Raw genomic sequence first — 56425 nt, 5'->3', positions numbered from 1 at the left:
CGCCGTGACCGTCCATGCGGTGCCAGTCGCCGCCGTGGCGCGAGACCCCGACGGGGTGGTGGTCCGAGGTCGTGTCGCCGGTGATGTATCCGGCGCCGAAGCCGAGTGCGCCGGCGATGATCGCCACACCCAGACCGCCGGCGACGAGGATCGGTGTCTTCGACTTGGCCGCGGTGATCATCGGGGAATCAGCGGTTGCGGGGGCTGCCGGAGTAGATGGGGCAGGGGCGTCTCGGACATCCGCTCGGTCGGCTGGTCGTCGGCGGGCGTGACCGGGGTCGTCGCCGCGTCTTCATGGGCATCGGGAGCGCGACCCGGTTCGGGCGCCTCGGGCGTCGGGTTGTTCGGCGTTGTGTTCATGGCTCTCTCCTTCAAGGAAAAACCGGGTTCTTCCCGGGAAGTGAACGCCATGATGCGCACGCTGTCTGGAGCGACGCTGTTGCTTACCTGTACATCTGCTGGGAACGGTCCTCAGGCCGCGGCCGCGTCGGCCAGGGCGTTCTCGCGGTGACGACGGCGCTTGCTGATGACGCCGTGGGTCGGGCTGAACAGGAAGACGACCAGGAACAGGATCCCCTGCACCAGAACGACCATCCCGCCGGGCGAGGTGTCCTGGTAGTAGGACACGTACAGGCCGATCACACCGCACAGAGCCGAGGTGGTCGGCGCGATGACGAGCATCCGGGTGAAGCGGTTGGTGAGCAACTGCGCGGTGGCGCCGGGGATGATCAGCATCGCCACGACGAGCACGATGCCGACGACCTGCAGCGCGGTCACGGCCGTGAGAGCCAGCAGGGCGAGAAGTGCCGCGCCCAACAGCCTCGGGCTGAGGCCGATCGCGAAGGCATGTGTCGGGTCGAACGCGTAAAGGGTGAAGTCGCGACGCTTGAGCAGCAGGATCACCGCGACAATGGCACCGAGGATGGCGATCTGGATCAGGTCGGACGTCGAGACGCCGAGCAGGTTGCCGAAAATGATGTGGTTCAGGTCTGTCTGGCTCGGCGTCACCGAGATCAGAACCAGGCCAAGTGCGAACAGCGTCGTGAAGACGATGCCGATCGCGGCGTCCTCCTTCACCCGGCCGCCGTCGCGGACCGCGCCGATCATCGCCACCGAGAGGAACCCGAAGACGACCGCCCCGATGGCGAAGGGGATTCCGACGATGTAGGCGAGCACGACACCCGGCAGCACCGCGTGCGAGACGGCGTCACCCATGAGTGACCAGCCGATGAGCACCAGCCAGCACGACAACAGCGCGCACACCACCGATGCGATCAACGTGGCCCACAGCGCCCGGGTCATGAAGGCGTAGGCGAACGGGTCGAGGAGGTGGTCGACGATGCTCATGACGCCTCCTCCTGCCGGTCGCGGGGAGTCTGTTCGGTTCGGTCCAGTGGGTCGAGTCCGAACGCGCGGATCAGATTGTCGGTGGTGATGACCTCGGTCGGATCGCCCTGTGCGACGACCCGGCGCATCAGCAGGATCGCCTCGTCGGCGAGGGTCGGCAGGACCGCGAGGTCGTGCGTGGAGACCAGGATCGTCACGCCGGAGTCGGCGAGCTCGCGCAGCAACGCGGTGATCGTGGCCTCGGTGCGTTTGTCGACGCCGGCGAACGGCTCGTCGAGAAGCAGGATCGAGGCCTCCTGTGCGATGCCGCGGGCCACGAAGGCGCGCTTGCGCTGGCCGCCGGAGAGCTGGCCGATCTGGCGGTCGGCGTACTCGGTGAGCTCGACGCGGGCGAGAGCCTCGTCGACGGCGTCGTGGTCGGCACGCTTGGGTCGTCGGGTGAAGCCGAGATGGCCGTAGCGACCGGTCATCACGACGTCGCGCACCGACAGCGGGAACGACCAGTCGATGACCTCGGACTGCGGAACGTATCCGACGAGGCCGGACTTACGGGCAGCTGTCGGGTTCTTGCCGGCGAGCGTGACCGAGCCGGTGGTCGGGGTGACCGATCCGACGATGGTCTTGAACAGCGTCGACTTTCCCGATCCGTTCATGCCGACGAGCGCGCAGACGCGGCCGGTCGGAACGCGTACGGAGGCGTGATCGAGTGCGAGGATTCGGCCGTAGCGCACGGTGACGTCGTCGACCTCGATGGCGTGCGAGGTGATCATCGGTTGTCTCCCGTCAGTCCCGACACGATGGTCCGGGCGTCGTGTCGGATCAGATCGAGGTAGGTGGGCACCGGGCCGTCGGCCTCGGAGAGGGAGTCGACGTACAGCGTTCCGCCGAAGCGGGCGTCGGTCGCTCCGACGACCTGCTGCATCGCGGCGTCGGACACCGTCGACTCGCAGAACACCGCCGGCACCCGGTTCTTGCGGACGAAGTCGATGGCCGCGGCGACCTGCTGCGGGGTGGCCTGCTGCTCGGCGTTGACCGGCCAGATGTAGCGCTCGGTGAGTCCGGCATCGCGCGCGAGATAGGAGAAGGCGCCCTCGCAGGTGACCAGCGCGCGTTCGTTGGGCGGCAGATCGTCCAGCGCGGAGACGAGGTCGGTCTGCACCTGCTGCAGCTGCTTCTTGTACGACGCGCCGTTGGCCGCGAAGATCTCGGCACCTTCGGGGTCGAGGTCGGTGAACGCCTCGACCAGGTTGTCGACGTAGATGCCGACGTTCACCGGAGACATCCACGCATGCGGATTCGGTTTGCCCGCATAGGCATCCGAGGCGATGTCGATCGGGTCGACGCCTTTGCTCGCGACGATGTGCTCGACGTCGAGCCCATCGACGAACTGTCCGAACCAGGCCTCGAGGTTGAGTCCGTTGTCGACGACGAGCGATGCGGTCGCGGTGCGTCGCACATCGCCCGGAGTCGGTTCGTAACCGTGGATCTCGGCACCGGGTTTGGTGATCGACTCGACGCGCAGGCGGTCGCCCGCGACGTTCGACGCGATGTCGGCGAGCACGGTGAAGGTCGTCAGAACCACCTTCTCGTCGGGGAGTCGGCTGGACAGTGTGCAGCCCGAGATGACCGTGCACAGGACAGCGACCAGCGCCTCGGCGGACAGTAGTCGACGCGCGCACACCTTGGGCATGCCGACACTATAGTTTCGGGCGGCCGAACTTTCCAGCCGAGGGTGGCCGAAAGTCTGCGAGAAGGCACTGTCCCCGCGACCACGGGTGCTACCCGGCCGGCGGAATAGTCTTGGCGCTCAGGCGATCCGGACCCCGCGTGCCAGTTTCCCCGCGGGGACTCGTAGTCGTCGTGCGGCCACCCAGAATCCGATGCCTCCGAGGGCGAAGTAGAACGTGAGTCCGAAGTACCACGAGTCACCGACCTTCGACGTCTCGTGTGCCGTCTCGCGGACGCTGTAATCGGCCGGGTCGACAGCTGGGTAGGTGTACGTCGTGTCCGAGCAATACCTCGAGCCGATGTAGGGGCCCGCGCGCACCGCGGAGAAGACCTGCGAGATCTCCGACGCGACGCTGGATGCTGCCTCGCGGTCGAGAGGGTCGCGCTGAGGGGCGGCGGCATCGGCGACGATGAAGAACGGGTTGGGTGCCAACAGCCACCAGATGTGTTCGTGATGGTGGAACTCGCGGTCCTCGCGGACCTCACGACACGTCGACGTCGGGGGCTGCGGAGGGTTGTCGACGAACGTCGTGTTCGGCCGGATGACCGTATGCGTCTGTGTCGTTGCCGGGAAAAGCAGACCGAAGACGATGGGTAGACCCAGGATGAGGAACAGCACGCTCGCCTGGGTGAGGACCGCCGACCCTGCGGGCCGCGTCGTCATCGCGGAGAAACCGAGTCCGATGCCCGCATAGCAGGCGAAGAGGACGATCAGCACCGTCACGCCCGCGAGACCGTGTGCGACTCCATTGGGCGACTCGACGATGCCCCAGATGACATATGGGGCCGCGACTCCCACGAAAGCCAGGCTCGCCAGCCAGCTTCCGATCAATTTTCCCAGTGCCAGCTGCGAATTCGTGATGGACGTGGCTTGGACGACGGCCAGCGTGGCGTCCTTGCGATCGCCGTTGATCGTCGTCGCGGCCAACGTCGGAGCGACGATGATGCCGAGAAACAGCAGAAACCCGACGAGGATCTCGTACAGAGCCGATGACCACCCCCGGTACGTGCCGCCGAATGCGACCACCGACAAGTACAGGGATCCCAGCACGACCAGGGATACCACCGCGAATGCGGTCGCGAGAATGGCCTTCCACCGGGTCGTGCGCAGTCGTTGGCGTAGTTCGAGTTCGACGATGACCCAGACCATCCGCCACCAGGTGGTGAATGCGGTCGTGCGGGTCTCGGGTCGAGTCGGCTGTTCGAGAAGGGGGGTCGTCATCGGCGCTCCGGGTCCAGGGCCAGATAGGCATCTTCGATACCGCTCGAGGTGGGTGCGAACTCCGCGACCGCGGCCCCGGAGCGGATCAACTCGCGCAGATATCCCGCGGCCGCGGGCTCGTCATCGAAATGCCGTTGCTCGGCGTCGGACATCGACTGGCCGGCGAGCCTGATGCGCCACACGTGGCCCGCGGCCGGTGGCGGTCGGTGAGTACGTCCGCCGGTCATGAGGACCACGTCGTCGACCATCTCGTCGAGTTCGGAAAGGATGTGGGACGACACCAGAACCGCGCACCCGTCATCGGCGAGTCGGCGGAGTTGGCTGCGTAGGTCCATCCGCGACCGCGGGTCCATGCCGGAGGCCGGTTCATCGAGGAGAAGGATTTGCGGGCTGTGGACCAGTGCCCGGGCAAAGCCGAGTCGCTGCTTCTGACCACGGGACAACTCGTGCGCCGGCCGGGCAGCGAACTCGCTCAGGTGGACCAGTTCGAGCAGTTCGTCGGCCCGCTGACGTGCCGAAGCCGTGCGCAAGCCGTACAGCCGGCCGAAAGTCGTCAGGATCTCGTGTGCGGTGAGGCTCTCCCACGTGCCGAAGACATCGGGCATCCAGCCGATGAGTCGCCGGGCGTCCTCGGGCGACGCCGGAGACCCGTCGATGACGATGGTGCCGTCGTCGGGTGCGAGGAGTCCGGCCAGTAGCAGGAGCAGCGTGGTCTTCCCGGCCCCGTTGGGGCCGACCAGTCCGCAGATCCGACCGGGGGTGAGTTCCAGGCCCGCGTCGGCGACAGCGAGGTGCCGGCCGAAGGTGCGTGAGAGCCCGGTCGCGACCAATGACATCCCCCGACCATAGTCGAGTCAGATGACCCCGCCCTCACGCAATTCGGTCAGGTCGGCCGACGACAGCCCCAGCATCTCGCCGTAGACGGCCTCGTTGTCGTACCCCGGCGTGGGCGGTCCGGCGTTGCGGATGCCGCCGGGCGTATCGCTGAACTGCGGGACGACCCCGGGTCCGAGGACGGTGCGCTGCGCACCTTCGTCATAGTGCTCGGCGATCATGCCGCGCGCCCGCAGGTGCGGGTCGGCGACCACCTCGGCGACCGTGTTGACCGGTCCCACAACGACTCCCGCGGCGCTCAGGACCTCGGTGAGTTTCTCGGCGGAGTACTGCTCCGACCATTCGCCGATCATCACATCGAGTTCGTCCTGGTTGCGACCGCGGGCGGTGTGGTCGGCGAACCGCTCGTCGGTGGCGAGTTCGGGCCGGCCCATCGCCTGGCAGAGGCGGGCGAACACCGAGTCCTGGTTGGCCGCGATGATGACGTGCGTGCCGTCGCTGGTGGGGTAGAGGTTCGACGGGGCAATGCCTTCGAGACGCGTACCCGATGGTCCGCGCACCACGCCGCCCGCGTCGTAATCGGCGATCGCCGACTCCTGCACGGCAACACAGGATTCGATGAGTGACGCGTCGACGACCTGTCCCTTGCCGGTGACCGTGCGGCGGTACAGGGCGGCCAGTGCGCCCTGCGCGGCGAACATGCCGGCGAGGGTGTCGCCTATCGAAAGTGCCAGTCGCGGAGGCAATTGCCCGGGGTAACCGTTGAGATGTCGCAGACCGCTTGCGGCTTCGGCGACAGACGCATAGCCGGCGCGCGTCGAGTCCGGTCCGGTCTGGCCGTAACCCGACACCCGCACGATGACGAGGCCGGGGTTGCGCTCCGACAACACGTCCGGGCCGATGCCGAGCCGTTCGAGGGTGCCGGGGCGGAAGTTCTCGATGACGATGTCGGCGCGATCGGCGAGCCGGAGGAAGATCTCGCGACCGCGGTCGGAGCGCAGGTCGAGGGTGATCGCTTTTTTGTTGCGGGCGTGGACTGTCCAGTAGAAGCGGTGGCCGTCGACCTCGGCCTGGCCCCAGGTGCGGATCGGGTCGGGCTTGCCCGGCGGCTCGATCTTGATGATGTCGGCGCCCATGTCGCCGAGGAGTCGGGCGGCATGTGGACCCGCGATCAGGGTGCCCAGCTCGAGCACGGTGACGCCCTCGAGCGGGCCCGCCGGGGCTCCTGCCCGGTTCGGCGCGGCAACGGTGTTGTCGGTCATGGGAGACAGTGTGGCCGGTCACAACTGCATCGCCAAGACGAAGGGTCGGGTTTTTTGGTTGGAACGAATCGATCCTTGCGTTCCATTGTGGCGGATCTCCGGCTATGGTGTGTGTCGTCGAACACATACTGGGGAGGCTTTGAATGGTTGATCACGCTTCGGGGACCGGGCTCCTGCCCGACATCCGTCTCGCCGACATGGCGGCGGGCGTCGCATCGCTGCGCAAGGACATCGGGACCGTTCTGCGTGTGCTGCCGGAGATGCTGCCCAAGCCGCCGACGACAAAGATGTCGATCGGCAAGCGTTTCCAGCAGTCCGTCGACAAGTACCCCGACCGCGACTTCTTACGCTTCGAGGGCTCGTCGATCAGCTACCGCGAGGCCAACGCCCGGGCCAACCGTCTCGCCGATTTCCTGACGCGAGAGGGCGTCGGCAAGGGCGACGTGGTGGCGGTGCTCTCGAAGAACCACCCCGACGTCGTGATCGCCATGCTCGGCATCGTCAAGATCGGCGCCATCTGCGGCATGATCAACTTCCACCAGCGCGGCGCGGTGCTCGAGCACAGCTGGGGCTCCTCGACGCCAAGGTTGTTCTGTACCAGGAAGATCTGGTCGAGGCTCTCGACTCGGTACCGCAGAGCGCCCGTCCGGCAAAGGAATTCACCTTCGAGAAGCTGCCGTCGCTGGTCGCGCCGTGCTCGCCGGTCAATCCGAAGGCCACCGAATCCGTCGAGGTCGGATCGACCGCGATCCTGATCTTCACCTCCGGCACCACCGGATATCCCAAGGCCAGCAAGCTGAGTCACTACCGCTGGCTGGTCGCCATGAACGGCATCGGCGGCCTCGGGATCCGTCTGCGCAGCGACGACGTGATGTACACGGCGCTGCCCTTCTATCACAACAACGCGCTCACGATCTCGCTGTCGTCGGTGCTCAACTCCGGTGCCTGCCTCGCGATCGGCAAGCAGTTCTCGGCGTCACGATTCTTCGACGAGCTCATCGAGAACGACGCCACCGCGTTCAGCTACATCGGCGAGCTGTGCCGGTATCTCCTTGCGCAGCCGCCGAAGCCGACCGACCGCGCGCACCGCGTCCGGCTCGCCGTCGGCAACGGCTTGCGCCCCGACATCTGGGACGACTTCACCGGACGGTTCGGCATCGACCGCATCGTCGAGCTGTATGCGGCCAGCGAGGCCAACATCGGTTTCGTCAACGTTTTCGGGCTGTCGAAGACAGCGGGCTTCTCGCCGCTGCCCTACATCGTCGTCGAGTACGACGAGGAGACCGGTGAACCGTTGCGCGGACCCGATGGCCGGGTGCAGAAGGTCGGCAAGGGTGGCACGGGACTGCTTCTCGCACAGATCAACTCGCGCGTCCCCTTCGATGGTTACACCGACCCGAAGGCCACCGAGAAGAAGATCGTCCGCGACGCCCGCAAGAAGGGCGACCAGTGGTTCAACAGTGGCGACGTCGTCCGCGACCAGGGCTTCCACCACATCGGCTTCGTCGACCGCATCGGTGACACCTTCCGCTGGAAGGGTGAGAACGTCGCCACCACCGAGGTCGAGGCCGTGATCGACGCACACGACTCCGTCGAGGAGGCCGTCGTCTTCGGTGTGCCGGTGCCCGGCGTCGACGGCAAGGCCGGGATGGCGGCGGTGAGCCTCCACGACGGTCAGGAGTTCGACGCCGCGGGCTTCGCCGCGCACGTCCGGAAGGGGCTACCGAGCTATGCGGTCCCGCTGTTCGTGCGGATCGTCGACCAGCTCGAGCACACGTCGACCTTCAAGAACATGCGCACCGAACTGCGCAAGCAGGCCTACTCCGAGACCGGTGACGACCCGATGTACGTACTCTCCGGCGACACCTACGTCGAGTTCTACCCGGAGTTCGTCGAAGAACTGTCCGGAGCTCGGCGATAGGAGTGAACGGGGACCGACGTGGTGGCGGTGTCAGCCGTCCACCACGTCGTAGACCGCCTCGGCCGGCGCGGCCAGGAGCCGATCCGCCATCTCCTGCTTGAGGTAGGTCAGGCGCGCCTCCTCCTCGGCGGTGCGCTGACCATCTCGAAGGTGTCCCGTACACCGGGCCCGGTGTGTGCCGTGGCCACGACGATGTCACGGCGCTCGACCGAGCCGGGTTCACCGAGTTGGGGCAGAGCTCGCTCGAGGACCTTGAACGCGTGCGCGACGCCGCCCGGGAAGCCGGGACCGTGGTATCGGGTCACGTCGTCGATGGTGAAGGAGATCTGGGTGCCCTGATCGATGACGGTGATCGCGCTCATGCGATGGACTCCTTCGTGGTGCGGGCCGCCGGGGACCGGAGACTTCAGCCTGCGAAGTCTACTTACGGTGCACAGCGGACAGGCGCTCGCCCACGAACTCGAGTGCGCTCCGCTGCCACAGGCCGACATGATCGAGCATCGCGTGGCCGCCGTCGGGGACGTCGACGAACTCGGCGTCGACGCCCTGCGCCGACAACTCGTCGATGCCCTTGCGGGTGCGCTTGGCGAAGGTGCGTTCGTCCGCGGCGCCGTGGACTGCCACCACGCGGGCGCCCGGTTGGATGTGTCGCCAGTCGGCGTGCTGCCACCAGGGGGCGAGGGCGAGGACGCCGATGACACGGCGGTCGGCGGCGAGTTGCGCGGCGACCCGGCCGCCCATCGAATGGCCGATCGCGACGACGGGGGTGCCGGGGTGGCGTCGGCACAACTCGTCGAGCGCGGCGCGCGCCGGGAGCATCGGGCTGCTCTCGTCGCCGTTCCAGCCGTAGACGCGGTACCGCACCTGATGCACCCGTACGGCGCGTCCGTAGCGCAACCGCAACGACCACGTGAACGGGTACATGCGCAACGCCGATCCCTGCCACGGACTGAACGGCTTGCGGCTGTCGTCGGTGCCGCCGGGCAGCACCAGGACGAGAAGTCCGGCCGGGGCTCGCCGGGTCGGGAACAGGCCGGGGGAGAGCAGGCGCAGGGGACCGGGGTTCAACATGGTCTGGCAGGCCTCCAACGGCACGTCGTCGATCGCTCCACCCTAGCGATTCGATTCCGGGCGGAATATGGACCGGTCTGGTGAGCTTGACGAATTGGTGTCGTCGGACGGGCGAATTCCGATCTTGATGGCAGAATCGCGGATATGGCACATTCCCGCGCTGGAACATTGGCCCTGCCCGAAGACCTCGTCGACGTGGAGGCACTCGAGCGTGCCTATTACGACAACGTCCCCGATCCGTCGGACCCGTTGCAGCAGGTCGTGTTCGGGACCTCCGGCCATCGGGGCTCGAGTTTCGACACCGCATTCAACGAAGCGCATATTCTCGCGACGACCCAGGCCATCGTCGAATACCGGCGCAGTGCGGGAATCACAGGTCCGCTGTTCATCGGTTTCGATACGCACGCTTTGTCGATTCCGGCGTGGCGGACCGCGCTGGAGGTTCTCGCCGCCAACGAGGTGGCGGTGTTGACCGCCGAGGACGACTCGTATACCCCCACCCCCGCGGTCAGTCGGGCGATCCTGACGTTCAACAAGGAGAACCCCGGCGTACTCTCCGACGGCATCGTGGTGACGCCGTCGCACAACCCGCCTCGCGACGGCGGGTTCAAGTACAACCCGCCGACCGGTGGTCCGGCCGACACCACGGTCACCTCGGTCATCGCCGCCCGCGCCAACGACCTGCTCGCGGCGAAGCTCGACGGCGTGAAGCGGATCCCGTTCGAGCGGGCCCGATCCAGTGAGTTCGTCCAGGATTACTCGTTCCTACAGGGTTACATCGAGGGCCTCGGCGGCGTCATCGACATGAAGGCCATCCATGACGCCGACATCCACATCGGTGCCGATCCGCTCGGTGGTGCGTCGGTCGGGTACTGGGCCCACCTCGGGCTGCGCTACAACCTCGAACACCTCACCGTCGTCAATCCGACCGTCGACCCGACGTTCTCTTTCATGACGCTCGACACCGACGGCAAGATCCGGATGGACTGCTCGTCGGCGAACGCGATGGCGTCGCTGATCTCCGCGCGCGACTCCTTCGACATCGCGACCGGCAACGACGCCGACTCCGACCGCCACGGGATCGTCACGCCCGACGCCGGCCTGATGAATCCGAACCACTACCTCGCGGTGGCCATCGACTACCTGTTCACGCATCGTCCGCAGTGGTCGGAGCAGGCGGCGGTCGGCAAGACGCTGGTGTCGTCGTCGCTGATCGACCGGGTGGTCACCGGGATCGGGCGGCCGCTGCTGGAGGTGCCCGTCGGTTTCAAGTGGTTCGTCGACGGACTGCTCTCCGGACGCGTCGCCTTCGGTGGCGAGGAGAGCGCCGGGGCGTCGTTCCTCATGTTCGACGGCACGCCGTGGTCGACCGACAAGGACGGCATCATCATGGCGCTGCTCGCCTCGGAGATCCTGGCCGTCACCGGAAAGACGCCGTCGCAGCGGTACGCCGAACTCGCCGAGCAGTACGGGGAGACCTCGTATGCCCGTATCGACGCGCCCGCCTCGCGCGAGCAGAAGGCTGTGCTGTCGAAGCTGTCGCCGGAGCAGGTCAAGGCCACCGAACTCGCCGGTGAACCGATCTCCGCGATCATGACGACCGCGCTCGGCAACGGGGCGGCGATCGGCGGTCTGAAGGTCACCACCGAGAATGCGTGGTTCGCCGCCCGGCCGTCTGGAACCGAGGATGTCTACAAGATCTACGCCGAATCCTTCAAGGGCCCTGAGCATCTCGCGCAGGTGCAGAAGGAGGCGCAGCAGGTCGTCGACACCGCGCTCGGGAGCTGATCAGCCGCCAGCGGGAACGCCGATCGCCAGGCCCACCAGATAGGTGGCGCCGGCGGCGATCACGCCGAAGCAGAGCTGTCGCAGCGCGCCGCGGACGATCGGATGGCGGGTGACGTAGGCGGCGACGCCTCCGGCGATGAGCAGGCCGACGGCTCCGACCGACAGGCCGAGGATCAATGAGGAGAACCCGAGCAGGTAGGGGATCAGCGGGACGACGCCGCCGATGCCGAACATCACGAACGACGAGATCGCTGCCACCCACGGCGACGGCTTGTCCGACGGGGCGACGCCGAGTTCCTGGGTGATGTGGACGTCGACCGCACCCTCGGGGTCCCGATGGATCTCGTGCGCCGCGGTGGTCGCGGTCTCCTCGGTCATACCCATCTCGGTGAACATCTCGACGAGTTCGTTGAGTTCCCCACGGGGATTCTTCGCGATCTCGGAGCGCTCGACATCCACCTCGGCGTCGAGTTGCTCGTTCTGCGTCGACACCGAGGTGAACTCGCCGAGGGCCATCGAGAACGCGCCCGCGATCAGCCCGGCGACACCCGACAGGACGATCGTGTGCGCACTGGCCCCCGCCCCTCCGACGCCGGCGACGAGGCTGATGTTGGTGACCAACCCGTCCATCGCGCCGAATGTCGCCGCGCGCACCCGGCCGCCCGAGACGTCCGGATGCTCATGGCTGATCGGGTTCATTTCCTCGTCGACCTCGCTGTTGGTCACCCGGCGAGCGTAACGACGCATGTACCGGTGCGCTGGGCGAGCCTCATCCTGCTGATCGAGCAGGTGGCGGGCTTAGCGAGTAGTCGCATGAAAAAGTCCCCATCGACACGGCACGCAATCGGTGCCGGTTCGGTGCAGCTACTCAGCCGTTTATCAGCGCTGCGCGGATATTGTCGTTACGTGAGCGAAAAGCGTAAGTCGGGAGCCTCCGTGCCCCGTGCCACCACGTCGAAGTATCAGCCGAGCGCGCCGTCGAGCACGATGACCTACGTCCTCGGGGGGATCGCCATCCTGGTGATCGCGGGTCTGGTCATCGGTGGCATCTGGTGGAGCGGCCGCGACAAGGGCACGGCAGACCAGTCCGCGCTCGCCTCGAGTTCGACGATGATCGTCGGACCGGAGAATGCGCCGCTGATCGATGTCTTCGAGGATCCGCTGTGCCCGGTGTGCAAGCTCTTCGAGCAGCAGTCGGGACCCGCGATCACCGCTGCCGTCAACGAGGGCAAGCTCCGGGTTCGCTACCACACGCTCAACTTCCTGGACTCGAAGTCGGCGACCGGTGACTACAGCTCCCGCGCCGCGGGCGCGCTGACGTGTGTGGCGCAGGAGCAGAACACCGACTTGTTCCTCCGGTTCCACAGCGCGCTGTTTGCGGCTCAGCCGGCCGAGGACGGCACCGGCAGCATCACCAGCCCTGAACTCGCCCGCCTCGCGACCGAGCAGGGCGCGACGCCGGCGACCGCCAAATGCATCACCGACAACGAGAAGGTGGCGCAGGCGCAGCAGAACGCCGCCACGTCGAGCGATGAACTCAAGAAGGCTGCCGGCCAGGTGGGCACCCCGAGCGTGCTCCACGACGGCAAGCCCGTCGAAGGACTGCTCGACGGCTCCGGTTGGCTCGACGGGATCCTCGCCGGCAAGTCCTGATCCGGGAGGGACCGGGTCCTTGATAGGACCCGGTTCCTGCGGATTTGGTTGCTGTCGTGGCAGTGGTGTAACTTTCCTAGTGCCCTTGAACAGGGCGGAACAACAAAATGCGGGGCTATGGCGCAGCTGGTAGCGCACCACACTGGCAGTGTGGGGGTCAGGGGTTCGAGTCCCCTTAGCTCCACCGTTGAGAAACCCGCTCTGACCTCGGTCGGAGCGGGTTTCTTTATGTCCTGGCCGATCTCGGAGCGAGGCGATGTGTCCTCACTATGTCCTACCACTGCCGAGATCGCTGCCCACGGCATGAAAGCCCAGCATGGCTGGGTTCATGCCTCCCCGTTCCGTGCACCGACCCGAGTTCAAAGTCGGCGACCGCGTGCGGATCGCGCGGCTGGGCGATGCTGGCCGGGTGGCATCCACGTACTACATGTCACAGACTGCGACTCCAGCGGCGATCGGTTTCGATGTGCTCTCTCTCGACGGTCGAGAGCAGACCGATGTCATGCTCGAGCTCCGCTGAGAGCTGAAGGTGGACAGGAGGCCACGGAAGTGGCGTTCCGCCGACCGTGCCGACGTGAAGAGACTCCTGTTCGACGATGACCAGTAGCGAGGTCTACACGGGGGCGCAGGAGCCATAGATTCCCGCCCTGCCAGTGGAGGTGCCAACCGGTTCTCATGAAGCAGAGAGTAGGCAACCCCTCGCTCGCGTGCCGGGCGTCACGATCGGTCACCCGGTCATGGAACCATCGACGCCGCGGCTACGTCCAAATCAATCTCCATGACCTCGCGCATCCGCGTCTACCGACCGCTCCTACGACACGGTCGGACGCTCCGTGAGGGTGCTACGTTTCCGAAATGTTCAAGAGTCCGATCGAGAAACTGTCACTGGCTGCCGCCAAAGCCCGGCAGAACGGAGACACGTGCTTCGTGCCCGAGATACCTAACGCCTCGAATTTCGCCCCGGCCATCTCCGCCATCGAGGCGCAGGGGTGGAGGCTCGAGCACTGGGACGTGGGGTCGGCGGTATCTGGATTCATCAGCGCATATCCCGTGTTTCGCCGAGCTTAGCTCCACTCCCGTAAGGCGGGTCAGACTTTCGAGTCTGGCCCGCCTTTCGTCGTATCCGGGCCTGTTGTCGTTCCTCGGGTCGGGTCGATCCGCACCCCGATGGGTCCGACGACCACCAGATGTCCTCGTGCTCACCAGGTCTGCGCGGGGTCAGCCATTTCCGTGCCGCAGAACATCGGCACAGAATTGGCTGCCAACCCAAGGCTAACCTTGCTTAGTATAAGCTTCCCTAATTGTCGAAGATGTCCGTTCCGATGACGCCTGAGCGCTGAGCAGCGCATCGCGTCGCCGCCTGCTTGTCCTGGAGTCCAGATGGCTGCCCGCCCCCGTCCGTCCATCCCTGCCGCGAACTTGTCGCGCCGCGACCTCATGCGTTCGATGGGGGTTGCCGCGCTTGCCCTGGGCGCCCTGGGTGTCACCGCGTGCTCGAGCCGCGAAGCCGTCTCCGAGACCGCCGGCACCGGCGCCGCGGGCGGTCCGATCACCGTCGTCGACCAGTATCAGAACACGGTCACCTTCGACACCCCGGTCGGCCGTATCGCGTCGACGATCATCCCGGTTCCGTCGATGATCATCGGTTCGGACCAGTCCACCGCCCGCAACGTCGGCGTCAACGAGGTCGCGATCTCGATGGCCTCCAAGGGCATGCTGGGCACGATGTTCCCGGCGTTCCTCGACACCCCGGTGGTCGCCGGCAACGACTTCGTGCCGAACGTCGAGCACATCCTGAGCCTCAACCCCGACGTCGTGATCCAGTGGGGCGACAAAGGCGACGACATCGTCGCGCCGCTGCGTAACGCCGGACTGAAGGTGCTGCTGCTCAAGTACGGCACCCAGGAGGATCTCGAGGCGTGGATCTCGATCTTTGGGGAATTACTCGGCAAGAAATCGGAGGCCGACGCGGTCCTCGCGACGATGGCCGCCGACCGCAAGACCGTCGAGAAGGCAGCCGCAGCCCATGCCTCGGCGGCTCCGCGCGTCATGTACATGTACAACGCGCCTGACCTCAAGGTCGGCGCCGACAACAGCTACATGGACTTCTGGATCAAGCTGGCCGGCGGCAAGAACGTTGCCTCGGGTGCGGGTAAGGGTTCGAGCTTCGGTGTCACCCGTGAGCAGATCCTGGGTTGGGATCCCGAGATCGTGATCCTCGGCAACTTCGAACCGACGACACCCGCCGACATCTACGCTGATCCCCGCTGGTCGTCGTTGTCGGCGGTGAAGAACAAGCGGGTCTACAAGGCCCCGCTCGGCGGTTTCTCCTGGGACCCGCCGTGCTACGAGTCCAACCTGATGTGGATGTGGACCAACTCGGTCTTCTTCCCGGACGTCGACCACCAACTGCGCGGGCGCATCCGCGAGACCTACCGGACGCTGTACGCATACGACGTGACCGACGCCGACATCGATCGAATCCTGCACATGCCGGTCAACGCGGGCAGCGCGGACTATGACGACTTCCGCGCCTGAGCTCGTCGTCGAGCCCGAGAAGACACGTGCGTCGACGCGCATCGTGGTGCCGCTGGTCCTGACCATCGGCATCGTTGCGGTGGGCCTGATCTCGCTGTCGGTGGGTCGCTACACCGTTCCGGTCAACGAGGTCGCCCGCATCCTCGTCAACGAGGTGATCGCGTTGCCCCGCACCTGGACCGAGGCGGAGACCAACGTGGTTCTGGGCGTGCGACTTCGCGCGTCCTGCTCGCCATGCTCGTCGGTGGTGGGCTGGCCCTGGGCGGCGCGGCACTACAGGCGGCGTTCCGCAATCCTCTGGTGAGCCCGCAGATCCTCGGGGTGTCCTCCGGGGCGTCGTTCGGCGGTGTCCTCGCGCTCATCTTCGGGCTCGGATCGGCTTTCCTCGTCGGTGGGGCGTTCCTGTTCGGTCTGGTTGCGCTCGGCATGGTCCTGCTGATCGGGCGCACGCGGGCGGGCGGGCCGATCCTCACCATCGTGCTCGGCGGTGTGGTCACGAGCGCCTTCTTCTCGGCGCTGGTCTCGTTCATCACCTACGTCGCCGACCCGTACACGACGCTGCCGTCGATCGTGTTCTGGCTCATGGGTTCTCTGGCCACGGCCGACATGGGGAAGGTGCTGATCGCCGCCATCCCCATCCTCATCGGCACAACGGTGCTGATCGGGCTGCGCTGGCGGATCAACATCCTCTCGCTCGGCGACGACGACGCGACCGCGCTCGGACTGAACCCGGGACGGCTGCGCGCGGTGTTGCTGACGATGGTGGCGTTCATGACCGCCGGTGCCGTGGCGGTATCGGGGGTGATCGGCTGGGTCGGCCTGGTCGTCCCGCACATGGCCCGGCTGTGGGTCGGACCCGACCACCGGATCTCGATGCCCACGACGTTCGTCCTCGGTGCCGCATACCTGACGATCATCGATACCTTGTCGCGCACCATCAGTGCCGGGGAGATCCCGCTCGGTATCCTCACCGCGATCATCGGTGCCCCGGTCTTCGTTCTGCTCCTGAGCAACTCGCGCAGACAGGCGTTCATCGATGGCTGACCACAGCGCCCTGGAATTACGGAACGCCGGCTTCCATTACCCGCGCTGCGACTGGGTGTTCCGGAACGCCAACCTGCGCATCGACGGAGGCATCACCTCCATCCTCGGCCCCAACGGGCAGGGCAAGACCACGCTGCTGCGCTGTATCGCCGGCTTGACGCGGTTGTCCGAGGGCACGGTCACCCACGACGCCGCGATCGGTTATGTCCCGCAAGCGAGTGCGTCGAACTTCGCCTACTCGGTGTTCGACATGGTCCTGATGGGGCGGGCCAAGAAGGTGTCGGCGTTCGCCACCCCCAGCCGTGCCGACGCCGCACGCACCCGCGAGATCCTCGAGCGGGTCGGGATCGCCGAACTGGCGACGCGCAGCTTCGCGGAACTGTCCGGCGGCCAGCGCCAGCTCGTGCTGATCGCACGAGCGCTGGTGTCCGACTGCAACTTCCTGATCCTCGACGAACCGGTCTCGGCCCTGGACCTACGGAACCAGGCCCGCGTGCTCGAGCTACTGCGGAATCTGGCGACCGAGGGGATGGGCATCCTGCTCACCACCCATCACCCCGATCACGTCCTACACCTCGGCGGGCGCGCCGTGGTGATGCGTTCGGTCGACGACATCCGCGTAGGGTCCGTTCCGGAACTCGTCACCGACGATGTGCTCAGCGAGCTGTACGGAATCGACGTGGTGAGTACGACCGTCGACGACCGCGGCGGCCCCCGCACCGTTCTCTACACCCGATATGACACGTTCGCGGATACAGCCCCCGCGGCGCCCTCCCTACAGAAAGTATCTCGATGAGTACCGAACCGACTGCGCCGCAGTCACTTCCACCTGTTCTGCATCTGACCATGGGATCGAACGCCGGCATGTCCGGCGGCACCGACGTCTCGGCTCAGGTCACGCCCGTCGACCTGTACTCGCTCGACGAAGTGGATCTGACCACCGTCCGCGGGCTGCTGGTCAACGGCAACTGCGACCAGATCTTCCTCGAACGACGTCGCGACCTGCTCGCCGAGTTCGTCACCGCCGGTGGCCGGGTCGCGATCATGGGGCATCCCCTGACCCGTTTCCTGCCCGGCCTCGGCAAGTGGCGCAAGCTGCAGTACTTCGGCCCCAAGGACCTCGCGATCGTCTCCGGCGACGCGCATCCCGTGTGGGAGGGAGTCGATCCGGTCGACGTCAGTTTCCGACGCGGGGTGTCCGGCTTCTATGCCCGTGGCTACAGTGACAAGCTGCCGGAGGGGGCGGTGGTGGCAAACCGCATCGGCCGCAACGCACTTCCGGTCGACTACGTGTATCCGCTCGGCGCCGGCCAGGTGCTCGTCCACGGTGGCCTCGATGTCGGTGTCTACCAGGAGGACCCGAACACCTCCGCACGAATCTTTCCTCAGCTGCTCACGTGGCTCGCCCAGCAGGAGGCCCAGGTATGACCACGACCACCGATCCCGTCGCCGAACCCTTCGCCCGCACCGACCGCGCGCCGCGCTCGCGCCGGCGCCTGGCGTTCGTCCACGGCGGCTCGCACTTCCATCTGCAGACGCTGAAGGACCCGGCGGTGATCGCGCATCAGCCCGAGTTCGTCTACCTCGGTGATCTCGCCGACTGGGATCTCGACGCGTTCGACACCGTCGTGCTCGCCGACCGGCTTCATCCCGAACTCGTTCGCAAGCACACCGCGCAGCTCCTCGCGGTACCTCAGCGTGGCGGAACGCTCGTCGTGCTCGGTGAGAACGCCGCCCACACCTGGCTTCCGGGCGTCTCGTGGAGTCCTCGTCCGACCAACTTCTGGTGGTGGCTGGAGGGCTCGGACCCGTTGATCCGTACGCGTAACCCCGAGCACGAGGCGTGGGAGTACCTGTCCACCAAGTCCGTGATCTGGCATCACCACGGGTTGCTGCACAACGAGGCCGACGTCGTGCCGCTCGTGGTCGCGGAGGAGCCCGATGAGACCGGTGCACGCGCCGACGCGGGCGCGATCCTCTACGAGGACACCGTCAGCACGCCGGGCCGGATCATTGCCACCACCCTGGACCCCACGTACCACCACGGCAACAACTTCATGCCTGGTTCGACGCGGTTCCTGTACTCGCTTTTGAGGTGGCTGGACAACACCGGCAGCTGATCGTCGGGGAGTGTCTCGGTCGCCAGCACCGGCCATGACTCGTTCCGGTACTCACAAGGACACCGCGGCAACCGCGACGAGGACGAATGCCGCGACGATGATCGCCACCCTGAGGTAGTGGAGGTTGTCCCAGCGTCGAGTCTGTTCGCGCCAGTCTTCTGGATAGGAGTCGGCGGTCCAGCTCGCCGATCGGTTGTTGATCGGTACGAGCAACGTGATCGACATGATCACGCTGGCCGCCAGGAGAGCTGCTGCCACGAGTGCTGCGGTCGACGCCGTCGTTCCCCATGTCATTGCGGCGAGCGCGCCGGTGAGGAGCAGCGAGCCGAAGTACCAGAACGGCATCGCCCGGCCCATCATGCGCGCCCTGTGCGATCTGGCCGCCATCGACGCCGGAGCGGGCAGAGCCAGTGTGATCGGATTGATCACGAAGGCGACCGAGAGTTCGACGCCGACCATGAGTCCGACGACGACGGTGGTGATCACTGAGAGAACGGTGGGCATGACGCCTCCTTCTAGCGGCACTAGAATTTCTAGTACTGCTAGACTAGGCCTGGTTGCGACCGCTTGCAATGGAGGAGGGCCGATGGCCGAACAGACCCCGCGCCAGAAGCGCTACGAGGAGCGGCGGCGTTCGATTCTCGAGGCCGCGCGTCGGCGTGCCGACGACGAGGGATGGCCCGCCGTGACCACGAGGCATCTCGCCGAGGCCATCGGGTACTCCCAGCCGGTGCTCTACGGGCACTTCCCGGGAGGCAAGGCGGAGATCATGCTCGCCGTCGCGTTCGAGGGGTTCGTCGAGGTCACGCGACGGTGTCGCGCGGCGCTGAGCGGAGGTGACGGCGGAGGGGCGGTGGCGTCGGTCGCCAACGCGTATCTGGACTTCGGGCGTTCTCATCCCGCCGTCTACGAGGCCATGTTTCAACAGGCCATCGACGCCGAATTCGCCAGTGCTGACACGCCCGCGGACCTGCGGGCGGGGTTCGACGTCCTCGCCGAGGCCATCGGGGATGACGCACACGGAGCCGCGACGGAGACGTTCTGGGCCGCCCTACACGGTATTCACCTGTTGGAACGCGCCGGTCGTATGCGGGCCGAGAATCGTGCGGCGCGTGTGGCAGAGCTGGCGGTGCGGTACGCAAAGCGCTAGTCTCACATGCCCATTGGACGGTCTGGTGATCACACGGCGTCGCTGCGCCGACCCATCTCTTTGACCACCCCGGACGGGTCCCACTGCAGGCGCCCCTTCTGGAAGTCCTGTGCGAGTCCGCCGGTGCCGTTGTCGTACTCGTCGGATATCGGCCAGCCCAGGGGTCCGGTCTCGTGGCCTTCCGCCGCCCAGCGTCTGCCGATGACACCGCGCACCGGGAAACCGTCGTGCCCGTAACGGCGGTACAGGGTTCCGCCTTCGAATGCCTGGATGTCGCCGACGCCGGGCACGACGGTGTGGCGCAGCGTCGGGTAGCCGAGGAATCCGGTCTCGTAGCCGTACTGCGCGTAGGTCTCCATCAGGTGTGCCGGAACGGCCGTAGCCTCGCCGTTCCGCACATCGGGATGCCAGTAGATGGAACCGTTGGCGAACCGGGCGAACCGTCCGATGCCGTCCGCGGTCGGGAGCTCCCCATGTGTGAGCCGGGCGCCGATCCAGGCACGGGCAACAATGGCTTCGGCGTCGATCTCGTTCTCCACGGGTACCGGTGGGCCGCCGGCGATGAGGCGGGCGACCTCGGCGCGGAACGACACCATGTCGAAGCTCGGGTCGATCTTGCCCTCCGACGACCACTCCTTGTGACCGACGCAATCCGACGCGGGTCGGCCGATCCGACGTAGGATCGCCGCACAGCCACGCCGGTAGGCATCCATCTGCGCCGCCGGCCAGACCTGACCCACGCCGTTGTTCACGCCCTCGATCCCGATGACATGCCAGTTCGCATTGTCGGTCGGCCACCCGGGATGGGAACCGGCGCCGGCATGCCATGCCACCCCGACGGCGATCACCCGGAACGTGCCGTCGCGCTCGAGGACGAGTTGCGCGAGAGGCCCCGGCAGGCCAGGCCTCCCGTTCTGCACGACCGGCCAGTCGTCAGGGCCGCCGCCTGCGGTGTGGTGGCACATCACGCCGCGCAGGTCGCGGAAGTCCCCGTGCCCGCGGCCGCGCCAGCCGGCGTGTTCGATCACCTTCAGGCCCTCGGCACGCAACACGTCGGCCAGCCAGATCGGGTCACCGGTCCATGCCACCGGGATCACCTCCTCGACGCGACTCTCCGAAAGTCCACCGTTTCAATGATTTTCGCTGTTGATTCGAGCCTACGCCGACGTGTGGATCGGTCTGGGGACTCGGACGCGACCGCTGGTAGAGCCCCCGGTCGGGCGCGGGCTCTACAGTGGCTGGGTGGTCGAGTCAGCTGTCATCCGGGTGAGTGCGGTGGTCCTTCGGGATTCCACCGGCGCAGTGCTGACCGTGCGTAAGCGCGGCACCATCCGATTCATGTTCCCCGGGGGCAAGCCCGAACCCGGCGAGAGTGCGCTGCAGACCGCGATCCGGGAGTGCCGGGAGGAACTACAGCTCGAACTCGATCCTTCTCAACTCCAGCCGCGCGGCGACTACCGGGCCGCGGCCGCCAACGAGGACGGATTCGACGTCGAAGCAGCGGTCTTCGTCTGCTCGACGGTGCTCGACCGGGAGGTAGAGGGCCTGAATCCCGCGGCCGAGATCGCTGAACTGCGCTGGCAACCGCTCGACGGATCGGTGTTGCCCTCGGATCTCGCGCCGCTGACCGAATGTGTACTTCCTGAACTGATGTGAGGATGCATTCGCGAACTAGCTTGTGATCTAAGGCAGCAGTTCTACTGCAGGGTGAGTCGCGGCGTCAGGGGCTGTCCGACGCAGGCGGTTCCGGATCGGTAGAAGGTTGGGCCAGGGTCAAGGACAACAACCCGGGTATCGCGCGCTGTATGTCGTCCCGGGAGATGGTCGGTAGCCCTTCGTGTCCGTGGATGTAGCCGATCCCGGCGTACACCAGGACGCCGGACAACAGGCGGGCCTGACCCGGGTCCATTCCGAACTGACGCACGATGGCCTCGACCGCCTGGAAGATCTCCGCGTCGATGTTGCGCACCGTGTCGGCGATGTTGGCGTTGCTGCGCGCCCGGCTACGGATGGCGCGTTCCACCGTCAGATGATCCTTGCCGATCAGCATCGTCGACAAAGCGATCAGGCGGCCGTCGGACGGCATCTCGGAGAGCTCGTCCACGTCGGTGACGCGTCGGCGGTTCTCCTCCTGCCAGCGCACGGCCATCGCTTCCCACAGGGCGTCGAGGTCTCTGAAGTGCCAGTAGAAGCTGCCCTTGGTGACTTCCAATGTCGTGCACAGGCGGGCGATCGTGACCCCGTGTTCACCTCCGTCTTTGGCGGTGAGCAGTGCGAATGCGGCGTCTACCCAGTCGGTGGCGTGCAGGCGTGAGCTTCGACGGGACTCGGGCATCTGTTGGGCGGTCCTCTCCGGTTGGCGCGGACGATGCTCGTGAACGAGTACACCACGACGACCAGCGACGACCCGGCATTCGAGGGTTGCACCGAGCAGTGTCGGCAGAACCATACCGGTGGTATGGTTCATCGATTTCGAGTCGTCCGGGCTAAGGGGATCGCGTGGGGCAGAGGATCAATCGTCGGCAATTTCTGTGGGGGACAACCGCCGCGGCCGCGTCGGCTGCGACGGCGGGCCGTCTCGGCGCCCCGCCGGCAGTCGGGGATCCGCTGCCGGCCGCGAAGCTGCCGCCCATCAAGCTGCCGACCATCTTCCATTCACCGGAGATGGCTCCGTACGTCGACGACCTTCCCGTGCCGCGCACGATCACCTCGTCGCCGTCGCAGCCGATCGAGATCGTCGCCCGTACCACCAGCAACCGGTTCCATCGCGACCAGCCGAAGGTGCCGACGATGGCCTACAACGACGAGTCGTACCTGGGGCCGACCATCGAGGCGCATGTCGGCGAGCAGACCACCGTGCACTATCGCAGTGAACTCGGAAAGCACGTCTTCGCAGCGGATCTGGACACGTCACTGCACGGTGTCTCCGAACGGTATCGCGATGAGCCGGTCACCTCGATGCATCTCCATGGCGGCGTCACCCCACCCCAGTTCGACGGCAACCCCGAACGGCTGATGCTGCCGCATCACGGCACGGCGCTGTTCGAGTTCCCCAATCGTCAAGAGGCCGGCCACCTCTGGTATCACGACCATGCGATGGCGATCACGCGCGCCAACGTCTACGCCGGACTCGCCGGGATGTACTTCCTGCGCGACGACCACGACACGGGTATGCCCCAGAACCCGCTGGGTCTTCCGGCCGGTGAGTACGAGATCCCACTCATCCTGCAGGAGAAGATCTTCCGCGCCGACGGCCATCAGTCACTGCGCTCGACGCCGGTGGTCCCCCAGGGGATGTGGGAGGGCGGCGCCGTCGGCGACCGCGGCCTGGTCAACGGCAAGGTGTGGCCGAAAACGACGGTGGCCCGCGGGTTGTACCGTTTTCGGCTGATCAACGCGGCGTCGTTCTCGGTCTGGAATCTCTTCTTCTCCAACCGCATGCGCTTCTGGGTCATCGGCAACGAAGGCGGCCTGCTCAACGCTCCGGTCGCCACCCGCTCGTTCCAGGCGGCGCCCGGCGAGCGCTTCGATCTAGTGGTCGATTTCAGCTCATTGGCTCCCGGCGAGACCGTGGATCTGTGCAATGATCTGGCACCGCCGTTCCAGGCTGCGATGCTCGGGGAGGTGGCCATGACACGGTTCTGCCGTTTCATCGCCGGCGCAGCACGAGGCGACCGCCGGGGCGTCCCGACGACGCTTCGGGGCGGTCGGGGACGTCCCGCACGAATTCCGCCGATCGCCACCCCGCAGCGCGTCCGAAAGGTCAGCGTCTCCCAGCCCTATGAACTGCGTGTTCCACCGGCCATCATGTCGTTGAACAACCTGCGCTACTCCGACCCCCAGATAGAGAAGCCGCGGGCGGGCACCACCGAACGCTGGGACATCATCAACATCACCCCGGACCCGCATCCGGTCCACCTGCACCTGGTCATGTTCCGCATCCTCGGACGACGGCCCCTGCGCACCGTCGAGTACCAGGCGGCGAACCCGCAGCCGCCGATCGGTACCCGCTGGGCGCCGGACCCGAGCCGCTTCTACGCCGGACCGATGCGCGGGCCGGCCGCCTGGGAAGCGGGTTGGAAGGACACCGTGCACGCCACCGGCGGGCACGTGACCTCGATCGTCGTGCGCTTTCCGACGGCCGATGAACTGGGGTTCGACCCCGACGCGATCTTCTCCTCCGATCCGACGAAGTCCTGGACGCGCGCGTCATTCGGCGAGGCGGCGGCTCGGCCGGCACCGGCGCCGCACCACAACCACGTCGGTGCGACGCCCGTGCACGGCATGGTCACCAAGGATCTCCAGGGGTACGTCTGGCACTGTCACATCCTCGACCACGAGGATCACGACATGATGCTGCGATACCGGGTGGTGCCCTGACCGGGGGCGGTCGCTCCCGGTGGCCTCAGCCTCGGCGCTTGCGACCCCACAGCAGGTAGATCGCCGGCGCGATCCCGGCGGTCGAACCGAACGACAGGCCGATCATCCAGGCACGCTTGGGGCCGTTGATCTCCTCGGGCCGCCGTCCGGCCAGGTCCCGCAGGGCCCACACGCGGGTTCCGGCATCGACTGCAGCGACGGCCACGATGGCGACCTTCGCGGTGGGGGACAGCTCTTTCCAGCTCTTCTTCGACTTGCTCATGGACGAGAATTCTAGCGGTGGCCGTTGGTGGGTCCGCCGAGCTCGCGTCAGACACGTCCTCGCAGAATCAGATTCCAGTACAGGCGGGGAAGCACGTAACGGTCGAACGCCCAGGCGCTGCGACGTGGCTTCAGGGGATCGACGAAGGACGGCAGCGACGAGGCCACGTTTCCGTCCCGGTCGAATTCTGCCGCGATGAGGCGATGCGATGCGGTCGTGATCGGGGCGACGGTGTATCCGTCGTAATCGCGCATGGTCCCGCCGTCACGTGCGGCGAGAATGTTGTCGGTCAGGATCTCGACCTGCCGACGGAGTCCGCCTCCGGACGGATCGGTGGCGATGGCGGCACCGTCGCCGATCGCCCAGACCTCAGGATGGGTTCGATGACGGAGAGTGTGCGGATCGATGTCGGCGAGCCCGTGCTCCTGATCGCCGGCCAGCCCCGAGGTCTCGACCACCGACGGGCCACGGAAGGGCGGTACCAGGTGCAACATGTCGAACTGTAGGTCCACGGTGCGAGCAGCCGAGGTTGCGGTGACCCGTCGCTCGCCGGGATGCACCCGCACCCCGGTGTCGAGGAGGACACGGACGCGGAGTTCCTCGAGTCGGGCGAAGAGCCGCGCGTCGAGGTCGTCGACGCCGAGCAGACCTGGGCGATCCACGACCAGGGTGATGTCGAGGGTCGGGAGGATTCCGGTACGTTCCCAGTGCGCGGCGGCGAGGAACAGCGGCTTGAGGGTGGTGCCGGTGCAGCTGACCGGGGATCGCGGCACCGTGAACACCGCTCGACCACCGCGCGGCATCGATGTCACCAGCTCCCAGGTCTTCGCCGCTCGATCGAGGTAGTTGCTGGTCACCGACGGGTCGTCGATCGTCTCACCGATGCCGGGCATCGCGTCCGAGTCGGGTACGAGACCGACCCCCAGGACCAGGTCTCGGTACTCCACGACGATTCCCGACGCACACCGGAGCGTCCGTCGGACGGCATCGATCGACGTCACCGAATCCCGCAGCCAGGCCGCAGATTCTGGGGTCACCGAACGCTGGGTGCGCTCGGCGTCGCGGAGGGTCGCCTGTCCGCCACCGACATAGGACAGCAACGGCCGGTAGATGTGTACGGCTTGGGGCTCGATGATCGCGACGTCAGAGACGCCGCGTCGGGTCAGGCGTGCTGCGGCACTGATGCCGGCGTTGCCGCCGCCTACGACGACGACGTCGAACCGGCGGGTCTCGCTGGATGTGGTCATGGCCGCGGGTACCCGGTGGAACCGCCGGGAAACTGGACGGGTCCGCCGAAGTCACCGCACGTAGCGCAGGAAGACGTCGTCGCCGTGCGGGACGGCGTGCTTGAGCCGGAATCGACGAGGGGCGTCGAGCGGGCTGCGCACAGCGGCGGCGGGGTCGGTCACCGGGTTGCCTTCGGCGGTCACCTGGGGTGCCATCGTCACGCAGAACTCGTCGACCAGGTCGCCTTCGGACAGCTTGTCGAGCAGGCTCGGGCCACCTTCGCAATTGATGCGCCGCAAGCCTCGGGCGCGTAGTCCGGCGATCGCGGCGGTCAGATCGATGCTGTCGTCACCGAGCGCGATGATCTCCGCTCGACCCCGCACCGCGGAGGTGTCGGCCTGTGCCGAGGTGATGACGATCGGACGATGTTCGGGCGGAACGTCGAGCGACCGCTCGGGCAGTGTGCAGGTCAGCGTGACGATCGCCAGGCGCGGGATGTCCGACGCCCCTGGCCACCGGTTGCGCGAGCGTAACTCGGTCAGTTCGTCGGACAGGGTAGGGGGACCGTACTTCTCGACGCGTGCGGTGGCGGCTCCGACGAGCACGACATCGGACAACGCGCGGAGAGCGTGGAAGAGAGCGCGGTCGGCCGGCGAGGACAGCGGGCCGACACGGCCGCGGAAACTGACCGAGCCGTCGATGCTCATCACCATGTTGGTGCGGAGTCCCTCGGGGAAGTCGGCGTAGAGACGTTCGGCGAAGGCCGGCGCGTCGAAGCCGGTGCCGTTCTGCACGTCGGTCTGGTCGCTCATGCGTCGTGTCCCGGCTCGATGTGGCGGGTGTCGGCGAAGCTGACCCACGAATCCCGCTCGGGATCGTCGACGAGTATCGCGCCATCGACCGGCTCGACGATGTGCGCCGTGTGGTCGCCGACATCGATGCGGTCGAGAATGCGTGCGGCGAACCACATCTCCGAGTCCTCGAGGATCGGCAACCCGTGCGGTCCCGCCGACCATCGGCAGCGCTCGAACTTGTCGATCTCGTCGCCGGTCTGTCCCCCGAACAGTTCCGCGAGTTCCCGGTGATCGCTCGGTATCAGGTGCACCGCGAGATACTCGGCGGCCGTCGCGACACCGTGCGTGTGATTGGCCTGGGAGATCCCGATCAGGAAGCGTCGTGGGTCGATGCTCATCTGGGTGGCGAACCCCAGGAGACATCCCGAGCGTCGACCTTCGGTGACGGTCGTGATCACGAACACCGGGTAGTCGATGACTTCGACCATCTTGTCGAAAGCGTCCGTGCCGGCCACATCCACCTCTTCCTCTCGCGGTACGCAATGCCGTGAGTTGGTACCCGGTCGGTGGAGGTCTCAACCCTGCGGAATTCGGACGGCACAGCACAACCGCCACCTCCGCGGTCGAACCGCCGGGCTGCACCTGGCGTTCCCGCACGGAGATGGCGGCTCTGAGCGTCGAGCTACGCGGCGTCGGCGATCTGCTGACGCTGCGCGGTGTACATCTCGGCGAGGTTGCTGGTCACCTCGGAGCTGACCGACGGTGCGCTGTCACTGAAGGTGTTGTGGGACACAGAGAACGAGACGCCGCGCTCCTCGCCGACGACCAGCGTGCCCACCATGTGGACCTCGATGTCGGAGATGGAGAACTGACCGGTCATCCGGACGGCCTTGTAGTCGCCGCTGATGGGCAGGGTCTGCTCGTCGAGTTTCATTGCCACGGGGATGGTCTCGCCGTCCTCTTCGAGGTTCAGCGTGAAGGTCTCGCAGGCGGAGAGGATGTCGTCGAAGTCGTCGTAGCCACCATCGGCAGGCTTGGTCACGTCGGCGCTGTACTGGTCGAGGCCGAAGAACACCTCGCCGCCGTCGACGGTCTCGGAGAGTTCGCGCTGCGCGAAGTCGGCGCTGGTGTCCGGGGTGTTCACCAGTTGCGCGCACTTCTCGTTGTCGACGGTGGTGCCGTCGTCGTCGGACTGCTCGGTCTCCAGCGTGAATTCGCCGGTGATGTCCGGGAATTCGGACTCCGGCAGCAGCATGGCGACAGCCGACGCGGTCGGCACCTTCGGCTCGTCGGAGCTGTTGTCACCGCCACCCAGCGTGAACGCCAGGACGACGGCCACGACGACGATGAGCACGAGCAGGAGTCCGCCACCGCCGATGAACCACCACTTCTTGCCACCGCCGGACGACGGGGGCGGAGGCGGTTGCTGACCATAGGGTTGCTGCCCATAGGGCTGCTGACCGTACGGTTGTTGCTGCCCATAGGGCTGTTGCCCGAACTGGCCGTAGGGTTGCTGCTGCGCATAGGGCTGCTGGCCGGGGGGTTGCTGGCCGGGGGGTTGCTGGCCATACGGCTGCTGGCCGGGCCCGGGTTGTCCACCCCGCGGGCCGAGCCGGGTGGGCTCGTTCGGATCGTAGGGACTGCCCACGATTGGCTCCTTCTCTCAGCGGAACACGACCTACGGCTCGCGGCCGTCGTCGACTCGGGGAGAGTACCGCGCACACTGACGCCCTCGGCGGTGTCCGAGAAAAACGAATCGTGAGTGATGCCTGGATTGTCGCTGCAGGTCAATGCTGGTTCCGGGCTGCGGCGTGACCGTGTCGATCCCGACCGTTGCCACCGCGCGACGCATGCCGTATTTCATGCAGTCGAATGAGGATGTCGACCCGTGGCCGCGGGCGGTCCTCGAACTGAGGGACGCGGAAGGTCAATTCTTGGCATGAGATCGGTGAACCCGCAGACACCGCAGGGGCCACTGCGCTCCACTCGGTATGCGGTGGTTGGGACCGGCTCGGCGCTGCCGTGCCTGTAGTCAACGAGCCGGGCGAAGGAGACACGGTCTCATGACAGCAAGTACTCCACGCCGGTTGCTCGCCGAGTTGTTCGGCACCTTCTGGTTGGTCTTCGGCGGTTGCGGCAGCGCGATCTTCGCTGCCAAGTACGTCGCGAGCGCCGGCGATGACAGAGACACCCTCATCCAGCTGGGCATCGGGTTGCTCGGCGTCGCGCTGGCGTTCGGATTGACGGTCGTCACGATGGCCTACGCCGTCGGGCATGTGTCGGGCGCGCACTTCAACCCGGCAATCACGCTCGGTGCGGTGGTCGGCGGCCGCCTACCGGTCAAGGATCTCCCAGGCTACTGGGTCGCGCAGGTCGCCGGCGGCCTGCTCGCCGGCACCCTGTTGTACGTCATCGCCAGCGGGAAGCCCGGATTCGAGGCGACCGGAAACATGGCGGCCAACGGTTACGGCGACCACTCGCCGAACAACTACACCCTGCTCGCCGTCCTGATCGCCGAGGTGGTCCTCACCGCGTTCTTCCTGCTCGTCGTACTCGGCGCCACCGACGACCGGGCTCCAGCGGGATTCGGCCCGCTGGCCATCGGTCTGACGCTGACGCTGATCCACCTCGTCTCGATCCCGATCAGCAACACCTCGGTGAACCCGGCACGTTCGACGGCGGTCGCGTTCTTCAACGGGAACGGTGCCCCCGGCCAGCTGTGGTTGTTCTGGCTTGCCCCGTTGCTGGGCGGCCTCATCGGCGGCATCCTGTATCCGCTGATGTTCCAGAACGGAAAGTTCGCGCTGGGCAGGGCGCCCGACGAGCCGGCCCCCGCTCCGGGTCCGGGGGAGCCCCGGGGCTGACCGGGCACGGCCGAGGTCATCGGTGGTGCGACCATTGACCGATGACCGCAACTCTCGTCGCCAAGGATGTCGCGGGCGGATACGCCCACCGCGTCCTGTTCGATCACCTCGACCTCACCGTCGCTCCCGGCGATGTGGTCGGGGTGGTCGGAGCGAACGGGGCGGGCAAGACGACGCTGCTGCGCGTCCTGGCCGGCGACCTCGCGCCGCTGGCGGGATCGGTGTCGCGGGCACCGTCGGACGCCTTCGTCGGCTGGCTTCCGCAGGAACACGAGCGGATTCCGGGTGAGACCGTCCGCGAGTACGTCGGGCGTCGCACCGGATGCACGGCCGCCACGCAGGCGATGGACGCTGCCGCCGCGGCACTCGCCGACGACTCGGCCCCGGACGATGCCGCCGACGTCTATGCCGCGGCACTCGACCACTGGCTCACCACCGGTGCCGCCGACATCGACGAACGACTGCCGGCGGTGCTCGCCGACCTCGGCCTCGCCACCGATCTCATCGACCCGGACACCACCCCCATGACCGCGCTGTCCGGCGGCCAGGCGGCCCGGGTGGGACTGGCGGCATTGTTGTGCTCCCGCTTCGACGTCGTGTTGCTCGACGAGCCGACCAACGACCTCGACCTCGACGGCATCGCTCGCCTGGAGGAGGTCGTCGCAGGCCTCCGCGGCGGCGTCGTGCTGGTCAGTCATGACCGAGAGTTCCTCGCGCGCACGGTGACCCGGGTCCTCGAACTCGACTCGGCCCAGCACACCAACACCGTGTACGGCGGCGGGTACGAGAGCTACCTCGAGGAACGCGAGGTGGCGCGACGACACAAGCGCGAGGAGTACGAGGAGTTCGCCGCGAAGAAGGCCGATCTGGTGGCGCGGGTGCGCACGCAACGTGAGTGGTCGAGCCAGGGGGTCCGCAACGCGATGCGCAAAGCGCCCGACAACGACAAGATCCGACGCCGTGCCGCGACCGAATCCAGTGAGAAACAGGCACAGAAGGTCCGGCAGATGGAGAGCCGGATCGCGCGCCTGGACGAGGTCGCCGAACCGCGCAAGGAATGGGTCCTCGAGTTCACCATCGGCTCGGCGCCGCGATCGAGCTCTGTCGTGTCGACGTTGAACAACGCCGTTGTGCGCCAAGGCGATTTCGTGATGGGGCCGGTCTCGATTCAGGTGAACGCCGGGGAGCGCATCGGGATCACCGGGCCCAACGGCGCCGGCAAGTCGACGCTGCTCCGGCTCCTCCTCGGCCACCTCGAACCCGATTCGGGCTCCGCGCAACTCGGTGCCAACGTCGCGATCGGTGAGATCGACCAGGCGCGTGGGCAGTTCACCGGTATGACGCCGCTGGCCGACCGCTTCGCCGAACTCGTACCCGACCACACCATGGCCGACGTTCGGACGCTGCTGGCCAAGTTCGGCCTGCGCGCCGACCATGTCGATCGGGCGGTCGGCGAGCTGTCGCCGGGGGAGCGCACCCGGGCCGGGCTGGCGTTGCTGCAGGCTCGAGGCGTCAACGTGCTGGTGCTCGACGAGCCGACCAACCACCTCGATCTCCCGGCGATCGAGCAACTCGAGTCGGCGCTCGACTCCTACGACGGTGCACTGCTGCTGGTCACCCACGACCGGCGGATGCTGTCGAACGTCCGCGTCGACCGGCATTGGCACGTCGAGCGTGGTCGCGTCACCGAGCAGTGACGCGTTGGGCCTGGTCCTCGCCGAGGGTGGCGTAGACCGGTCGACCTCAACTCGGGGCACAGACTTCGGATGAAGTCTGTATGTCGGGCTGAAGTCTGGCGGTGCCGCGGTGACGCATGACGAGTACCGGCGTAGGGGTTGACATACAACCGTCTGGTTGTATGTTGGAGGTGTGGCCGGAACCACTGGCACATCGCCAGACGAGGAAGACAGGGCCGACGCCCTGTTCCACGCGCTGTCCGATCGCACCCGCCGCGACATCTTGCGGCGCGTGCTCGCCGGTGAACACTCGGTCTCGGTACTCGCCGCGAAATACGACATGAGCTTCGCGGCAGTGCAGAAGCATGTCGCCGTGCTGGAGAAGGCGGGCTTGCTGACGAAGCGTCGTCAGGGGCGCGAGCAACTGGCCAGTGGCGATGTCGCCGCGGTGCGTTCGGTGGCCTCCATGCTCTCCGAACTCGAACAGGTGTGGCGCGGCCGTATCGCGCGCATCGACGACCTGCTCTCGCTCGAAACACCAACAACTGCAACACCATCGGAGGAATGACCAATGCCTGTCATCGATGTGACCCCGGACCTCGACGCCCGCACGATCACCATCAACGCCGAGTTCGCCGCCCCCGTCGAACGCGTCTGGCAGATCTACGCCGATCCGCGTCAACTCGAGAAGATCTGGGGCCCACCGACCTATCCCGCGACCTTCGTCGACCATGAGTTCAAGCCGGGCGGCAAGGTCACCTACTACATGACCAGTCCCGAGGGCGAGAAGTTCGGCGGCTACTGGGAGATCGAATCAGTCGACGAGCCACACGGTTTCACCTTCCTCGACGGTTTCGCCGACGCGGACCTCAACCCGCTCACCGACATGCCCGAGTCGCGTAACTCGTACGCGTTCGTGGAGAAGGACGGCAAGACCGTCGCCACCTACATCAGCACCTACGACTCCGCCGAAGCGCTCCAAAAGGTGCTCGACATGGGCGTCGTCGAAGGAGCTACCAGCGCGATCAACCAGATCGACGAGTTCCTGAACTCCTGACGCGTCAGATGTTCGAGTCCAGGGACGGGAACCCGTCGGGCAGTTCGGCGGCCGGCGTGTCGCCGAACGTTCCCGTCTTCACGTCCAGGCCGTGCGTGTAGGCGGCCATCGAGATCGAACCGGCCGCGTGGCCGTCGACGAGCAGATCGAGCGGCGATTCCTGTGCGAGACCGGCGATGTAGAGAAGCGGCAGGTAGTGATCCGGTGTCGGCACCGAGTTGTCGAAGTCGGGATGGCCGTCGAGGCTCAAGACGTCAGAGGGGTTGTCCTGCAGTACTTCACGGGCGGCGTCGTCGAACCGATGGGCCCAGTCGTAACCGGTGTCGGCCCTGGCGAAATCGATCGCGTGCAGATTGTGGACGATGTTGCCGCTGCCGATGATGAGCACGCCCTGCTCGCGAAGCGGCGCGAGTTTGCGGCCCAGCTCGTAGTGATGCTCGAAGTCCTTGAAGGCGTTGAGCGACAACTGCAGAACCGGGATCGAGGCGTCGGGGAACGTGTGGACGAGCACCGACCAGGTGCCGTGATCGATGCCCCAGCTGTCCAGATCGTGGCCGCACCACGTGGGTTTGACGACGTCGGAAACCATCTCGGCGACCTCGGGGTCGCCGGGAGCGGGGTACTCGACGTCGAAGAGGTCCTGCGGAAACCCGTAGAAATCGTGGATGGTGCGCGGGCGGGGCATCGCCGTGACCGCCGTCGCATTGGTGTACCAGTGCGCCGAGATCACCAGGATCGCCCGCGGCTTCGGAACCGCCTGCCCCAGCGCTCGCCACGCCTCGGTGTACCGGTTGCGCTCCAACGCGTTCATCGGATTGCCGTGTCCGATGAACGCGGCCGGCATCGTCGGTGGGGCAGTGGTCATGGTCGCCGCCTCGGGTCGCGCTGGTCGGGTCACCGATGACGCTACGCCGCCGGCTTTCCGGCAGCTTCGCAACTCGACGCACCGGCGTTTGCGTGCCCTATTTGCCGGATCCGGGCTCGAACCCGCCGCGGATGCCGGAAGCTGACCGTATGGCGAAGCGCTGGTCGGTGATCGTGGCAATACTGATGGTCGCCGCCCTCGCGGCCTGCGGAACATCCGGTTCGTCCTCGGATTCGCCGAGCTCGGCCACCTCCTCGGACCCCGGGAAGGCTGCCGAGATCGAGCAGATCGTCGAAGACGTGATGACGTCGAAGCATCTCAAGGCAGTGATCGTTCGCGTGACGCAGGACGGCGACGAGGTGATCACCAAGCGTTCGGCGAATCCCAGACCGGTATCCCGGCCACCCCCGACATGCACTTCCGCAACGGCTCCGTCGCCATCGCGTACGTCGCCGCGGTTCTCCTGCAGCTCGTCGACGAGGGGGTGGTGGCCCTCGATGACACCATCGGCAGGTGGGTCCCGGAGATTCCGCACGCCGACGAGGTGACGCTCGGCCAGTTGGCGACCATGACCTCCGGATACCAGGACTACGTTCTCGGCAACGACGCGTTCGAGACGGAAGAACTCAACAATCCGTTCAAGGCGTGGACGACCGGCGAGATGCTCTCGTACGCAATGGAAAAGCCGCTGCTGTACAAGCCCGGCACCAACTGGAACTACGCCCACACCAACTACGTGGTCCTCGGTCTGGCGCTGCAGAAGATCACCGGTAAGCCCGTCGAAGATCTGCTCCGCGAACGGATCTCGGAGCCACTGGGTCTGAGTAACACCGTGTCGAACCTGACCGCGGCGATCCCCGATCCGGCCCTGCACGCGTACTCCTCCGAGCGACGCGGAATCCTGAAACTGCCTCCGGAAGCGCCGTTCTACGAGGAGACCACCGGCTGGAATCCGTCGTGGAGCATCACCCACGGGGCCATCCAGACGTCGAACATCTACGACGTCGAGGCCACCGGACGCAAGCTCTTCGCCGGTGAGACGCTCTCGAAGGAGTCCTACGAGACGATGACGTCGACGAGGCTCCGCGGGATCGCCCGGCCGTTGCCCGGATGCGCGACGTGCGTGGCGATGAACGAGCGCTACACCTACGGGATGGGTGTGGTCCTGACCGGGGACTGGCTCGTCCAGAACCCGCTGTTCAACGGCTACGCCGCCGTGGTCGGCTACCTTCCCGACCAGAAGGTCTCGATCGCCGTCGCGGTGACCTATGAAGCGGCGGCCTTCGGACCCGACGGTTCCTACGAGAACGGTGGCAACCCGATCTTCTCGCGGATCGGGGCGCTGATGGCACCTGATCACGCGCCGCTGATCCCTCGTGACTAGAGCCGCCGTGGCCCGGTGCCTAGGGTGGGGTACATGGTCGACCGCCTATCCGATGATGATCTACGGGTCGGGAACCCCGAGCGTGAGCGCGCGATCGCGCTGCTGAACGATGCCTTCGCAGCGGGATATCTGGAGATCGTCGAGTTCGAGGACCGCTCCGGACTGGTGTACACGGCGAAGACCCGCCGCGAACTCCGCACGGTGCTCGAGGATCTCCCCAGCGCCGCCAAGCTGTTCCCCGGACCACCCGCTGCCGCACCGACCGGCCCCGCCGCCGAACCGCTCCACCTCGACGCGGACTGGAGCGAGGTCTGACGCAAGGGCGTGTGGGAGGTGCCGTCCTCGATCCTCGCGACAGCGTCAGTGGGTACCGTCGACCTGGACTTCACCGCGGCGCGGTTCACCGGACCGTCGACCTCGGTGCAACTGCAGGTCTCGGCGTCGACGGTGAAACTGAAGCTCGGGCCCGAACACGAGGTCCGTCACCGCGACCTCCACCTGTCCGGTTGGTCGAAGGTCAAGGACAAGGCCGGAGCCCCGACGCGGCCCGGGGGAGCGGTCATCGAGTTGATCGGATCGGCGTCCGGCATGACCTCGGTCATCATCCGCCGTACCTGACCGGTTCGCCACGGCCTCCGTGTGGTCGGGGAACGCGACGCTCTCGCGTGACGAGAGTGGCGCCGTGCCAGGATGTTCTGCATGATTCTCGCCGAGTCCGCGTCCACCGACACCTCGGTGATCGTGTCGCTGTTCTGGATCGTCCTCATCGCCGCGGTGTGCCCGCTGCTGTCGAGGCTGTCCCGCGGGTACGTTCCCGATGCCGTGTTGCTGCTGGTCTTCGGCATCGTCATCGGACCGCACGCGCTCGACTGGGCCGATCGCACGGGCATCGACATGCTCAGCCAGCTCGGTCTGGGCATGCTGTTCCTTCTCGCCGGCTATGAACTCGACCCGAAGCTGTTGAGCGGCAGAACCGGTCGCGTCGCGCAGCTGTCCTGGGCGGTGAGTCTGCTCATCGCCTGGGGATCGGTGGCACTGGTCGCCACGACCCTTGCGCTGGGGCTGGGCGAGGCCGGCTTCACCGCCCACATCGCGATCGCGATCACCCTCACCTCGACCGCGCTCGGCACCCTGCTGCCGATACTCAAGCAGGCGGGCCTCGACAACACCCGGCTCGGGCGTGCGGTGATGGCGCACGGCGCGGTCGGCGAGCTCGGACCGGTGCTCGCGATGTCGCTGTTGCTGACCAGCCGGAGCTTCGGAGGAGCGGTGATCGTGCTGGTGCTCTTCGTGTTGGCCGCGTTGCTGATCGCGGCTGCCCCACAACGCATCCTTGCGCGCGTCCCCGGGATCGGACGGGCCATCGGTGAGATGGCCGGTGGAACCGTGCAGCTGCCGGTGCGCGTCGTGGTCCTGCTGCTCGTGTCCCTCATGACGGTGGCCGCGGTCTTCGACCTCGACGTCGTGCTCGGTGCGTTCGCCGCGGGACTGATCCTCCGCCGACTCATCGGACCCGAGCATCCGCATGTCGGCAAATCCTTGGAGGTCATCGGGTTCGGGGTCCTCATCCCGATCTTCTTCGTCACCTCGGGTATGAACATCGACGTGTCCGCGGTCGCGTCGAAGCCCGGCACCTGGGTGGTCCTGGTGCTGGCCATCGCGATCGCCCGCGGCGTCCCGGTCTGGTTCAGCGCTCGTTACCTCGACGACGAGCACTTCCTGAACAACCCGCGCGAGCGCGGTCAGCTGGCTCTGTTCGCCGCGACCGGACTGCCGATCATCGTGGCGGTCACCGAGGTCGCGGTGTCCTCGGAGCTCATCTCCGCAGCCCTCGCCTCCACCCTGGTGGCTGCCGGCGCGACGACGGTACTGCTGTTTCCCCTCGCTGCCCGGCTCATCGGGAAGTCCACTCCAGCAAGCGATCCGACGACCACGTCGTGACGATCCGGTCCGGGTCGATGCCGTGCTCGACGGCGCGACGCGCACCCAGGACCTTGAACTCGAGCTGCCCGGGTGCGTGAGCATCGGAGTCGATCGCGAACAGACAGCCGGCCTCGAGAGCGATCTCGATCAGTTCGTCGGGCGGGTCCACGCGCTCGGGACGCGAATTGATCTCCACGATCGTGTCATTCGCCGCGCACGCCTCGAACACTGCACGGGCGTCGAAGGTCGACGGGGGCCGGTGGCCGCGCCCGCTGAGCACTCGGCGGCCGGTGCAGTGCCCGAGGACGTGGACGCGCGGGTCGGAGACCGCGGCGACCAGACGTGCCGTCATCGCGTCGTGGTCCATCCGCAGGTGAGAGTGCACGGAGGCGGTCACGATGTCGAGACGCTCGATCATCTCGTCCGATTGATCGAGTGCGCCGTCGTCGAGAATATCGATCTCGATGCCGCGAAAGAGACGAAAACCGTTCGCCTGCCTGCTGTTCCACTCATCGATCGCCTCGATCTGGGCAGCCAGCCGTTCGGCGCTCAACCCGTTGGCGACCGTCAGTCGAGGTGAGTGATCGGTGATGGCCAGCCACTCGTGACCCATGGCGTGTGCGGCAGAGGCCATCTCGTCGATGGGAGAGCCGCCGTCACTCCATTCGGTGTGCGCGTGGAGATCCCCGACGACGGCGGCGACCAGGTCGTCGGCACCTTCCGGCGGGTGGGTCGGATCGTCGTCCTGCAACCGGGCGAGATACTCCGGGACCCGGCCGTCGACGGCTTGTCCGATGACGGCCGCCGTCGTCTTGCCGATCCCTTTCACCGTGGTGAGGGTTCGGCCCGACGCACGGTCCCGCAGCTCGTCGGAGGAGAGTCGTGCCGCGGCCTGGGCGGCGCGCCGGAACGCCTCCACCCGATAAGTGCTTTCCCGCCGCTGTTCGAGGAGCCAGGAGATACGGGCCAACGCCTCCACCGGGTCGACCGGTGCGCCGAGTGGTTCGAGCGCCCTCACGTCTGCACCCCACAGACGACTACCGCCCGGCGCACGAGTGCAGCCGGGCGGTGGTTCGGGACGGGCGAGGAAGTCCTCACGCGTGACCGGTCAGTGTGCGGCCTCGAAGGCCTCGATGATGCTCTGCGGGATACGGCCGCGGTCGCTGAGCTCGTAGCCCTCGCGAATGGCCCATTCGCGAATGGCCTTGGTGGTCTCCTTGTTGCGCCCGCCGCCGGTGGCTGCGGTGGTGGCCGTCGTACGCTTGCCCACCCGGCCGGTCTGGCGCGAGATGTCGAGGTACTTCGAGAGCGAATCGCGGAATTGCTGAGCGTGCTTCGACGAAGTGTCGAACTCGTAATTCTTGCCGTCGAGTGACCACCGAACGGTTTCGTACTGATCCAAAACCTTGCCGTCGAGATCGTCGATGACCTGAACGATTTCCTTCTTCGCCATGAAACGCTTTCCCCTCGATTTGTGTCATGCGACCAACTCGGCCGTGGGGGTCTATTAAACCTTATCCACCCCGTTTTGATCTATTCTTCGGTGCACAGCTTAGACCCAAACTATGAGTAGTCGCTGAGAACCCCCGCCTAGACCATAAAGTATCGAAATGACTCAGGGAAGTCGGGACCCGAGAATTCTTAGGAAGTGGGCACTGTACTGCTGTCGGATGGCCGCAGTCGGGGTGTCTCGGGGCGAGTGGTGGCCCGTGATGTCCGAGTTGTGGACGTGATGGTCGTCGCACGTCGGGCTGATTCGTCCGATTCTTCCGGGGAGAGTGCCACCAGATCTTCGGGCGCACGATCAGCCGCATAGATTGTTCGGTATCCGCTGTCGGTCACCGAGAATCCCGCTTTCGACCGCGATTCGAGACAGAACAAGCCGACTGTCTCGACGAGGCAGGAGAATCGGGAAATGGAAATCGTGTACCCGAAGTCGACTATTGATGAGCGATAGAGAACCGGATAGCGATTGGTGCAGGCACCGCGTTGCGGGCCGTCCGAGCTGAGGATTGCGTAATCGGGTGCCCAGTCACAGGAGGCCGGCTCCGTGGACGGACGGGAGCGTCGCGTCGTGGGGCCGGAGTCGCCACCCTCGTTGATACGGCAGGCCAGTGACGACCTCCCGTTGGTGCCCGTCGAGCAATTGACTGATCGATCGGGTGTGGAGAAATGGAAGCCCGACGAGTCCTGTATCGGTGAATCGGGCGTGACCGATCCCTGATGAAAGCGCGAATTGTCGACCCGGGGAGCGAGTGCGACGACTCGCCCAATTGTCCAATCGGGAAGATTCTGTGCCGTGTCCTCACCCGTGGTGGTGGTTGTCGATGCCGACTCGAGCTCGGTGAGGGTCGACAGTTCGTTGGTGGGCGGAATGACGATTCGTGAAGGCGTGGTGTCGGTGGGTAACGAACATCCCGCAACGGTCACGATTGTCGCGGTGATCACGATCGCGAACGAAGCGCAGATCACGCGGCCGAAATGAGCCGGCCGCCGGCGGGGGACGGGTACGGGCCGCCGCGATCGATTTCCGTACCCTTGCATTGTGTCGACCCCCAAGATCGTCCTGTTCTACGTCTTCGTCCCGCTGCCCGATCCGGAAGCCATTCGGTTGTGGCAGCTGTCGGTGTGCGAGTCGCTCGGGTTGCGAGGCAGGATCATCGTGTCACGACACGGAATCAACAGCACCGTCGGTGGCGACATCGCCGCGGTCAAACGCTACGTCAGAGCGACCCGTTCGTACCCGGGGTTCGCCGACGCGGACATCAAATGGTCGGACGGGACCGGCGACGATTTCCCACGCCTGAGTGTCAAGGTGCGTCGGGAGATCGTGACGTTCGGAGTTCCCGACGAGATCGTCGTCGACGAGAACGGCGTGGTCGGCGGCGGTATCCGGCTGTCGCCCGAAGAGGTGCACCAGCTCGTCGACGAACGCGGTGACGAGGTCGTCTTCTTCGACGGCCGCAATGAGATCGAGGCCCAGGTCGGCCGGTTCGACGGGGCGGTCGTCACCAAGGCGCAGACCACCCGCGACTTCATCCCGCTGCTCGAGAGTGGCGCCTACGACCACCTCAAAGATCGTCCGGTGGTCACCTACTGCACCGGTGGCGTCCGGTGCGAGGTCCTCAGCACGGTCATGCGCAATCGCGGGTTCAGCGAGGTCTACCAGCTCGACGGCGGCATTGTCCGCTACGGCGAGCGCTACCGCGACGACGGACTCTGGAGAGGATCGCTCTACGTCTTCGACAACCGCATGAGCACCGAGTTCTCCGATCACGCCGAGGTGCTCGGACAGTGCGTCGAATGCGGCGCGCCGACGAACAATGTGGCCAATCATCCCGATCGCGAAGGCCGGGACCTCGCGGTGATCTGTCCGGCATGTCTGGCCTGAGCGCGTCCCGATCGGCTCGGCCGCCGGTTCCGGTGATCGTCGTCGCCGGTTTCCTCGGGTCGGGCAAGACCACGCTGCTCAACCACCTGTTGCGCACCGCGGGTGCCACCGGCACGAGGTTGGGTGTGCTGGTCAACGACTTCGGCTCGGTCAACATCGACGCACTGCTGGTGTCCGCGCAGGCCGACGGCGCGGTGAGCCTCAGCAACGGGTGCATGTGCTGCACGGTCGACGCCGACGGACTCGCCGACGCGCTGACCTCTCTCGTCCGCCCGAGCGCGAAGATCGATGCGATCGTCATCGAGGCCAGTGGTATCGCCGAACCCAGGTCGCTCATCCGAATGGTCACCGCAGTGGCGGAACCCCGGGTCCGCTACGGCGGTCTGGTCTATGTGGTCGACGCCGCGCACATCCACACGTTGCGTGAAGAACACCCAGAGGTCGACGCGCACATGGCTATTGCCGATCTCATCCTGGTCAACAAGGCCGACCTGATCTCCGACACGGATCTTCGGGGCGTCGAAGAGCTTGTCGGCCAGCTGAATCCGACTGCAGCAACGCTGATCACGCAGGAGGCCCGCGTCGACCCCGCGCTGCTGTTCGACATCGACGAGACGGCCGTCGACGACGAACCCCGTAGCGGCCAACTGACTCTCGACGAACTCTTCCTCGAAGAGCACGGGCACTCCGATCGCCAGCATCTGCACGCCGGGTACGAGGCGGTCGCCTTCCGCAGCGACGAACCCCTGGACCCGCGGCGGCTCGCGAGGTTTCTGGAGCGGCCCCCGAGCGGCTGCTTCCGGATCAAGGGCATCGTGCACTTCGACCTGCCTCGCTACCGGCAGAAGTTCGTCGTCCACGGTGTGGGCGGTTTCGTCCGGGTCGAGCGCGGGTCCTGGGAGTCGCAGACCCCGTCGACCGAGCTCGTCGCCATCGGTCGAGGCCTCGACCCCGACGCGGTGCATGCCGAACTGCGCGCCGCGATCGCGCGGCCGGAGGACGCGGCCGACGAGCACGGCATCCTCAGCGTCCTGCGGCATGTGCCGGCCTGACCGCCGATCCTCGCGACACGTGTCGTGGATCACCCGACACGCCGGGTGAGATGTCACATCTGGCTAACGAAATCCCAAAGGTCCAGGTCTTCCATTTCGCAAACTCCGCGAACCCTGTTTCACTGTTAAGTCTGTTACCAGTGTGACCGATGGTGCCTAACGGGAGGAGTGAGGCGAATGGCCAGAGCTGAAACGCGTGGTCGTCGCCTCGAAACGCCGATGTTCCAGAAGATGATGAAGAAGCGCATGATGACGACCGCCTTCGCCGTGACGGCGGTGGCGTCGACCGTGATGGCGTCCAACCTGGTGGTGGCCCCGGCGCAGGCCGCGCCCGCCCGGGGGGCCGCGCTGGCAGGTAAGACGATCTTCCTGGACCCGGGTCATCAGGCGAGCGCCGCCGGCCGCAGCCTCAGCGCGCAGGTGCCCGACGGGCGCGGCGGCAAGAAGGATTGCCAGACGACCGGCGCAACCGGGGTGAACGGCGCGAGGGAGCACACCGTCAACTGGCAGATCAGCCAGCTGGTGAAGGCCGGCCTGGAAAGCCAGGGCGCCCGCGTCGTGCTCAGCCGGCCCGACGACCGTGGCTGGGGCGGCTGCGTGGACGAGCGCGCCGCCGCGGCGAGCCGATCCGGGGCAGCGGTGGCGGTGAGCCTGCACGCCGATTCGACGAGCCGCGGAGCGGACGGAGCCAAGAAGGGCTTCCACATGATCGTGCCGTCGTTGCCGATCTCGGACCCCACCGTCAACCGCGTGCAGTCGGGTGAGGGGCGCAAGGCGTCGAATGTCATGCGCGATTCGTTCCTCGCCGCGGGATTCCCGTCGGCCAACTACGCGGGCGTGAGTAACGGCATCCAGACGCGTCCGGACATCGCCGCGGTCAACCTGACCAAGGTGCCTGCCGTTTTCATCGAGATGGGCAACCTGTCCAACCCGGCCGAGGCCGCCGCACTGGCCGGACGCGACGGCCAGCTCAAGTACGCGATGGCCATCACCGACGGCATCCTGAAGTACGTCAACGGCAGCGCGGCAACCGGCTCTGCCCCCGCACCGTCGGTGCCGCTGGCCGACGACGCCAGCGGGCTGTCCGTGGTGATCCCATTCGTCCAGCAGCTGCTCGCCACCGAGGAGCCCGAGGCCGTCGTACAGCTGCTGACGACCCAGGGGCAGGACGTGTCGGCGCAGGTCCTCAAGGCGATGCTGACGATTCTGTACGGCCTGTTCGACGGGAAGCTGCCGATCGGCTGAGCCTGCCCGCCTCCGGCGACTAACCTCGGCCCCATGGGCATTCGAGATCTCCTGGTGATGGACACTCCGGTGCCGTCGTTGCGTGGACGCAAGGTACTGATCACCGGCGCGGCGAGTGGGATCGGACGCGCGACCGCCGAGGCGGCGGCGGCCCAGGGCGCCGAACTCGTGCTGACCGATCTGCACGCCGACCAGCTCGACGAGGTGGTCACCGGAATCCTCCGTGCCGACGGCACCGTGCTGTATCACGTCGCCGGAGACGTCTCCGACTACGACTGGGTGGCCAACTTCGCGCGGCAGGTCGACGCCGAGGTCGGCGTGATGGACGTCGTGATGAACATCGCCGGGATCTCGGCGTGGGGCACGGTCGAGAACCTCGAGCACCGGCACTGGCGGTCACTGGTCGACGTCAATCTGATGGGCCCGATCCACATCATCGAATGCTTTGTGCCGCAGATGGTCCGACGAGGCGCCGGCGGCCACATCGTCAACGTCTCGTCGGCCGCCGGGCTGCTCGCCCTTCCATGGCACGCCGCCTACAGTGCGAGCAAGTTCGGGATCCGCGGCGTCTCCGAGGTCCTCCGGTTCGACCTGCGCCGCCACCGGATCGGGGTGTCGCTGGTGTGCCCGGGTGGGGTGGACACACCGCTGGTCGACACCGTCGAGATCGTCGGCGTCGACCGCGATGATCCGCGAGTCAAGGCCGCCATCAACAACTTCCACAAGGTCGCGGTGTCGCCGGAGACCGCCGCCGCGGCGATCCTCAAGGGAATCCGCAAGAACCGTTTCATGGTCTACACCTCCTTCGACATCCGGTTCGGCTACTGGTGGGCACGGAAGTTCGCGCTGCCCTACGAGATCGTGATGCGGGTGGCCAACGACCGGTTCGACAAGCTCGCGCGCATCAGCGGTACCAAGCTCGAGGAGCGGGCGCGCGACCACCATTCCACTCAGTGAGCCGCGTCTTCCGTAAGACGCTGCGAGGCAGCGGTCCGCCGGGAGGGCATCCCGACTTCTTCGCCGCCGAAGCGGCCGGTCTGCGCTGGCTCGCCGACGCCGGTGCGCCGGTCGCGAAGGTGCTCGCCGTGAGCGAGGACGCCATCGAACTCGAGAAACTCGACACGACCCGTCCCGACCCCGAGGCCGCCCTCGCGTTCGGCGGGGCGCTGGCGAGGATGCACGACGCCAGTGCCCCGCGGTTCGGTTCACCACCCACCGGCTTCGACGGCCAGTTGTTCATCGGCCGACGCCCGCTGAGTTCCGTCGAATACGACTCGTGGGGCGAATTCTATGCACGGGAGCGCGTCGAGCCCTATCTGCGTCCGGCCCGGGATGCGGGCAACCTGACCGCCGCGGACTCCGACGCCGTCCGCGCCGCCTGCGAGCTGATCGCGAGCGGCGCCTTCGACGACGACGAACCCGCCGCCCGCATCCACGGCGACCTCTGGAACGGGAACGTGCTGTGGACCCCGTCGGGCGTCGTCCTGATCGACCCGGCAGCGCACGGGGGTCACCGCGAGACCGACCTCGCGATGCTCGCGCTCTTCGGCTGCTCGCTACTCGACGAGATCGTCGTCGGGTATCAAAAGACGCATCCGTTGGTCCCCGGCTGGGAGGACAGGGTCGAGCTCCATCAGTTGCATCCGCTCGCGGTGCACGCGGCCGGACACGGACCGGGGTACGGCACCGCGCTCAGCCGAGCGGCCCGGGCCGTACTCGGCGCTCACGCGTGATCGGGACACGCGATAATCACCCGGTGTCTGATGACGGAGTGTGGAGCGGCGTGTCCGGAAGCGTCCTGATCGTGTCGGCGACCCGAGCCGAGGCGCGGCATCTGCCTGCCGGGTCGCGGTTGCTCGTCACCGGGATCGGCAAGGTCCGGGCGACGATGGCGCTGAGTCGGGAGCTGGCCGCCGGTGCACCGGTCCGACAGGTGATCAACATCGGTACCGCGGGTGCGCTGCGGGACGGTGTCGTCGGTTCCGGGCGCGATCTGTTCACCCCGTCGGCGGTGCTCGAACACGACATCAGCAGTGCCGAACTCCGCGCCATGGGCTACGAGATGACCGACCGCTGGGAACTCCCGGACGGCGACGGCACGGTGCTCGCATCGGGGGACACCTTCGTCGCCGACCCGGTGCGTCGGGCCGAACTCGCCCGCCACGCCGACCTCGTCGACATGGAGGGGTGTGCGGTCGCCCATGTGAGCGCCCAGTTCGGCGTCCCGTGCCGGCTCGTCAAGGCCGTCACCGACAACGCCGACGAGGGCGCGATGGAGTGGCCCGATCTGGTCGACGCCGCAGCCCGCCGGCTGGGGCAGTGGATCGAACTGAACGTCGGTGGCTGAGGGCCACCCGGCAGATCAGGAACGGGTGTCGGCGACGTCGGCCGGACCGGCGTCGGTGGCCGACTCGTAAGCCTGGAAACCCGACGCGGCGGCCTCGGTGCGAGGTGTGTCCGCCTGACCGGTGAGCGGGGCGTCGGACGGGGTGAGATCGGGTGCGCCGAGGTCCGCGACGGTCGGGCGAGCGCTGGTCGGGGTCCGCTGGGCAGTGGTCCGTTCGACGGTCGCCGTACGAGCCGTCGTGGCCGGACGTTCGGACGAGGCCGGACGTTCGGACGAGGCAGGTCGCTCCGACGCCGAGCCGGGACGGGACCGCTGTGGCCTCGACCGGTTGGACGGCGACGTGGTGGTCTGTGCGGCGCCGGTCTGGCCGGAGCCGGACTTGGTCCGGCGATGCGTCGTCGCGCGCTCGGTCGTTTCGCCGGTCTTCGCGCGGTCGGCCTTGTCCCGGCCTGCGCTCCGCGATGCGCTGCGGGTCCCGGTCGGCTTCCCGCGGCCACCGGAGTTCTTGTCGTCGTCGCCACGGGTCAGGAACCACCGGACCAGCACCAGCGCGAGGGTCACCAGGAACACCGTCAGCATCCAGGGGAAATCCGCGGCGATCGGCAGCAACACCTTGAAGATCAGACTCTTCAGTCCGGACGACGCCTGCTCGGAATTGAGTCCGTACAGCGTGGCGATGCCGACGAAGAACGCGATCAGTGGGGGCTGCGCGGCAGCGGTGAACAGTGCGCGGCGACGGACGGCGAGGGCGGCGACGACACAGCCGACGAGATAGCAGAACTTGTAGATCCCGCCGAGCGAGTCATTGCTGCCGGCGTCGATCGCCGCGCCGAGGGCCGTGATCCCGGTAGCCAGGAGAACGGCACCCCACCACGGCACTCCGCGGACCGCGGGCATCACGGACTGCTGGTCCAGTGGTACCGCGGTCTGTAGACGTTGCGGGGAAGGCACATGGTCACGGTACCGGTTCATCGGCGGAAATCGCTCCACCCCCGGACCGTGGCGTGGACGCGGCCGCCGATGTCGTCGCAGGTGCCGCCACGGATCCGGCGGACCTGCAGGTGTCGTGGATCACCCGGGGGCGGGGTGGTTCGCTCACGTCGCCCAGAGCGTCGAGTTCGGCGAGGCGTCGAGCGGTGACGCCGAGGCGGCTCTCGACCGAGCCGATGGTCGAGTTGTAGGCGTCGACGGTGCGTTGCAGTGAGGTGCCGAGTGTCCCGAGATGCCCGAGGACACCGGCGAGCCGCTGGTGGAGTTCCATGCCGAGGTCGTGGATCACCGCTGCGTCGCGCGCCATCGCGTCGTGGCGCCAGCCGAGCGCGACGGTCCGCAGCAGTGCGATGAGGGTGGTCGGGGTGGCGATCACCACATTGCGGGCGAAGCCGTACTCGAGGACGTCGGGGTCGGTGCGCACAGCGGCCTCGAGTACCGCGTCGGCGGGCAGGAACAGCACGACCATCTCCGGGGTGTTCTCGAAGGCCGTCCAATAGGCCTTCGCGGACAACCGCGCGATGTGCGCGCGCAGAGCCCGAGCGTGCTCGCCGATCAGACGGTCTCGTGCCTTGGCGTCGGTGGACTCCGCGGCGCGCAGATAGGCGTCGAGCGGCACCTTCGCGTCGACGACGATGTCTCGTCCGCCCGCGAGGTGGACGACGAGGTCTGGCCGGACCGTCGTTCCTTCCCTCGTCTTGTCCGGCAGCGACACCTGGGTGCTGAAGTCGCAGTGCTTGGCCATACCGGCCAGCTCGACGACCCGTTCGAGCTGTACCTCGCCCCACCGGCCGCGCGAATGGGAACTGTGCAGCGCGTTGGCGAGCTGTCGCGTCTGGTCGTTGAGCGCAACCGACGCCGCATGGATGCCGCGAACCTGCTCGGTCAGTCCCGCGTAGGCGCCGATCCGATTGGACTCGACCCGGCGCAGCTCGTCGGAGAGCTGGGCGAGGGTGGCGCGCAGCGGTTCCACGATGTGCTGCACCTGGCCGCCGATCGCGGTGGATTGTCGACGTGCCGCATCCTCGGTGGCCCACGACAACGACGACGCCACCTCGCTGCGGCCCTCGCGCAGCATCTCGACCTCGGCGCGGGCAGCGGCGACCACCCCGGCGCTGCGCGCGGCGTGCGCCCACCAACCCAGCGCGATGCCGAGCAGGACGCCGAATACGAGTGACAGGGCTGCTGCGATCATGCCCTGATGGTGTCGGATGCCTCCGACAAAACCGGCTGGGCGGTGTCGCGCCGGTTCAGTCCCCGGCGGGGGCCTCGAAGTCGAGCAGCCACTTCTTGGTCTCCAGCCCGTAGCGGAAGCCACCCAGCGATCCGTCGCTGCGCTTCACCCGGTGGCATGGCACGAACAGTGCGGCGGCGTTGCGAGCGCACGCGGTTGCCGCTGCCCGGACGGCGGCCGGTTCGCCTGCCCGCTCGGCGAACTCGGTGTAGGTGACCGGCCGGCCCGGTTCGACGAGGCGCAGGGCGTCCCACGCCTTGTTGAGGAAGGTCCCGCCGGAGAGTTGGACCACCTCGACCCGGGACGGTGCCTCGACCTCGCCCGCGTAGTACGCCGACACCGCGTCGGTGAGCTTGCCCAGCGTCTCGGAACGCTGCAGTGATTCCGGGCGCAACGACCGGTGGATGAGTGCGGAGAGGTACGCCGGATCGTCGGTCCACCCGGACGCGAGTACACGTTCGGAGTCGTCGGCGACAACGGTGAACGGGCCGTTGGGGGTGTCGACGGTTGCGTATCCACCGGTGCCGGTGTTGGTCGTGCTGACGTCGGCGTCGGAGACGGTGGGGGACGGTGCGGACATGTCGCTCCTGTCGGATCGGGGTTCGGATCGAATCGGTGTCGGAGGGGGCGTCATAGGAGATCCGCTCGTCATACGTCCTCGCCGTCGCCGGCGAGGCGGTGTCGCCACAGGTGCACCGTCGCGTACGACCGCCACGGTGCCCAGTGGTGCGTGTCGCGCAGATCGAGTCCGAGGTCGGCGGCAGCCCGGGCGACGACCAGGTCGCTCGCGAGCAGGACGTCGGGATCACCCGTCACCCGCATGGTGACGATGTCGGCGGTCCAGGGGCCGATGCCGGGCAGCTCGATCAGCTGCGCACGTAGATCAGACGCATCGACCCCAACATGCGGTTCCACCCGACCTTCGGCCAGGGCCTCGGCCACCCCGATGACGGCGTCGATGCGACGGCGCGGTCCGCGTAGGACGTCCCGCCCGTCGGCGGCTATGGCAGCTGCGGTCGGGAACGCCTTCAGGATGAGGTCGCCCTCGGTTTGCCCGGCGTCGTGCAGCGGTTGGCCCAGCGCGTCGACGAGCCGGTCGATCTGATGCCGTGCGGCCGCGAGACTGACCTGCTGGCCGAGCATCGTGCGGATGATCATCTCGGCGGCGTCGAGACTGCCCGGTACGCGAAGTCCGGGTGCGTCCTCGATCGGCGTGCGGAGCGTCGGGTCGTCGGCGAGGGCGTCTTCGGCGGCGGTGATGTCGGCGTCGAGGTCGAGGAGCCGACGCACGCGGTTCACCGCGGCTCCGAGATCACGCATGTCGAGATGTGTGAGGACCACACCGACGTGGTCGTCGTGGGGTTCGATCTCGGCGACTGCGGGTCCGTGCGGGAGAGCGATGACGCGCTTGAACCGCCAGCCGAGCGGTGCGTCGGCGTCGTCGACCACCGTCTCGACCCCGGCCGCCGCGTGCGCGGACAGGAACCAGCGCATCCAGGGCCAGCGGTAGGGCGAGCGGAACGGCAGACGCAGGGCGACGGTGCCCGGGGCGGACGCCGCGTCGGACCGCGGGCGGTCGCGCCGGTTGCGGAGGCGGCGGAGTTCGGTCGGAGTGAGTCCGAAGACGGCACGGATGGTGTCGTTGAACTGCCGGATGCTGGCGAAGCCCGCGGCGAACGCGACGTCGGACATCGGTAGTGACGTGCACTGGATCAGCACCCGGGCGTTGGTGGCGCGGTGTGCGCGGGCGAGCGCGAGCGGACCGGCTCCCAGGTGGTCGGTGAGGACTCTGTTGAGGTGTCGGGGTGAGTACTTCAGCCGCGCGGCGAGACCGGCGACGCCCTCACGTTCGACCACGCCGTCGGCGATCAGACGCATCGCGCGGGCGGACATGTCGGCGTTGACATTCCACAGCGACGAACCGGGGACGGCGTCGGGGGCGCATCGTCGGCAGGCGCGGTAGCCCTGCTGCTGGGCCGCGGCCGCGGTCAACACGAACGCGACATTGTGCGGTCGGGGCGTCTGCGCGGGACAAGACGGACGGCAGTAGATCCCGGTGGTGCGGACGGTGACGAAGAACTGGCCGTCGAACCGTGCATCCCGGGCTTGGACGGCGCGGTAGCAGCGGTCGAAGTCCGGAGCCGAGCCCGGGATGGTCTGTTCGACGGATGCTGTGGTCACCTGTCCACTCTGACATCCGGCACGCACGAGTTCTGGCGGAAATCGGACGCGGCAACTGACGCCGAACATGTGATCTGAGTAACAGTCCTGTGGCACGATATGCGCCATGTCCACACGGTTCGATGGCCGACGCGGAAGCCGGCATGACGACCTCCCCCTCGCCGGGCTACCCGGATGGGGCCTGGAGATGATGATGGGCCTGTACGGCCCGGAGACGATCCAGCGCGCGCTCACGGAAGAGACCGAGCAGGGCATCACGCCGGTGCCGTGGGACCGCGGGCGAGCCGACGAGTCGCCCAGCGGGCCGATCGACGCGCCGGACATCGAGATGTGCGGTCGGGACGACGTTCCGCCGGTCTTCAACCAGGTCGACGCCGAACTCGAGGCGGTCAACTCGCTGATCCGCTTCCTCGGGCGCAAACTGCGCCGGCGCTGACCGGCCCGAGGGCGTTCGCGCTGGCGAGGCGATGCCATCCGTCACGTCGACGCCGCAATGTCATCGTGGTGTGTGAAGATCCACGGGTGACTGACAGCTCGGATGATCAGCGTGCCGACGGCGAGGCCGGAACCGACAACTCGGATTCCATCCCGGTAGGGGCCGATGCCGTCCTCGGGGGTGACGCCGTTCTCGGCGGGGTCGAGGAGAAGGCGTACCCGACGCGCGCCCAGGTGATGATGGCCGGCCTGCGCTCCTGCGCGACCGTCGGTCTGCAGATCGTGCTGGTGGCGGCCGCCCTCTGGGTGATGTTCTGGCTCCTCGGCAAGTTCTGGGTGATCCTGCTGCCGGTCCTGCTGGCCATCATCGTGTGCACGATCCTGTGGCCGCCGGTGCGATGGATGCGCAATCGTGGCGTACCGGCCGCCGCGGCGTCGTTGCTGATGATGCTGATCGGGCTCGGAGTGCTCGGTGGCGTCATCGGGCTGATCGTGCCGTCGATCGTTTCCCAGGCTCCGGAACTCGCCAACCGTGCGACCGAGGGCGTGCGGCATCTGCAGGACTGGGTCCAGGGACCCCCGCTCAACATCGAGGACGAGCAGCTCGACAACATCGTCAATGCCATCACCAGCAAGTTGCAGTCGAGTGCGTCGACCATCGCCTCGGGTGTGTTCAGCGGCGTGGGCACTGCGACGTCGCTGCTCGTCACCGTCTTCACAGCGTTCGTGCTGGTGTTCTTCTTCCTCAAGGACGGGCCGAAGTTCGTGCCGTGGCTCGACCGTTCGGTCGGCAAGCCCTCCGGTACCCACGTCGGCGAGGTGCTGACCCGGATGTGGAACAGCCTCGGCGGTTTCATCCGTACGCAGGCGGTCGTCAGTTTCGTCGACGCCGCTCTCATCGGTCTCGGCCTGTTCATCCTCGGGGTCCCGCTGGCCGGGGTGCTGGTGGTCGTCACGTTCCTCGGCGGCTTCATCCCGATCGTCGGTGCCTTCGTCGCCGGCGCGCTCGCCGTCCTCATCGCGCTCGTGTCGAACGGCCTGACCACCGCACTCATCCTGCTCGGCGTCATCCTCGCGGTGCAGCAGCTCGAGGGCAACGTGCTGCAGCCTTGGCTGCAGGCAAAGTCGATGGATCTGCACGCTGTGATCGTGCTGCTCTCGGTCACCTTGGGCGGCACCCTGTTCGGCATCACCGGTGCCTTCCTCGCGGTGCCCGCGGTCGCGTCGCTGGCGGTGGTGCTGCGCTACCTGAACGAGCAGATCGCCGAACGGGCCGGGGAGACACTGGCGCCCGAAGGTGCGCCCGTCACGAAACAGAAGGGCGTCCCCGACAAGGAACCGCCGAACGACCCGCCGAACCCGGTCAAGGGTCTGCTGGACCGCGACTGACGACGGGGCCGGCGATCGGAGCCGAGCAGCTAGGCCCGACGCAGCGTCGGGCCTCGCGGCCGGTGCCGATAGACTGGGCGCCCGTGAGTCTCACCCTGGGAATCGTCGGTCTGCCCAACGTCGGTAAGTCGACCCTGTTCAACGCCCTGACCCGTAACGATGTGCTGGCGGCCAACTACCCGTTCGCCACCATCGAGCCCAACGTGGGCGTGGTCGAATTGCCCGACGCACGACTGAAGCGTCTCGCGGAGATCTTCGGCAGCGAGCGCATCCTGCCCGCCACGGTGTCGTTCGTCGACATCGCCGGCATCGTCAAGGGCGCCTCCGAGGGCGAGGGCATGGGCAACCAGTTCCTCGCCAACATCCGCGAGGCCGACGCCATCTGCCAGGTCGTCCGCGTCTTCGACGACGGCGACGTCGTGCACGTCGACGGCCGCGTCGACCCGTTCGCCGACATCGAGGTCATCGAGACCGAGCTGATCCTCGCCGACATGCAGACCCTCGAGAAGGCGATTCCGCGTCTCGAGAAGGACTCGCGCAAGAACAAGGACCTAGTCGAGGCCCTCGAGGCGGCGAAGAAGGCGCAGGAGATCCTCGATAGCGGCAAAACGCTGTTCTCGCAGAAGGATTCGTTCGACCTGTCGTCGGTGCGCGAGCTGCACCTGATGACCGCCAAGCCGTTCCTCTACGTCTTCAACTCCGACGAGGGCGTGCTCACCGACGATGCGAAGAAGGCCGAACTGCGTGCCGCCATCGCACCCGCCGACGCCGTGTTCCTCGACGCGAAGGTCGAGAGCGAACTCCTCGAACTCGACGAAGAAGACGCCCAGGAGCTGCTCGACTCGATCGGCCAGAACGAGCCCGGCCTGACGTCGCTGGCCCGCGCCGGTTTCCATACCCTCGGCCTGCAGACCTACCTCACCGCAGGCCCCAAGGAGTCGCGCGCCTGGACGATCCGTCAGGGCGACACCGCACCCAAGGCCGCCGGAGTCATCCACACCGACTTCGAGAAGGGCTTCATCAAAGCCGAGATCGTGTCCTTCGCCGACCTCGACGAAGCCGGCTCGATGGCCGCGGCCAAGGCTGCCGGCAAGGTCCGGATGGAGGGCAAGGACTACATCATGCAGGACGGCGATGTGGTTGAGTTCCGCTTCAATGTCTGACCAGTTGCCGCCCTGCCCGGAGTGCTCGCAGGAATTCACCTACGAGCAGGGCGCACTCCTGGTGTGCCCGATGTGTGGGCATGAGTGGTCGGCCTCCGAAGCCGCCGAAGCTGCGGCTGATGCGGTGATCAAGGATTCGGTCGGCAACGTGCTCGCCGACGGCGACACCGTGACCATCGTCAAGACCGTCAAGGTCAAGGGCGGTGGCGGCGGCGTCATCAAGATCGGCACCAAGGTGCGCAACATCCGGCTCATCTCCGACGGCGTCGGTGACCACGACATCGACGCGAAGATCCCGGATTTCGGCCAGATGCAACTGAAGTCGAGCGTGGTGAAGAAGGTTCTGTGAGTTCTCGTTGCGTTTTGTCGCGGTCTGCGGCACACAACGCAACGGCTGCTCAGCGTCACGGTGCGACGGGGTAGTCGCTCCGAATCGCGACGCGGTTCCACGCGTTCATCACGACCGCGAGCCGCGTCCCACGGGGCCGCCGACCAGCGGTTCGCCGGTTGCTTCGCAGATGTGGCGGGTCCCGCCGGGTGCAGTTCCGTGAGCCATGGTCAACGGTCCGATGCCCTCCCGTCCGAGATCTATAGCCTTAGATCTGACGGCGATTTCGCGCTACGGATCTGGGCGCAGAGCTACCGTGGCGACATGGCTATCAAACTCGAGAACGTCGGAATCGCGGTCCGCGACATCGAGGCGGCGATCGCCTTTTTCACCGACCTCGGCCTCAGCGTCGTCGGACGTGACGAGGTCAGCGGCGAATGGGCTTCCATCGCAGTCGGTCTCGACGGCAACCACGCCAAGGTCGCGATGCTGCAGACGCCGGGCGGGCAGGGGCAACTCGAGCTCTTCGAGTACATCCACCCCGCCGCCATCGAGACGACGCCGACGCTGCCCAACGAGATCGGCATGCACCGCGTTGCCTTCTCCGTCGACGACATCGACGCGGCGCTCGAGATCGCCGCGAAGCACGGCTGCCATCCGCTGCGGGGCGTCGCGAACTACGAGAACATCTACAAGCTCTCCTACCTCCGCGGCCCCAGCGACATCATCGTGATGCTCGCGCAGGATCTGACGAAGGTTTGACGCTCAGGGCACGAAGAACGTCGCGAAGCCGGACGTCACGTCCCCCGGGGTTCCCTGGAGCATCGTGAGAACAACCTGTCCGGTCCCGGTTGGTAGTACCGCTTCCGGTGGGAAACCGTTCAGGCCGTTCGACATCCGGGCCGCCCCACTCGAGCCCGTCGACAGATTGAGCCAGCGCACGTCGGCACAGATCAGGCAGCCCCAGCGGCGGAATCCTGTCCCGGTGAGCGCGGACAGAACGACGATGGCGACGGTTCGAACGCGATGCCTTCGATCCATAGTTCGAAATCGCCTGGGCGCGGGTTCGAGCTATGAGACGGCCGGTCAGGTTTCGGAGGCGCACCGGTTGGGCACATCCGGGGGCGGCGCCCGTCGTGGCGTGGAACACACGGATGGAAGCGATGCCGCGATGAGTGAAACCCCGGCGCGAGTGAGCGCCTCCGGCCCGCCGGCCGACCGGCTCGGATCGAGCCTCAAGCCCCGCCACATCACGATGATCTCCATCGCCGGGGTCATCGGCGCCGGTCTGTTCGTCGGCTCGGCGAATGCGATCGAGAAGGCCGGCCCGGCCGTGCTGATCTCGTATGCGCTGGCCGGCACGCTCGTCGTGCTGGTCATGCGGATGCTCGGCGAGATGGCGACCGCCGACCCCGACACCGGCTCGTTCTCCGTCTACGCCGACCGTGCCCTGGGCAGGTGGGCCGGGTTCTCCGTCGGCTGGCTGTACTGGTGGTTCTGGGTGCTGGTGATCCCGGTCGAGGCGACCGCGGCAGCCGCCATCCTGACCGACCTGATCGGCGGTGCCCAGTGGATCTGGGCGCTTGCCGTGACGGTCGCATTGACCGTCACCAACCTGATCAGCGTCGGCAACTACGGCGAGTTCGAGTTCTGGTTCGCGCTCATCAAGGTCGTGGCCATCGTGGCGTTCATCGTGGTGGGCATCCTGGCGATCCTCGGCCTCATCCCTCATTCGGGGGTGAGCGGTCTCCATCATCTGTGGGAGCCGGATGGCTTCATGCCCAACGGTTTCGGTGCGGTCATCGCGGGACTTCTGGTGACGATGTTCTCGTTCATGGGCACCGAGATCGTCACGATCGCGGCCGCGGAATCACCCGATCCGAAGCGCGGCATCACCAAGGCCGTGAACTCGGTGATCTGGCGGATCTCGCTCTTCTACCTCGGCTCGATCTTTGTCGTCGTGGCGCTGATGCCGTACAACCAGCTGTCCGACGGTTCGTATCAGTCGGTGCTGGAGGCGATCGGCCTGCCCGGGTCGGCATTCATCATGGACCTCGTGATCCTGACGGCCGTGGCGTCGTGCCTGAACTCCGCGCTCTACACCGCCTCGCGGATGCTGTATTCGCTCGGCAGGCGACGCGACGCCCCACAGGCGGTCCGTTCGCTGACCGGCAACGGCGTCCCGTGGGTCGCGGTGCTGGCGTCGATGGTCGTCGGGTTCGTCGCCGTCATCGGCAACTATGTGTTGCCTGACAAGATCTTCGGCTACCTCCTCGCGACGAGCGGCGCGGTCGCGCTGTTCGTCTACCTGAGCGTCTCCGCGAGTCAGCTGGTGCTCGGTCGGTCGCTGCGGGCCCGAGGAGAGCAGCCGCCTGTCCGGATGTGGCTGTTCCCGTACCTGACGATCGTGGTGATGGTGTTCATCGTCGGTGTCCTGGTGCTGATGGCCTTCGCCGCCGAGCAGCGGGAGGCCATCGGGTTGTCGGCGCTGTCGGCTGTGGTGATCGTGACGATCGGCGTCGTGCTGCATCGACGCCGGTCCGATGAGGTGGAGGAAGAACCCGAGACGGCCGTCAGGCACGTGTGATCGGCGAGGTTGGGCAGGACGACGTACTGGTTGCTTGGTGACCGTCGGATCGGCAACCTTGCGGTATGAGTTCCCGCACCGACGCCTCAGGTATCGATTTATCGCTCCTGCTGGACACCGCCTACCAGCAGGCCCGACTGGGTCTCGACGAGGGCGGCATCCCGATCGGTGCCGCACTGTTCGCCGCCGACGGGACCCTGCTCGGGGAGGGGCGTAATCGCCGTGTCCAACACGACGACCCGTCGGTGCACGGTGAGACCGACGCCTTCCGTGCAGCCGGCCGGCAACGGGACTACTCGTCGACGATCATGGTCACCACGCTCGCACCGTGCTGGTACTGCAGCGGACTGATCCGGCAGTTCGGCATCGGAGCAGTGGTGATCGGGGAGAACCGTTCCTTCCAGGGCGGACAGGACTGGCTCGCCGAGCTCGGGATCTCGGTCACGATCCTCGATGACGAACGCTGCTACACGATGATGTCGGACTTCATCGCGACCAATCCTGGCCTGTGGAACGAGGACATCGGCGTCGTCGGCGAGGAGAACCGGACCTGACCGCCCCGATGCGATCACCGTCGGCTGAACTCATCCGGTCAGGGCAACTGACCGAACGGGTTGCCGCCGAAGGGAAGACGTGATCCTCCGGACTGTCCGTCGGACTCGGGGACCGTCGTCTGCTGCTTGTCGACGGTGCTCCCCAGCTTCACCTTGACCGTGCGGGCGCCGGAACCGGAACCGATCGTCACGGGTACCGTCTCGCCCGGTGCGTGCGTCAGCACCTGTGCCATCAGGTCGGCGTAGTCGGCGACCGGAGTGTCGCCGATCTTCGTGATCACATCGCCGCTCGAGATACCCGCCGACGCGGCCGGCCCGCCCTTCTGGACCGTTACCGTCGCGCCGTCCTCCCGGTCCGACGACGACAACGAACCAGACACTCCCAGAACGGGTTTCGTTGCCTCCCCGTCCTTCAGCAACTGGTTCGCGATGCGTTCGGCGGTGTTGATCGGGATTGCGAAGCCGAGTCCGAAGGACTGCGGGCCACCGGAGGAGGCCTGCCCGGTGTCGACGGCTGAGTTCACCGCGACCACCTGGCCCTGCAGGTTCACCAGCGGCCCACCGGAATTGCCCGGGTTGATGGGGGTGTCGGTCTGCAAGCCGTTGTAGACGGTGACCCCGGAACCGCTCTCGTCGCCGGCGGCCACGGTCCGCGAGAGTGCGCTGACGATGCCGGAGGTCACCGTGTTGGAGAGGCTGTCGGGGCTACCCACGGCCACCACCTGTTCGCCGACCTGCAGGGCATCCGAGTCACCGAGAATCGCCGGGGTGAGGCCCGACGCGCCGTCGAGCTTGATCACCGCGAGGTCGTACGACGGGGAGGTGCCGGTGATCGTAGCGGGATATTGCTTTCCGTCGCTGGTGGACACCACGATCTTGCTACCCGATCCGGCCCCTGCCACCACATGGTTGTTGGTCAGGACATATCCGTCCGAGGAGAGGACGATGCCGCTGCCCACCGCTGTGCCCTGCGCCATCTGCACCTTGATGTCCGCGGTCGATTTGGACGCAACCTGTGCCGCGTAGGTCACCGACCCGGGCTTGACGTCGGCCGCGTTCACCGTGTTCGCGGGTTGCGAGCTGAGTACCGGCGCAGTCGGTGTGGCCTGGTGGTCGAGTAGCGCGCTCCCGCCGACACCGATGGCGCCGCCGAGGAGGCCCGCGAGCAGAGCGGTCACGATGATCGGCTTCGTCACGGTACGGGGGCGTGGCGACGGGGATGGCGAGCCGGGCGCGGGTACCGGATCGACGGGCGGACCGTCCCAGCCGCCGTACGGGGGCAGGGGCGGGCCGGGCTGACCCAGCGGCGCGGTGGGGGTGCGGTCGGGGGACTGAGGTGCGTTCACGGCACCACGATGCCGGTGCTCCTTGAGAACAAGCCGCTGATTACCTGCGAACTTCCTGACAGCTCAGATGGTG

57 protein-coding genes, 1 tRNA gene and 4 pseudogenes (1 of these 62 running past the window's edge) are annotated in these 56425 nt (G+C 66.8%); 34 read left to right on the top strand and 28 right to left on the bottom strand.

Annotated features, from left to right (window positions below; all coding sequences use genetic code 11):
- The 8 genes from BJF87_RS26190 to BJF87_RS21340 form a co-directional block, all read right to left on the bottom strand.
- Positions 1-181 carry the beginning of a hypothetical protein gene (locus BJF87_RS26190; protein WP_075863863.1) on the bottom strand. 182 nt of this gene lie to the left of the window's left edge, so 181 of the gene's 363 nt are visible here — the first part of the coding sequence; its start codon is at positions 179-181; the stop codon falls past the left edge of the window.
- Positions 178-360, bottom strand: coding sequence for a hypothetical protein (locus BJF87_RS21370; protein WP_075863862.1), 183 nt, complete (start codon positions 358-360; stop codon positions 178-180). The genes BJF87_RS26190 and BJF87_RS21370 overlap by 4 nt, the downstream gene beginning before the upstream one ends.
- Positions 361-471: 111 nt before the next feature.
- Positions 472-1347 (bottom strand): metal ABC transporter permease, encoded by an 876-nt coding sequence (locus BJF87_RS21365; protein ID WP_075863861.1) that lies wholly within the window; start codon positions 1345-1347, stop codon positions 472-474.
- On the bottom strand, positions 1344-2117 hold the full coding sequence (locus BJF87_RS21360) for a metal ABC transporter ATP-binding protein (RefSeq protein ID WP_075863860.1): 774 nt from the start codon (positions 2115-2117) through the stop codon (positions 1344-1346). Before BJF87_RS21360 ends, BJF87_RS21365 begins: the two co-directional genes overlap by 4 nt.
- Positions 2114-3037 (bottom strand): metal ABC transporter substrate-binding protein, encoded by a 924-nt coding sequence (locus BJF87_RS21355; protein ID WP_075863859.1) that lies wholly within the window; start codon positions 3035-3037, stop codon positions 2114-2116. Before BJF87_RS21355 ends, BJF87_RS21360 begins: the two co-directional genes overlap by 4 nt.
- A gap of 117 nt (positions 3038-3154) precedes the next feature.
- Positions 3155-4297 carry an ABC transporter permease gene (locus tag BJF87_RS21350; RefSeq protein ID WP_075863858.1) on the bottom strand — a complete coding sequence of 381 codons (1143 nt, stop codon included), beginning with the start codon at positions 4295-4297 and terminating at the stop codon, positions 3155-3157.
- Complete coding sequence (locus tag BJF87_RS21345; RefSeq protein ID WP_075863857.1) at positions 4294-5133, bottom strand: ABC transporter ATP-binding protein; 840 nt, start codon at positions 5131-5133, stop codon at positions 4294-4296. The genes BJF87_RS21350 and BJF87_RS21345 overlap by 4 nt, the downstream gene beginning before the upstream one ends.
- A gap of 18 nt (positions 5134-5151) precedes the next feature.
- Complete coding sequence (locus tag BJF87_RS21340) at positions 5152-6393, bottom strand: CaiB/BaiF CoA-transferase family protein (protein WP_075863856.1); 1242 nt, start codon at positions 6391-6393, stop codon at positions 5152-5154.
- A 143-nt stretch (positions 6394-6536) separates the two neighbouring features.
- Here BJF87_RS21340 and BJF87_RS21335 point away from each other — a divergent pair.
- Positions 6537-8314 (top strand): annotated as a pseudogene (locus BJF87_RS21335) (long-chain-acyl-CoA synthetase).
- Positions 8315-8344: 30 nt separating this feature from the next.
- Here the strand turns inward: BJF87_RS21335 and BJF87_RS21330 are convergent.
- Together BJF87_RS21330 and BJF87_RS21325 are read right to left on the bottom strand one after the other, a co-directional pair.
- Positions 8345-8676, bottom strand: a pseudogene (locus tag BJF87_RS21330) (hypothetical protein).
- A gap of 58 nt (positions 8677-8734) precedes the next feature.
- Positions 8735-9385, bottom strand: coding sequence for an alpha/beta fold hydrolase (locus BJF87_RS21325; RefSeq protein WP_075863874.1), 651 nt, complete (start codon positions 9383-9385; stop codon positions 8735-8737).
- 144 nt (positions 9386-9529) lie between these two features.
- Here BJF87_RS21325 and pgm point away from each other — a divergent pair, with 144 nt between their 5' ends.
- Positions 9530-11173, top strand: coding sequence for a phosphoglucomutase (alpha-D-glucose-1,6-bisphosphate-dependent) (pgm, locus tag BJF87_RS21320; protein ID WP_075863855.1), 1644 nt, complete (start codon positions 9530-9532; stop codon positions 11171-11173).
- Here pgm and BJF87_RS21315 read toward each other — a convergent pair whose 3' ends face one another.
- Entirely contained in the window at positions 11174-11872 is a 699-nt protein-coding gene (locus BJF87_RS21315) for a VIT1/CCC1 transporter family protein (RefSeq protein ID WP_035751337.1), read from the bottom strand.
- A 207-nt stretch (positions 11873-12079) separates the two neighbouring features.
- Between BJF87_RS21315 and BJF87_RS21310 the strand changes: the two genes are divergently transcribed.
- From BJF87_RS21310 to BJF87_RS21275, 8 genes are all read left to right on the top strand, one after another.
- On the top strand, positions 12080-12826 hold the full coding sequence (locus BJF87_RS21310; RefSeq protein WP_035751022.1) for a DsbA family protein: 747 nt from the start codon (positions 12080-12082) through the stop codon (positions 12824-12826).
- 111 nt (positions 12827-12937) lie between these two features.
- A tRNA-Ala gene (locus BJF87_RS21305) sits at positions 12938-13010 on the top strand.
- A gap of 1196 nt (positions 13011-14206) precedes the next feature.
- Positions 14207-15364, top strand: coding sequence for an ABC transporter substrate-binding protein (locus BJF87_RS21295; protein WP_075863854.1), 1158 nt, complete (start codon positions 14207-14209; stop codon positions 15362-15364).
- Entirely contained in the window at positions 15345-15668 is a 324-nt protein-coding gene (locus BJF87_RS27255) for a hypothetical protein (RefSeq protein WP_396246736.1), read from the top strand. The genes BJF87_RS21295 and BJF87_RS27255 overlap by 20 nt, the downstream gene beginning before the upstream one ends.
- A complete protein-coding gene (locus BJF87_RS21290) occupies positions 15599-16408 on the top strand; it encodes a FecCD family ABC transporter permease (RefSeq protein ID WP_396246734.1) in 810 nt (269 codons plus the stop codon). The genes BJF87_RS27255 and BJF87_RS21290 overlap by 70 nt, the downstream gene beginning before the upstream one ends.
- Positions 16401-17204, top strand: a complete 804-nt coding sequence (locus tag BJF87_RS21285) for an ABC transporter ATP-binding protein (protein ID WP_006360829.1) — start codon at positions 16401-16403, stop codon at positions 17202-17204. The genes BJF87_RS21290 and BJF87_RS21285 overlap by 8 nt, the downstream gene beginning before the upstream one ends.
- On the top strand, positions 17201-17836 hold the full coding sequence (locus BJF87_RS21280) for a hypothetical protein (RefSeq protein ID WP_075863853.1): 636 nt from the start codon (positions 17201-17203) through the stop codon (positions 17834-17836). Before BJF87_RS21285 ends, BJF87_RS21280 begins: the two co-directional genes overlap by 4 nt.
- Positions 17833-18528 carry a hypothetical protein gene (locus BJF87_RS21275; RefSeq protein WP_075863852.1) on the top strand — a complete coding sequence of 232 codons (696 nt, stop codon included), beginning with the start codon at positions 17833-17835 and terminating at the stop codon, positions 18526-18528. Before BJF87_RS21280 ends, BJF87_RS21275 begins: the two co-directional genes overlap by 4 nt.
- A 51-nt stretch (positions 18529-18579) precedes the next feature.
- Here BJF87_RS21275 and BJF87_RS21270 read toward each other — a convergent pair whose 3' ends face one another.
- The gene (locus tag BJF87_RS21270) at positions 18580-19032 is read right to left on the bottom strand and encodes an anthrone oxygenase family protein (RefSeq protein WP_075863851.1); all 453 of its coding nucleotides are present in this window, start codon (positions 19030-19032) and stop codon (positions 18580-18582) included.
- 82 nt (positions 19033-19114) lie between these two features.
- On the opposite strand from BJF87_RS21270, the gene BJF87_RS21265 reads away from it, so the two are divergent.
- The gene (locus BJF87_RS21265) at positions 19115-19678 is read left to right on the top strand and encodes a TetR/AcrR family transcriptional regulator (protein WP_006360833.1); all 564 of its coding nucleotides are present in this window, start codon (positions 19115-19117) and stop codon (positions 19676-19678) included.
- Positions 19679-19707: 29 nt separating this feature from the next.
- Here the strand turns inward: BJF87_RS21265 and BJF87_RS21260 are convergent, their stop codons facing one another.
- A complete protein-coding gene (locus tag BJF87_RS21260) occupies positions 19708-20766 on the bottom strand; it encodes an N-acetylmuramoyl-L-alanine amidase (protein ID WP_035751340.1) in 1059 nt (352 codons plus the stop codon).
- A 154-nt stretch (positions 20767-20920) separates the two neighbouring features.
- Between BJF87_RS21260 and BJF87_RS21255 the strand changes: the two genes are divergently transcribed.
- Positions 20921-21334, top strand: a complete 414-nt coding sequence (locus BJF87_RS21255; protein WP_035751341.1) for an NUDIX domain-containing protein — start codon at positions 20921-20923, stop codon at positions 21332-21334.
- A gap of 64 nt (positions 21335-21398) precedes the next feature.
- On the opposite strand, the gene BJF87_RS21250 is transcribed toward BJF87_RS21255, so the two are convergent.
- A complete protein-coding gene (locus BJF87_RS21250) occupies positions 21399-22145 on the bottom strand; it encodes a TetR/AcrR family transcriptional regulator (RefSeq protein ID WP_262339091.1) in 747 nt (248 codons plus the stop codon).
- Positions 22146-22177: 32 nt separating this feature from the next.
- On the opposite strand from BJF87_RS21250, the gene BJF87_RS21245 reads away from it, so the two are divergent.
- Positions 22178-24058, top strand: a complete 1881-nt coding sequence (locus BJF87_RS21245) for a multicopper oxidase family protein (protein ID WP_075863850.1) — start codon at positions 22178-22180, stop codon at positions 24056-24058.
- A gap of 25 nt (positions 24059-24083) precedes the next feature.
- Here the strand turns inward: BJF87_RS21245 and BJF87_RS21240 are convergent, their stop codons facing one another.
- From BJF87_RS21240 to BJF87_RS21220, 5 genes are all read right to left on the bottom strand, one after another.
- Complete coding sequence (locus BJF87_RS21240) at positions 24084-24320, bottom strand: hypothetical protein (RefSeq protein ID WP_006357366.1); 237 nt, start codon at positions 24318-24320, stop codon at positions 24084-24086.
- A 47-nt stretch (positions 24321-24367) separates the two neighbouring features.
- Positions 24368-25567: an FAD/NAD(P)-binding oxidoreductase gene (locus tag BJF87_RS21235; RefSeq protein ID WP_075863849.1), complete on the bottom strand. Its 1200-nt coding sequence runs from the start codon at positions 25565-25567 to the stop codon at positions 24368-24370.
- A gap of 51 nt (positions 25568-25618) precedes the next feature.
- On the bottom strand, positions 25619-26359 hold the full coding sequence (locus BJF87_RS21230; RefSeq protein WP_075863848.1) for a pyrimidine reductase family protein: 741 nt from the start codon (positions 26357-26359) through the stop codon (positions 25619-25621).
- The gene (locus BJF87_RS21225; RefSeq protein ID WP_084813243.1) at positions 26356-26862 is read right to left on the bottom strand and encodes a flavin reductase family protein; all 507 of its coding nucleotides are present in this window, start codon (positions 26860-26862) and stop codon (positions 26356-26358) included. The genes BJF87_RS21230 and BJF87_RS21225 overlap by 4 nt, the downstream gene beginning before the upstream one ends.
- A gap of 161 nt (positions 26863-27023) precedes the next feature.
- Positions 27024-27989, bottom strand: coding sequence for a hypothetical protein (locus BJF87_RS21220; RefSeq protein WP_075863847.1), 966 nt, complete (start codon positions 27987-27989; stop codon positions 27024-27026).
- 415 nt (positions 27990-28404) lie between these two features.
- Between BJF87_RS21220 and aqpZ the strand changes: the two genes are divergently transcribed.
- From aqpZ to BJF87_RS21200, 4 genes are all read left to right on the top strand, one after another.
- A complete protein-coding gene (gene aqpZ / locus BJF87_RS21215) occupies positions 28405-29205 on the top strand; it encodes an aquaporin Z (RefSeq protein ID WP_042375646.1) in 801 nt (266 codons plus the stop codon).
- A gap of 41 nt (positions 29206-29246) precedes the next feature.
- On the top strand, positions 29247-30902 hold the full coding sequence (abc-f, locus tag BJF87_RS21210; protein WP_075863846.1) for a ribosomal protection-like ABC-F family protein: 1656 nt from the start codon (positions 29247-29249) through the stop codon (positions 30900-30902).
- Positions 30903-31074: 172 nt separating this feature from the next.
- A complete protein-coding gene (locus tag BJF87_RS21205; protein ID WP_006357373.1) occupies positions 31075-31449 on the top strand; it encodes a helix-turn-helix transcriptional regulator in 375 nt (124 codons plus the stop codon).
- 3 nt (positions 31450-31452) lie between these two features.
- Positions 31453-31938, top strand: coding sequence for an SRPBCC domain-containing protein (locus tag BJF87_RS21200; protein WP_042375642.1), 486 nt, complete (start codon positions 31453-31455; stop codon positions 31936-31938).
- A gap of 4 nt (positions 31939-31942) precedes the next feature.
- Here BJF87_RS21200 and ygiD read toward each other — a convergent pair whose 3' ends face one another.
- Positions 31943-32803, bottom strand: coding sequence for a 4,5-DOPA dioxygenase extradiol (ygiD, locus tag BJF87_RS21195; RefSeq protein WP_006357375.1), 861 nt, complete (start codon positions 32801-32803; stop codon positions 31943-31945).
- A 149-nt stretch (positions 32804-32952) separates the two neighbouring features.
- Here ygiD and BJF87_RS21190 point away from each other — a divergent pair.
- The 3 genes and pseudogenes from BJF87_RS21190 (at position 32953) to BJF87_RS21180 (ending at position 36128) form a co-directional block, all read left to right on the top strand.
- A pseudogene (locus BJF87_RS21190) lies at positions 32953-34187 on the top strand (serine hydrolase domain-containing protein).
- Positions 34188-34220: 33 nt separating this feature from the next.
- A pseudogene (locus BJF87_RS21185) lies at positions 34221-34805 on the top strand (DUF1707 domain-containing protein).
- A gap of 81 nt (positions 34806-34886) precedes the next feature.
- The gene (locus BJF87_RS21180) at positions 34887-36128 is read left to right on the top strand and encodes a cation:proton antiporter (protein WP_006357380.1); all 1242 of its coding nucleotides are present in this window, start codon (positions 34887-34889) and stop codon (positions 36126-36128) included.
- On the opposite strand, the gene BJF87_RS21175 is transcribed toward BJF87_RS21180, so the two are convergent.
- Both BJF87_RS21175 and BJF87_RS21170 read right to left on the bottom strand, forming a co-directional pair.
- On the bottom strand, positions 36082-37128 hold the full coding sequence (locus BJF87_RS21175) for a PHP domain-containing protein (RefSeq protein ID WP_035751056.1): 1047 nt from the start codon (positions 37126-37128) through the stop codon (positions 36082-36084). The genes BJF87_RS21180 and BJF87_RS21175 overlap by 47 nt on opposite strands.
- A 90-nt stretch (positions 37129-37218) precedes the next feature.
- On the bottom strand, positions 37219-37563 hold the full coding sequence (locus tag BJF87_RS21170; RefSeq protein ID WP_006357382.1) for an Lsr2 family protein: 345 nt from the start codon (positions 37561-37563) through the stop codon (positions 37219-37221).
- A gap of 846 nt (positions 37564-38409) precedes the next feature.
- On the opposite strand from BJF87_RS21170, the gene BJF87_RS26185 reads away from it, so the two are divergent.
- From BJF87_RS26185 to BJF87_RS21135, 7 genes are all read left to right on the top strand, one after another.
- Positions 38410-38595, top strand: coding sequence for a hypothetical protein (locus BJF87_RS26185; RefSeq protein ID WP_042375637.1), 186 nt, complete (start codon positions 38410-38412; stop codon positions 38593-38595).
- 60 nt (positions 38596-38655) lie between these two features.
- On the top strand, positions 38656-39501 hold the full coding sequence (locus BJF87_RS21160; RefSeq protein ID WP_075863844.1) for a rhodanese-related sulfurtransferase: 846 nt from the start codon (positions 38656-38658) through the stop codon (positions 39499-39501).
- On the top strand, positions 39489-40553 hold the full coding sequence (locus tag BJF87_RS21155; protein ID WP_075863843.1) for a GTP-binding protein: 1065 nt from the start codon (positions 39489-39491) through the stop codon (positions 40551-40553). Before BJF87_RS21160 ends, BJF87_RS21155 begins: the two co-directional genes overlap by 13 nt.
- A gap of 219 nt (positions 40554-40772) precedes the next feature.
- Positions 40773-41798 (top strand): N-acetylmuramoyl-L-alanine amidase, encoded by a 1026-nt coding sequence (locus BJF87_RS21150; protein WP_035751063.1) that lies wholly within the window; start codon positions 40773-40775, stop codon positions 41796-41798.
- Between the two features lie 33 nt (positions 41799-41831).
- Entirely contained in the window at positions 41832-42755 is a 924-nt protein-coding gene (locus BJF87_RS21145) for an SDR family oxidoreductase (RefSeq protein WP_006357387.1), read from the top strand.
- On the top strand, positions 42752-43531 hold the full coding sequence (locus tag BJF87_RS21140) for a fructosamine kinase family protein (protein ID WP_075863842.1): 780 nt from the start codon (positions 42752-42754) through the stop codon (positions 43529-43531). The genes BJF87_RS21145 and BJF87_RS21140 overlap by 4 nt, the downstream gene beginning before the upstream one ends.
- A 50-nt stretch (positions 43532-43581) precedes the next feature.
- Entirely contained in the window at positions 43582-44145 is a 564-nt protein-coding gene (locus BJF87_RS21135; protein WP_075863841.1) for a nucleosidase, read from the top strand.
- 15 nt (positions 44146-44160) lie between these two features.
- Here BJF87_RS21135 and BJF87_RS21130 read toward each other — a convergent pair whose 3' ends face one another.
- The 4 genes from BJF87_RS21130 to BJF87_RS21115 form a co-directional block, all read right to left on the bottom strand.
- Positions 44161-45096, bottom strand: coding sequence for a DUF6542 domain-containing protein (locus BJF87_RS21130; RefSeq protein ID WP_187346528.1), 936 nt, complete (start codon positions 45094-45096; stop codon positions 44161-44163).
- Positions 45097-45100: 4 nt separating this feature from the next.
- A complete protein-coding gene (locus BJF87_RS21125; protein WP_035751071.1) occupies positions 45101-46330 on the bottom strand; it encodes a DNA recombination protein RmuC in 1230 nt (409 codons plus the stop codon).
- Between the two features lie 55 nt (positions 46331-46385).
- Positions 46386-46949 (bottom strand): methylated-DNA--[protein]-cysteine S-methyltransferase, encoded by a 564-nt coding sequence (locus BJF87_RS21120; RefSeq protein WP_035751074.1) that lies wholly within the window; start codon positions 46947-46949, stop codon positions 46386-46388.
- A gap of 68 nt (positions 46950-47017) precedes the next feature.
- Positions 47018-48550, bottom strand: coding sequence for a DNA-3-methyladenine glycosylase 2 family protein (locus BJF87_RS21115; protein WP_035751077.1), 1533 nt, complete (start codon positions 48548-48550; stop codon positions 47018-47020).
- Between the two features lie 106 nt (positions 48551-48656).
- Between BJF87_RS21115 and BJF87_RS21110 the strand changes: the two genes are divergently transcribed.
- From BJF87_RS21110 to BJF87_RS21090, 5 genes are all read left to right on the top strand, one after another.
- Positions 48657-48986, top strand: a complete 330-nt coding sequence (locus BJF87_RS21110; RefSeq protein ID WP_230461821.1) for a hypothetical protein — start codon at positions 48657-48659, stop codon at positions 48984-48986.
- An 86-nt stretch (positions 48987-49072) separates the two neighbouring features.
- Positions 49073-50374 carry an AI-2E family transporter gene (locus BJF87_RS21105; RefSeq protein ID WP_035751080.1) on the top strand — a complete coding sequence of 434 codons (1302 nt, stop codon included), beginning with the start codon at positions 49073-49075 and terminating at the stop codon, positions 50372-50374.
- An 83-nt stretch (positions 50375-50457) separates the two neighbouring features.
- Entirely contained in the window at positions 50458-51537 is a 1080-nt protein-coding gene (gene ychF, locus BJF87_RS21100) for a redox-regulated ATPase YchF (protein ID WP_035751083.1), read from the top strand.
- Positions 51530-51886 (top strand): zinc ribbon domain-containing protein YjdM, encoded by a 357-nt coding sequence (locus BJF87_RS21095; protein WP_075863840.1) that lies wholly within the window; start codon positions 51530-51532, stop codon positions 51884-51886. Before ychF ends, BJF87_RS21095 begins: the two co-directional genes overlap by 8 nt.
- A gap of 303 nt (positions 51887-52189) precedes the next feature.
- Positions 52190-52627, top strand: coding sequence for a VOC family protein (locus BJF87_RS21090; RefSeq protein WP_075863839.1), 438 nt, complete (start codon positions 52190-52192; stop codon positions 52625-52627).
- A gap of 3 nt (positions 52628-52630) precedes the next feature.
- On the opposite strand, the gene BJF87_RS21085 is transcribed toward BJF87_RS21090, so the two are convergent.
- The gene (locus tag BJF87_RS21085) at positions 52631-52906 is read right to left on the bottom strand and encodes a hypothetical protein (protein WP_075863838.1); all 276 of its coding nucleotides are present in this window, start codon (positions 52904-52906) and stop codon (positions 52631-52633) included.
- A gap of 130 nt (positions 52907-53036) precedes the next feature.
- On the opposite strand from BJF87_RS21085, the gene BJF87_RS21080 reads away from it, so the two are divergent.
- Positions 53037-54452 carry an amino acid permease gene (locus BJF87_RS21080; protein WP_075863872.1) on the top strand — a complete coding sequence of 472 codons (1416 nt, stop codon included), beginning with the start codon at positions 53037-53039 and terminating at the stop codon, positions 54450-54452.
- Positions 54453-54517: 65 nt separating this feature from the next.
- Complete coding sequence (locus BJF87_RS21075) at positions 54518-55006, top strand: nucleoside deaminase (RefSeq protein WP_035751348.1); 489 nt, start codon at positions 54518-54520, stop codon at positions 55004-55006.
- 38 nt (positions 55007-55044) lie between these two features.
- Here BJF87_RS21075 and BJF87_RS21070 read toward each other — a convergent pair whose 3' ends face one another.
- Positions 55045-56352, bottom strand: a complete 1308-nt coding sequence (locus BJF87_RS21070) for a S1C family serine protease (protein ID WP_035751092.1) — start codon at positions 56350-56352, stop codon at positions 55045-55047.
- Between the last annotated feature and the right edge of the window lie 73 nt (positions 56353-56425).

The organism is Gordonia sp. CNJ-863, assembly GCF_001942325.1.
GTDB lineage: Bacteria > Actinomycetota > Actinomycetes > Mycobacteriales > Mycobacteriaceae > Gordonia > Gordonia alkanivorans.
This window is presented reverse-complemented; position numbering and strand designations above follow the sequence as displayed.

Coding starts and splice junctions, on each gene's coding strand:
- BJF87_RS21370 (WP_075863862.1), bottom strand. CDS start 360: ATGAACACAACGCCGAACAACCCGACGCCCGAGGCGCCCGAACCGGGT.
- abc-f (WP_075863846.1), top strand. CDS start 29,247: ATGACCGCAACTCTCGTCGCCAAGGATGTCGCGGGCGGATACGCCCAC.
- BJF87_RS21250 (WP_262339091.1), bottom strand. CDS start 22,145: ATGAACCATACCACCGGTATGGTTCTGCCGACACTGCTCGGTGCAACC.
- BJF87_RS21285 (WP_006360829.1), top strand. CDS start 16,401: ATGGCTGACCACAGCGCCCTGGAATTACGGAACGCCGGCTTCCATTAC.
- BJF87_RS21325 (WP_075863874.1), bottom strand. CDS start 9,385: ATGTTGAACCCCGGTCCCCTGCGCCTGCTCTCCCCCGGCCTGTTCCCG.
- ygiD (WP_006357375.1), bottom strand. CDS start 32,803: ATGACCACTGCCCCACCGACGATGCCGGCCGCGTTCATCGGACACGGC.
- pgm (WP_075863855.1), top strand. CDS start 9,530: ATGGCACATTCCCGCGCTGGAACATTGGCCCTGCCCGAAGACCTCGTC.
- BJF87_RS21265 (WP_006360833.1), top strand. CDS start 19,115: ATGGCCGAACAGACCCCGCGCCAGAAGCGCTACGAGGAGCGGCGGCGT.
- BJF87_RS21315 (WP_035751337.1), bottom strand. CDS start 11,872: ATGAACCCGATCAGCCATGAGCATCCGGACGTCTCGGGCGGCCGGGTG.
- BJF87_RS21150 (WP_035751063.1), top strand. CDS start 40,773: ATGTTCCAGAAGATGATGAAGAAGCGCATGATGACGACCGCCTTCGCC.
- BJF87_RS21125 (WP_035751071.1), bottom strand. CDS start 46,330: ATGATCGCAGCAGCCCTGTCACTCGTATTCGGCGTCCTGCTCGGCATC.
- BJF87_RS21180 (WP_006357380.1), top strand. CDS start 34,887: ATGATTCTCGCCGAGTCCGCGTCCACCGACACCTCGGTGATCGTGTCG.
- BJF87_RS21230 (WP_075863848.1), bottom strand. CDS start 26,359: ATGAGCGACCAGACCGACGTGCAGAACGGCACCGGCTTCGACGCGCCG.
- BJF87_RS27255 (WP_396246736.1), top strand. CDS start 15,345: ATGACGACTTCCGCGCCTGAGCTCGTCGTCGAGCCCGAGAAGACACGT.
- aqpZ (WP_042375646.1), top strand. CDS start 28,405: ATGACAGCAAGTACTCCACGCCGGTTGCTCGCCGAGTTGTTCGGCACC.
- BJF87_RS21280 (WP_075863853.1), top strand. CDS start 17,201: ATGAGTACCGAACCGACTGCGCCGCAGTCACTTCCACCTGTTCTGCAT.
- BJF87_RS21290 (WP_396246734.1), top strand. CDS start 15,599: ATGCTCGTCGGTGGTGGGCTGGCCCTGGGCGGCGCGGCACTACAGGCG.
- BJF87_RS21240 (WP_006357366.1), bottom strand. CDS start 24,320: ATGAGCAAGTCGAAGAAGAGCTGGAAAGAGCTGTCCCCCACCGCGAAG.
- BJF87_RS21365 (WP_075863861.1), bottom strand. CDS start 1,347: ATGAGCATCGTCGACCACCTCCTCGACCCGTTCGCCTACGCCTTCATG.
- BJF87_RS21235 (WP_075863849.1), bottom strand. CDS start 25,567: ATGACCACATCCAGCGAGACCCGCCGGTTCGACGTCGTCGTCGTAGGC.
- BJF87_RS21145 (WP_006357387.1), top strand. CDS start 41,832: ATGGGCATTCGAGATCTCCTGGTGATGGACACTCCGGTGCCGTCGTTG.
- BJF87_RS21120 (WP_035751074.1), bottom strand. CDS start 46,949: ATGTCCGCACCGTCCCCCACCGTCTCCGACGCCGACGTCAGCACGACC.
- BJF87_RS21110 (WP_230461821.1), top strand. CDS start 48,657: ATGTCCACACGGTTCGATGGCCGACGCGGAAGCCGGCATGACGACCTC.
- BJF87_RS21340 (WP_075863856.1), bottom strand. CDS start 6,393: ATGACCGACAACACCGTTGCCGCGCCGAACCGGGCAGGAGCCCCGGCG.
- BJF87_RS21295 (WP_075863854.1), top strand. CDS start 14,207: ATGGCTGCCCGCCCCCGTCCGTCCATCCCTGCCGCGAACTTGTCGCGC.
- BJF87_RS21355 (WP_075863859.1), bottom strand. CDS start 3,037: ATGCCCAAGGTGTGCGCGCGTCGACTACTGTCCGCCGAGGCGCTGGTC.
- BJF87_RS21275 (WP_075863852.1), top strand. CDS start 17,833: ATGACCACGACCACCGATCCCGTCGCCGAACCCTTCGCCCGCACCGAC.
- BJF87_RS21080 (WP_075863872.1), top strand. CDS start 53,037: ATGAGTGAAACCCCGGCGCGAGTGAGCGCCTCCGGCCCGCCGGCCGAC.
- BJF87_RS21075 (WP_035751348.1), top strand. CDS start 54,518: ATGAGTTCCCGCACCGACGCCTCAGGTATCGATTTATCGCTCCTGCTG.
- BJF87_RS21350 (WP_075863858.1), bottom strand. CDS start 4,297: ATGACGACCCCCCTTCTCGAACAGCCGACTCGACCCGAGACCCGCACG.
- BJF87_RS21095 (WP_075863840.1), top strand. CDS start 51,530: ATGTCTGACCAGTTGCCGCCCTGCCCGGAGTGCTCGCAGGAATTCACC.
- BJF87_RS21270 (WP_075863851.1), bottom strand. CDS start 19,032: ATGCCCACCGTTCTCTCAGTGATCACCACCGTCGTCGTCGGACTCATG.
- BJF87_RS21170 (WP_006357382.1), bottom strand. CDS start 37,563: ATGGCGAAGAAGGAAATCGTTCAGGTCATCGACGATCTCGACGGCAAG.
- BJF87_RS21345 (WP_075863857.1), bottom strand. CDS start 5,133: ATGTCATTGGTCGCGACCGGGCTCTCACGCACCTTCGGCCGGCACCTC.
- BJF87_RS21200 (WP_042375642.1), top strand. CDS start 31,453: ATGCCTGTCATCGATGTGACCCCGGACCTCGACGCCCGCACGATCACC.
- BJF87_RS21085 (WP_075863838.1), bottom strand. CDS start 52,906: ATGGATCGAAGGCATCGCGTTCGAACCGTCGCCATCGTCGTTCTGTCC.
- BJF87_RS21090 (WP_075863839.1), top strand. CDS start 52,190: ATGGCTATCAAACTCGAGAACGTCGGAATCGCGGTCCGCGACATCGAG.
- BJF87_RS21155 (WP_075863843.1), top strand. CDS start 39,489: ATGTCTGGCCTGAGCGCGTCCCGATCGGCTCGGCCGCCGGTTCCGGTG.
- BJF87_RS21360 (WP_075863860.1), bottom strand. CDS start 2,117: ATGATCACCTCGCACGCCATCGAGGTCGACGACGTCACCGTGCGCTAC.